Source organism: Stenotrophobium rhamnosiphilum (assembly GCF_003052265.1).
GTDB classification, from domain to species: Bacteria; Pseudomonadota; Gammaproteobacteria; order Nevskiales; family Nevskiaceae; genus Stenotrophobium; species Stenotrophobium rhamnosiphilum.
Genome location: NZ_QANS01000005.1, coordinates 1 through 57,671 on the forward strand (window position 1 = coordinate 1; position 57,671 = coordinate 57,671).

The 57,671-nt window shown below is 54.4% G+C and carries 50 protein-coding genes (1 of these 50 running past the window's edge); 19 read left to right on the forward strand and 31 right to left on the reverse strand.

All coding sequences use genetic code 11. The annotated features are described in order from the left end of the window. Together CJD38_RS12910 and CJD38_RS12915 are read right to left on the reverse strand one after the other, a co-directional pair. Positions 1-241: DUF3450 domain-containing protein (locus CJD38_RS12910; RefSeq protein ID WP_146165984.1), on the reverse strand; the 241-nt coding region annotated here is incomplete at its 3' end. Between the two features lie 96 nt (positions 242-337). Then, the gene (locus CJD38_RS12915) at positions 338-1,309 is read right to left on the reverse strand and encodes an enoyl-CoA hydratase/isomerase family protein (RefSeq protein WP_107940786.1); all 972 of its coding nucleotides are present in this window, start codon (positions 1,307-1,309) and stop codon (positions 338-340) included. A gap of 404 nt (positions 1,310-1,713) precedes the next feature. Here CJD38_RS12915 and CJD38_RS12920 point away from each other — a divergent pair, with 404 nt between their 5' ends. After that, positions 1,714-2,787, forward strand: coding sequence for an AraC family transcriptional regulator (locus CJD38_RS12920; protein ID WP_107940787.1), 1,074 nt, complete (start codon positions 1,714-1,716; stop codon positions 2,785-2,787). A 12-nt stretch (positions 2,788-2,799) separates the two neighbouring features. Here CJD38_RS12920 and CJD38_RS12925 read toward each other — a convergent pair whose 3' ends face one another. Then, positions 2,800-4,512, reverse strand: a complete 1,713-nt coding sequence (locus CJD38_RS12925) for an FAD-dependent oxidoreductase (protein ID WP_206362991.1) — start codon at positions 4,510-4,512, stop codon at positions 2,800-2,802. Between the two features lie 213 nt (positions 4,513-4,725). Between CJD38_RS12925 and CJD38_RS12930 the strand changes: the two genes are divergently transcribed. Genes CJD38_RS12930 through CJD38_RS12955 form a run of 6 tightly spaced genes read left to right on the forward strand, consistent with a single transcriptional unit; the run spans position 4,726 to position 10,694 of the window. Beyond that, positions 4,726-6,156 (forward strand): NAD-dependent succinate-semialdehyde dehydrogenase, encoded by a 1,431-nt coding sequence (locus tag CJD38_RS12930; protein ID WP_107940789.1) that lies wholly within the window; start codon positions 4,726-4,728, stop codon positions 6,154-6,156. 43 nt (positions 6,157-6,199) lie between these two features. Next, on the forward strand, positions 6,200-7,000 hold the full coding sequence (locus CJD38_RS12935; RefSeq protein WP_107940790.1) for an SDR family NAD(P)-dependent oxidoreductase: 801 nt from the start codon (positions 6,200-6,202) through the stop codon (positions 6,998-7,000). A gap of 2 nt (positions 7,001-7,002) precedes the next feature. Continuing rightward, positions 7,003-8,142: an acyl-CoA dehydrogenase family protein gene (locus CJD38_RS12940; protein ID WP_107940791.1), complete on the forward strand. Its 1,140-nt coding sequence runs from the start codon at positions 7,003-7,005 to the stop codon at positions 8,140-8,142. Next, positions 8,142-9,056 carry an acyl-CoA dehydrogenase family protein gene (locus CJD38_RS12945; protein ID WP_107940792.1) on the forward strand — a complete coding sequence of 305 codons (915 nt, stop codon included), beginning with the start codon at positions 8,142-8,144 and terminating at the stop codon, positions 9,054-9,056. Before CJD38_RS12940 ends, CJD38_RS12945 begins: the two co-directional genes overlap by 1 nt. A 4-nt stretch (positions 9,057-9,060) precedes the next feature. Continuing rightward, entirely contained in the window at positions 9,061-9,486 is a 426-nt protein-coding gene (locus CJD38_RS12950) for a PaaI family thioesterase (protein ID WP_107940793.1), read from the forward strand. Further along, complete coding sequence (locus tag CJD38_RS12955; RefSeq protein ID WP_107940794.1) at positions 9,483-10,694, forward strand: MFS transporter; 1,212 nt, start codon at positions 9,483-9,485, stop codon at positions 10,692-10,694. The genes CJD38_RS12950 and CJD38_RS12955 overlap by 4 nt, the downstream gene beginning before the upstream one ends. A gap of 2 nt (positions 10,695-10,696) precedes the next feature. Here the strand turns inward: CJD38_RS12955 and CJD38_RS12960 are convergent, their stop codons facing one another. The 9 genes from CJD38_RS12960 to CJD38_RS13000 all read right to left on the reverse strand — a co-directional run bounded on the left by CJD38_RS12960 (position 10,697) and on the right by CJD38_RS13000 (position 18,653). Then, positions 10,697-11,521 (reverse strand): SDR family NAD(P)-dependent oxidoreductase, encoded by an 825-nt coding sequence (locus tag CJD38_RS12960; RefSeq protein WP_107940795.1) that lies wholly within the window; start codon positions 11,519-11,521, stop codon positions 10,697-10,699. 44 nt (positions 11,522-11,565) lie between these two features. Further along, positions 11,566-12,879 (reverse strand): amidohydrolase family protein, encoded by a 1,314-nt coding sequence (locus CJD38_RS12965; RefSeq protein ID WP_107940796.1) that lies wholly within the window; start codon positions 12,877-12,879, stop codon positions 11,566-11,568. Between the two features lie 79 nt (positions 12,880-12,958). Further along, the gene (locus CJD38_RS12970; RefSeq protein WP_107940797.1) at positions 12,959-14,122 is read right to left on the reverse strand and encodes a thiolase family protein; all 1,164 of its coding nucleotides are present in this window, start codon (positions 14,120-14,122) and stop codon (positions 12,959-12,961) included. Further along, positions 14,119-14,523 (reverse strand): Zn-ribbon domain-containing OB-fold protein, encoded by a 405-nt coding sequence (locus CJD38_RS12975; RefSeq protein ID WP_107940798.1) that lies wholly within the window; start codon positions 14,521-14,523, stop codon positions 14,119-14,121. The genes CJD38_RS12970 and CJD38_RS12975 overlap by 4 nt, the downstream gene beginning before the upstream one ends. A gap of 7 nt (positions 14,524-14,530) precedes the next feature. Then, complete coding sequence (locus tag CJD38_RS12980) at positions 14,531-15,787, reverse strand: cytochrome P450 (protein ID WP_107940799.1); 1,257 nt, start codon at positions 15,785-15,787, stop codon at positions 14,531-14,533. A gap of 29 nt (positions 15,788-15,816) precedes the next feature. Continuing rightward, a complete protein-coding gene (locus tag CJD38_RS12985; protein WP_107940800.1) occupies positions 15,817-16,575 on the reverse strand; it encodes a coniferyl-alcohol dehydrogenase in 759 nt (252 codons plus the stop codon). A gap of 118 nt (positions 16,576-16,693) precedes the next feature. Beyond that, positions 16,694-16,888: a ferredoxin gene (locus CJD38_RS12990; protein WP_107940801.1), complete on the reverse strand. Its 195-nt coding sequence runs from the start codon at positions 16,886-16,888 to the stop codon at positions 16,694-16,696. A gap of 246 nt (positions 16,889-17,134) precedes the next feature. Beyond that, positions 17,135-17,860, reverse strand: a complete 726-nt coding sequence (locus CJD38_RS12995) for an SDR family NAD(P)-dependent oxidoreductase (RefSeq protein ID WP_206362994.1) — start codon at positions 17,858-17,860, stop codon at positions 17,135-17,137. 112 nt (positions 17,861-17,972) lie between these two features. Next, positions 17,973-18,653: an SDR family NAD(P)-dependent oxidoreductase gene (locus CJD38_RS13000; protein WP_107940803.1), complete on the reverse strand. Its 681-nt coding sequence runs from the start codon at positions 18,651-18,653 to the stop codon at positions 17,973-17,975. A 137-nt stretch (positions 18,654-18,790) separates the two neighbouring features. Here CJD38_RS13000 and CJD38_RS13005 point away from each other — a divergent pair, with 137 nt between their 5' ends. After that, positions 18,791-20,269 carry a class I adenylate-forming enzyme family protein gene (locus tag CJD38_RS13005; protein WP_107940804.1) on the forward strand — a complete coding sequence of 493 codons (1,479 nt, stop codon included), beginning with the start codon at positions 18,791-18,793 and terminating at the stop codon, positions 20,267-20,269. Here the strand turns inward: CJD38_RS13005 and CJD38_RS13010 are convergent. Both CJD38_RS13010 and CJD38_RS13015 read right to left on the reverse strand, forming a co-directional pair. After that, positions 20,249-21,544 carry a hypothetical protein gene (locus CJD38_RS13010; protein ID WP_107941129.1) on the reverse strand — a complete coding sequence of 432 codons (1,296 nt, stop codon included), beginning with the start codon at positions 21,542-21,544 and terminating at the stop codon, positions 20,249-20,251. The genes CJD38_RS13005 and CJD38_RS13010 overlap by 21 nt on opposite strands. Before the next feature lie 10 nt (positions 21,545-21,554). Then, positions 21,555-22,334: an SDR family NAD(P)-dependent oxidoreductase gene (locus tag CJD38_RS13015; protein ID WP_107940805.1), complete on the reverse strand. Its 780-nt coding sequence runs from the start codon at positions 22,332-22,334 to the stop codon at positions 21,555-21,557. A gap of 162 nt (positions 22,335-22,496) precedes the next feature. Between CJD38_RS13015 and CJD38_RS13020 the strand changes: the two genes are divergently transcribed. Next, positions 22,497-23,711: a CaiB/BaiF CoA transferase family protein gene (locus tag CJD38_RS13020; protein WP_107941130.1), complete on the forward strand. Its 1,215-nt coding sequence runs from the start codon at positions 22,497-22,499 to the stop codon at positions 23,709-23,711. A gap of 62 nt (positions 23,712-23,773) precedes the next feature. On the opposite strand, the gene CJD38_RS13025 is transcribed toward CJD38_RS13020, so the two are convergent. From CJD38_RS13025 to CJD38_RS13050, 6 genes are all read right to left on the reverse strand, one after another. Then, positions 23,774-24,490: a TetR/AcrR family transcriptional regulator gene (locus CJD38_RS13025; RefSeq protein ID WP_206362996.1), complete on the reverse strand. Its 717-nt coding sequence runs from the start codon at positions 24,488-24,490 to the stop codon at positions 23,774-23,776. Positions 24,491-24,619: 129 nt separating this feature from the next. Further along, positions 24,620-25,363, reverse strand: a complete 744-nt coding sequence (locus CJD38_RS13030; protein WP_206362997.1) for a 2-oxo acid dehydrogenase subunit E2 — start codon at positions 25,361-25,363, stop codon at positions 24,620-24,622. Between the two features lie 29 nt (positions 25,364-25,392). Continuing rightward, positions 25,393-26,646, reverse strand: coding sequence for an acetyl-CoA C-acetyltransferase (locus CJD38_RS13035; RefSeq protein WP_107940807.1), 1,254 nt, complete (start codon positions 26,644-26,646; stop codon positions 25,393-25,395). Positions 26,647-26,748: 102 nt separating this feature from the next. Beyond that, complete coding sequence (locus tag CJD38_RS13040) at positions 26,749-28,422, reverse strand: MFS transporter (protein ID WP_107940808.1); 1,674 nt, start codon at positions 28,420-28,422, stop codon at positions 26,749-26,751. Then, the gene (locus CJD38_RS13045) at positions 28,415-29,323 is read right to left on the reverse strand and encodes an alpha/beta fold hydrolase (RefSeq protein ID WP_107940809.1); all 909 of its coding nucleotides are present in this window, start codon (positions 29,321-29,323) and stop codon (positions 28,415-28,417) included. Before CJD38_RS13045 ends, CJD38_RS13040 begins: the two co-directional genes overlap by 8 nt. A gap of 71 nt (positions 29,324-29,394) precedes the next feature. Continuing rightward, positions 29,395-30,918 carry a CoA-acylating methylmalonate-semialdehyde dehydrogenase gene (locus CJD38_RS13050; RefSeq protein WP_107940810.1) on the reverse strand — a complete coding sequence of 508 codons (1,524 nt, stop codon included), beginning with the start codon at positions 30,916-30,918 and terminating at the stop codon, positions 29,395-29,397. 200 nt (positions 30,919-31,118) lie between these two features. Here CJD38_RS13050 and CJD38_RS13055 point away from each other — a divergent pair, with 200 nt between their 5' ends. Then, positions 31,119-32,042, forward strand: coding sequence for an oxidoreductase (locus CJD38_RS13055; protein ID WP_107940811.1), 924 nt, complete (start codon positions 31,119-31,121; stop codon positions 32,040-32,042). Here the strand turns inward: CJD38_RS13055 and CJD38_RS13060 are convergent. After that, positions 32,034-32,753: a DUF2889 domain-containing protein gene (locus tag CJD38_RS13060; protein ID WP_107941132.1), complete on the reverse strand. Its 720-nt coding sequence runs from the start codon at positions 32,751-32,753 to the stop codon at positions 32,034-32,036. The genes CJD38_RS13055 and CJD38_RS13060 overlap by 9 nt on opposite strands. A gap of 152 nt (positions 32,754-32,905) precedes the next feature. Here CJD38_RS13060 and CJD38_RS13065 point away from each other — a divergent pair, with 152 nt between their 5' ends. Genes CJD38_RS13065 through CJD38_RS13080 form a run of 4 tightly spaced genes read left to right on the forward strand, consistent with a single transcriptional unit; the run spans position 32,906 to position 37,556 of the window. Next, positions 32,906-33,670 (forward strand): hypothetical protein, encoded by a 765-nt coding sequence (locus tag CJD38_RS13065; RefSeq protein ID WP_107940812.1) that lies wholly within the window; start codon positions 32,906-32,908, stop codon positions 33,668-33,670. Between the two features lie 12 nt (positions 33,671-33,682). Then, positions 33,683-34,420, forward strand: a complete 738-nt coding sequence (locus tag CJD38_RS13070; protein WP_107940813.1) for an SDR family oxidoreductase — start codon at positions 33,683-33,685, stop codon at positions 34,418-34,420. Positions 34,421-34,422: 2 nt separating this feature from the next. Beyond that, complete coding sequence (locus CJD38_RS13075; RefSeq protein ID WP_107940814.1) at positions 34,423-36,075, forward strand: FAD-binding protein; 1,653 nt, start codon at positions 34,423-34,425, stop codon at positions 36,073-36,075. A 14-nt stretch (positions 36,076-36,089) separates the two neighbouring features. After that, complete coding sequence (locus CJD38_RS13080; protein ID WP_107940815.1) at positions 36,090-37,556, forward strand: aldehyde dehydrogenase family protein; 1,467 nt, start codon at positions 36,090-36,092, stop codon at positions 37,554-37,556. 165 nt (positions 37,557-37,721) lie between these two features. On the opposite strand, the gene CJD38_RS13085 is transcribed toward CJD38_RS13080, so the two are convergent. Next, complete coding sequence (locus CJD38_RS13085) at positions 37,722-37,961, reverse strand: hypothetical protein (RefSeq protein ID WP_107940816.1); 240 nt, start codon at positions 37,959-37,961, stop codon at positions 37,722-37,724. A 65-nt stretch (positions 37,962-38,026) separates the two neighbouring features. Next, positions 38,027-39,034 (reverse strand): AraC family transcriptional regulator, encoded by a 1,008-nt coding sequence (locus CJD38_RS13090; protein ID WP_107940817.1) that lies wholly within the window; start codon positions 39,032-39,034, stop codon positions 38,027-38,029. Between the two features lie 331 nt (positions 39,035-39,365). On the opposite strand from CJD38_RS13090, the gene CJD38_RS13095 reads away from it, so the two are divergent. After that, positions 39,366-42,209, forward strand: coding sequence for a TonB-dependent receptor (locus tag CJD38_RS13095; RefSeq protein WP_107940818.1), 2,844 nt, complete (start codon positions 39,366-39,368; stop codon positions 42,207-42,209). Next, on the forward strand, positions 42,209-43,246 hold the full coding sequence (locus CJD38_RS13100) for an NAD(P)H-dependent amine dehydrogenase family protein (RefSeq protein ID WP_107940819.1): 1,038 nt from the start codon (positions 42,209-42,211) through the stop codon (positions 43,244-43,246). Before CJD38_RS13095 ends, CJD38_RS13100 begins: the two co-directional genes overlap by 1 nt. A gap of 18 nt (positions 43,247-43,264) precedes the next feature. On the opposite strand, the gene CJD38_RS13105 is transcribed toward CJD38_RS13100, so the two are convergent. From CJD38_RS13105 to CJD38_RS13130, 6 genes are all read right to left on the reverse strand, one after another. After that, entirely contained in the window at positions 43,265-43,876 is a 612-nt protein-coding gene (locus CJD38_RS13105; protein ID WP_107940820.1) for a TetR/AcrR family transcriptional regulator, read from the reverse strand. A gap of 133 nt (positions 43,877-44,009) precedes the next feature. After that, positions 44,010-45,176, reverse strand: a complete 1,167-nt coding sequence (locus CJD38_RS13110; protein ID WP_107940821.1) for an FAS1-like dehydratase domain-containing protein — start codon at positions 45,174-45,176, stop codon at positions 44,010-44,012. Positions 45,177-45,203: 27 nt separating this feature from the next. Then, complete coding sequence (locus CJD38_RS13115) at positions 45,204-45,947, reverse strand: SDR family NAD(P)-dependent oxidoreductase (RefSeq protein WP_107940822.1); 744 nt, start codon at positions 45,945-45,947, stop codon at positions 45,204-45,206. Positions 45,948-46,317: 370 nt separating this feature from the next. Beyond that, complete coding sequence (locus CJD38_RS13120; RefSeq protein ID WP_107940823.1) at positions 46,318-47,988, reverse strand: class I adenylate-forming enzyme family protein; 1,671 nt, start codon at positions 47,986-47,988, stop codon at positions 46,318-46,320. 2 nt (positions 47,989-47,990) lie between these two features. Next, complete coding sequence (locus tag CJD38_RS13125) at positions 47,991-48,614, reverse strand: carboxymuconolactone decarboxylase family protein (RefSeq protein ID WP_107940824.1); 624 nt, start codon at positions 48,612-48,614, stop codon at positions 47,991-47,993. Next, a complete protein-coding gene (locus CJD38_RS13130) occupies positions 48,614-49,387 on the reverse strand; it encodes an SDR family NAD(P)-dependent oxidoreductase (protein WP_107940825.1) in 774 nt (257 codons plus the stop codon). Before CJD38_RS13130 ends, CJD38_RS13125 begins: the two co-directional genes overlap by 1 nt. A 223-nt stretch (positions 49,388-49,610) precedes the next feature. On the opposite strand from CJD38_RS13130, the gene CJD38_RS13135 reads away from it, so the two are divergent. The 3 genes from CJD38_RS13135 to CJD38_RS13145 are packed head-to-tail and all read left to right on the forward strand — an operon-like array spanning position 49,611 to position 53,872. After that, complete coding sequence (locus CJD38_RS13135) at positions 49,611-51,245, forward strand: AMP-binding protein (RefSeq protein ID WP_107940826.1); 1,635 nt, start codon at positions 49,611-49,613, stop codon at positions 51,243-51,245. 9 nt (positions 51,246-51,254) lie between these two features. Further along, a complete protein-coding gene (locus CJD38_RS13140; RefSeq protein WP_107940827.1) occupies positions 51,255-52,862 on the forward strand; it encodes an SMP-30/gluconolactonase/LRE family protein in 1,608 nt (535 codons plus the stop codon). 5 nt (positions 52,863-52,867) lie between these two features. After that, positions 52,868-53,872: an NAD-dependent epimerase/dehydratase family protein gene (locus CJD38_RS13145; RefSeq protein WP_107940828.1), complete on the forward strand. Its 1,005-nt coding sequence runs from the start codon at positions 52,868-52,870 to the stop codon at positions 53,870-53,872. Positions 53,873-54,350: 478 nt separating this feature from the next. Here CJD38_RS13145 and CJD38_RS13150 read toward each other — a convergent pair whose 3' ends face one another. Continuing rightward, positions 54,351-57,419 carry an efflux RND transporter permease subunit gene (locus CJD38_RS13150; protein WP_170107372.1) on the reverse strand — a complete coding sequence of 1,023 codons (3,069 nt, stop codon included), beginning with the start codon at positions 57,417-57,419 and terminating at the stop codon, positions 54,351-54,353. Next, positions 57,416-57,671 carry the 3' end of an efflux RND transporter periplasmic adaptor subunit gene (locus tag CJD38_RS13155; RefSeq protein WP_161554233.1) on the reverse strand. 848 nt of this gene lie beyond the right edge of the window, so only the last 256 of its 1,104 coding nucleotides appear in the window; its start codon lies off the right edge, out of view — the gene reads right to left on this strand; the stop codon is at positions 57,416-57,418. Before CJD38_RS13155 ends, CJD38_RS13150 begins: the two co-directional genes overlap by 4 nt.

Consider the following 57,671-nt stretch of genomic DNA (forward strand, 5'->3'; position numbering starts at 1 on the left):
GCGTGGCGCGGAATTTGTCGGACAGATCATTGCGCTGCTCAGAAATCGAGTCGACGCGCTTCTGCGATTCGGCAGACGCCACCATCCAACGATTGCTCTCTGCAGAGACATCAGAGACCTTGGCAGCGTAAGCAGCTGATGCAGACAGCGTTGCAATCGCAACACAGCTCACCAAAACCGTGCGCGCCTTATTGCTGCTACTCGGTACGAATGAGCTCAGCATTGTTTGAAATCGTTCCATTTTGAATTCACCTTAAAAAACTGTCGTGATGATCATTTTTACGCACGATAAATTTCGCGTGACTATTACCGCTTTATACATTGAGACGAACACGGCTCACGGCTTACGCCGATTAGAGCGGCTCAAGCGCCACTCGGGTGGATACTGCATATCAAGATCTTTAACGACGTTGTTGAGTCCCTTCTCAAAAACATCGTCACCTAATTGCACATCGCCTTTTTTGTCATTTTTCATCATTGGCAACATGCCCTCGACAAATCCGGTGAGCAAACTGCCCATGTATTCGCCGCGGTTCTGCTTATATATCTCAATAAAAGTTTTTTGCACTGCAACAACGTCCATCGGGCGAGTACGCGAACAAGCCATGGCGTACTTTTTGGTCTCTTCTTCCAGCTTTTCCCGAGGCACTATGCTGTTTACAAAATTGCAGGCGTCCATTTCCTTGGCGGTAAACGGGCGCCCAGTGAAGAGCATTTCCTGAAATTTGCGCAAACCAATTGTTTCGATCCAGGTCCAAAGGCGTGGGCCCCATCCCGCGTAGCGAAAGGAGGGATGACCGAACAAAGTGTCGTCCGAACACACCAATAAATCCGCATCGGCCGCTTGGTAAAAATGCCAGCCATAGCAGTAGCCCTTGGCTTCTACGATGCTAATTTTCTTGAATTCTTGTAATGGGCGATTGCCTGCGCTGGCCTTGGCGTAATGATCTGTTAAGCCATGCAGAAAGCGGAAAGAGCCCTTGGGCGGATATTTGACGCTTGGGTCATTAATTCCAAATTCGTGCAGCAGCGAGACGTCCTCGTCGCCTTCAGAGAGCATGTCTGCCTGCTCTGAAAGATCGCCACCACCACCAAAATTGTCGCCTTCTCCCCTGATAACCAACACTTTCACTTCGTCGTCGATATTGGCTTGCAATACGAGATCAGCATAGACCTGACGCATGCCAACAGAAGTTGAGTTCAGACTTTCGGGCCGATTGAAAGTCAGGTACGCAATTCTGTTAACAACATCCTTCTCATAGCGGATGTATTTCTTCGCTTCACTTTTGAGATCATCAATATTGATCATATCTACTCGTTTACATGCGTGGAGCTAAATGAGTCAGGCCTGCAAAAGCAGGTGAAGCGGCGCTACGTTTTGAATCTCCTCAGGTCGAATTTAATTCGACTCATTTCTTATCATCAGTGTTGTTCATTATTTGCTGGCCTTAGTAAAGAGTTCAAGCCGTTTTAGTCGATAAAACGGCACTCAAACTATCCCCTCGACGCACACCCTTTAAAAATGCATCTGTTTTCATTACATATTTAAATCATCAGTGTTGTTCATTATGAATTCTGACGATGGTATGCTTATCGCAGATAGTTATGGCACGCATTTAAGGTTTATGTCCTGACACTTGGTGTGTAGGAATCGACATTAAGCGCAAAGTGCCCAGTGATCTGCAAAGCAGGTCAGCGATGAGGAGCAATGCGATGACGGATGGAAACTTTTATAGCTTAGAAGGGCCGCTCGATTCAATGCCAGTTAAACGGCAAATGCGTGCAGCGAATCTAACTGGTTTTGGCGATGTGGTGCGTAATCTCGGCGGAGATCCACGCTCAATTCTAGAGCGCCACAACATTGATCCACGCGCCATGCGCGATCCCGATTTTTATATCGACTCTCAATCGCTCGTTAACGCACTCGAATACTGTAGTACTTCGTTCAACGATTCCCTGTTTGGCCTGAAGCTAGCCCAGCATCAAGAGCCAGAAATTTTCGGATCTGTTGCTGCGCTTTGTCGCTCAGCAGGCTCGGTTCGTGAAGCACTGGAAAGCTTCATCAACTACATTCCTGTTGTGCATTCTCCAGTTGCCGTTCTCGAACTTGCAGAAGGCCAAGAGACGACCGAGCTGCGTTGGTATTCCAAAACAGATCTCGGACAAACCAATCAGGCCAATTACAAAGCAACGCTGCTGATTCTCAAGCTGCTCAAGCAAATCGGCGGACAGAACTTCCGCCCCAGCTATGTAAACCTCGCAGTCGATGCGCGCCAAAAGGATTTGCCCGAACTCGCCAGCAAATTCGGATGTCCGTTTCACAGCAGAGCATCTACCAACGCTATCGCATTTCCCAGTGCAGTGATGGACCGAGCAGTGGGCAGTTCCAATAGACTGTTGTTCAGACTGCTAGGCGGTTATCTGGGTCGCGTGAGAGAAGCTTCAAGAACAACAATTCTGGAACGCGTTGAAGATTATGTTCGCGGCTCCTTGCCTTCAGGTAATTGCTCGATTGAGCACTGCGCCGACAAGCTAGGAACATCTGTTCGTACACTACAAGCAAATCTTAGTGACAGCGGTCTACGCTTCTCAGACATCCTCGAAAAGCAGCGTATCGATCTTGCTCGCGTTCATCTCGAAAGCGGTGAATTATCGCTGGATGATGTGGCAGATATTTTGGGCTATTCGGAGCAGTCGAGTTTTGGTCGTGCGTTCAAACGCTGGACCGGCTCAACACCCAAGCAATATCGCAAAAATCTTGAGTCGCCCAAGATCGCAACGCACTAGATTCGTCGAAGATTAGACGGGATCTGTGTTGATACCAGCGGCATGTTTCGCTGCAACATAGCCCCAGACAAACGACGGGCCGATACTGCAGCCTGCACCTGGGTAAACGCGCCCCATAACCGAGGCGGTTGAAACACCTGTTGCGTACAAACCGGGGATCACTGCTCCATCCTCTCGCAGCACGCGTGCACATTCGTCAGTCACAACGCCACCGTAAGTGCTTACATCGCCCGGCACGACTGGCACTGCGTAATACGGCGCTTTTTCGATCGCCCCCAAAGCTGCAGAAGGCTTTTGAAACGGATCGCCAAGCCAACGATCGTAAGCGCGTTCACCGCGATGAAAATCTTCATCGCGATTCTTCACCACAAATCCGTTAAAACGCTCAACAGTGCTCTTCAGCGTTGAGGGATCCATTTTGAGTTGACGCGCTAAATCTTCGATCGATTCAGCCTTGTGCAGATAACCTTCATCAATCCAATTTTTCGGTTTACGACTACCGGGCATCTTTCCAGCGAGCATGTATTTCTTGAGATATTGCTGATCGAATAATGCCCAGCTAGGCACTGCAGCAACCTGCTTGTTTCGCTCAATCATGCCCTTGCAATACGCCATGTACGAACCACCTTCGTTCATGTAGCGAACACCACTTTGATCGACCAGAATCGCATGCGGCGCAGCGGTTAATCTCTGCGCTGTCGGCATGAAATCCGCACCCTGCTCTTCCGGCGGCAGCGTCAGTTGAGTGCCGACCATTTCATCCATCTGCGCAATGGCCGCGCCATGACGCATCATCTCTTCAATCATCTCGCCGGTGTCGCCACTAGACGCCATCGTCCACTTCACCGAAGTGCCGGGTTGATAGCGATCACGCATCCGCTGATTACGTGCAAAACCGCCTGCGTTAACCAGCACACCCAGACTCGCGCCCACCTTCCAAGGACGTCCATCTTTGACTGTAACAACGCCAGTGACAGCGCCATCTTTCATGATCAATTCACGCACGGGCGAGCCGGGTCGGATATCAACGTCAGCGCGTAGTGCCGCCTGCAACATTCGTCCTTGCAACGCAGCACCCGCAGAGATCCATTGCTTGCCAGTCAGCTTCGCCGCAATCGCACGAAAAGCGATCTTCAGCATCAAAATTTTTATGCGCCAGGATCGCTTGAAGCCTGGTAGTTCCAATAGTTCATCGAGTGTTGCGGGCAACTGCAAGAAACCTTTACGCAGTTTGTTCTTCCAAGGTCCGAGCTCATTGACGTTGAATAGCTCTGCAACAACCGTGCGGCCGGGCGCTGAGCCGCCAGGACGGTCGTCGTAATAATCCGGCCACTCCGCTACACGCGTGAGTTTTATCCCTTGATCCACCAAGAACTGCACCATGCACGGCGCTTCATGCAGATAACTGCTGCGACGCTGGCGTGAAGTGCCGGGTGCATCGACAGGATCACCGACAACGCTATCGAGATAGGCAGAAGCCTGCTCATAGCTGTCTGGCACACCATCACGCTTCATGAACGGATTATTAGGAATCCACATGACTCCACCAGAGCGTGCGGTCGTTCCTCCAACCAAATCTTCCTTCTCAAGAATCAGAACCTTCTTACCCGCAGACCGCATCAGCAAGGCCGCGCACATGGAGCCGCCGCCGCTACCGACGACAACAAAATCGACAAGCTCGTCGAAATCACTCATACGCGTGAGTTTTACTACGTTCAATCGCATGCTATTGCCGTCTCAGATAAGACACAGAAAATCGTGCGCACTGCCAAACACGATCCTAAGCCAAGATTACATCGGGATTCATGCGCAGATTTGAGTATTAGCGTGGCCAACTGGTCTGTCGATGATCGCCGTTATGCCCGCAGACGCAATGGATGCGCGTGGCTGTAGGCGCGGTCATAAGATATCGATGGGTATAAAAATATTACTTCGGCAATGACCAGTCTAAAAAAAGAAGCTTGCCTCATCGGTGGCGAATGGATAACCGGCGAACACTGGATTGATGTAGACGATCCAGCCACTGGCGCGGTGATCGGCCGCGTGCCGAGATTGGGCCGCAAAGAAACTGAACGTGCAATTGCTGCCGCTGAACAGGCGATGGGCCCTTGGGCCAAACTGACAGCGAAAGAGCGTGCGCGCACATTGCGCCGCTATTTCGAATTGATCATGTCGCATCAAGACGAGCTGGCCGCAATCTTGACGCAGGAACAAGGCAAACCGCTAAACGAAGCGCGCGGTGAGATTGCCTATGCCGCAAGTTTCATTGAATGGTTCGCTGACGAAGCGCAGCGCGTCTATGGCGATGTCATTCCGAGTCACGCTCCAGACAAACGCATTGTTGTGATCAAGCAGCCGATCGGCGTTGTTGCCGTAATCACGCCATGGAATTTTCCAGCAGCGATGATCACGCGAAAGATCGGCCCTGCCCTTGCAGCGGGTTGCGCTGTGGTCGTGAAGCCTGCGTCGCAAACGCCATTCACCGCACTCGCGCTCGGCGCACTCGCAGAGAAAGCAGGCTTGCCCGCTGGTCTGCTCAACATCATCACTGGCAGCTCAACGGAAATTGGTGACGTACTGACGTCCAGCGAAACCGTTCGCAAGCTGTCGTTCACGGGATCTACCGATGTCGGTGCAAAGCTCTATGCACAGTCTGCCCCAACAATTAAGAAACTCAGCCTTGAACTAGGCGGCAACGCTCCGTTCATCGTGTTTGATGATGCCGATCTGGATGCCGCCGTTGCTGGCGCGCTTCAATCAAAATTCCGCAATGCGGGCCAGACCTGTGTCTGCGCCAATCGCATTTACGCGCAAGCAGGCATCCACGACGCTTTCCTCAGCCGACTCACTGCTGCAACCGCAGCGCTGAAAGTAGGCGCGGGCAACGAAGCGGGCACTGACATCGGCCCGCTGATCGACGAAAAGGCCGTTGCAAAAGTTAAAGAACACATCGCTGATGCCACTGCCCAAGGTGCAAAGGTGATGACGGGTGGTTCAGCACATGCACGAGGCGGAAGATTCTTCACGCCAACCGTGTTGTCAGGCGTGACTCAGAAAATGCTCGTGAGTCGCGAAGAGACATTCGGCCCGCTGGCGCCAGTGTTCCGTTTCGAAAGCGAAGAAGAAGTGATCGCACAAGCTAATGCGACACAGTTTGGACTCGCCGCTTATTTCTATGCGCGCGATATCGGACGCGTATGGCGCGTGGCCGAGCGTATCGAAGCAGGCATCGTTGGCGTCAACACGGGACTGATCTCAACCGAGCTCGCTCCATTTGGCGGCATCAAGGCATCGGGACTCGGCCGCGAAGGTTCTAAGTACGGCATCGAAGATTATCTGGAGATCAAGTATCTCTGTCTTGGCCTTTAGCCATTGATCAAGCGCGACACAAAAATATATTGAGGAAAATTACATGACAAATAACTCAAACCAAAAACCAGTTGTACTGATCACCGGCGCCAGCGCTGGCTTGGGCGACGGCATTGCGCGTCGTTTCGCCAAGGGTGGATTTCGCATCGTCGCTGTTGCACGTCGCAAAGACAGACTCGAACAACTCGCAAAAGATCTTGCTGGTCAAACTGAAGTGCTCGTTGTCGCCGAAGACGTCACCGCACCGGGCGCGAGTGATCGTGCGGTTGACGCTGCGATGAAAGCTTTCGGCCGTCTCGATTGCCTGGTTAACAACGCGGGCTACTTCAAGTTTGGTGCGGTTGATCAAACCGACGACGCCATGCTGGACGAAGCCTTCGATATCAGCCTCAAAGCACCCTTCCGCTTTAGCCGCGCAGCGCTGCGCGTAATGGGCCCCGGCTCATCCATCATCAACGTCGGCTCCGTCTGGGGCCTGCGTGCCGGCCTTAGCGGTGGTAGCTATTGTGCAGTGAAGGCTGGCCTCATCGGCATGACACAGTCAATCGCAGCGGACTACGGTTCCAAAGGCATTCGTGCGAATGTCGTTGCACCGGGCGTAATCAAAACCGACATGACAAAAGACTTCTGGGATACCGATGGTTTCCAGCGCTGCAATCAGGAAATGACGCCGTTTAATCGCGATGGAACCGTTGCAGACGTTGCTAACGCCGTGCACTTTCTTGCATCGAACGAAGGCAGCTTCATCAATGGCCAAACACTGGCACTCGATGGTGGCTGGTCAACGACCAAGTATCTGTCGATGGATGCAATCGTCGCTGAACGCGTTCAGAAAACTGCATAAGCATGGACTTTAAATGGGATTCTGAGCAGCAGAGTTTCCGCGCGACGGTTCGCGCTTTCCTGAGCGAGCACTTGCCCGCTGACTGGGAAGCGCTGGCCCATGGTCCGGGCTCTGCAGCACAAAGCACTTTCTCGACGAAATTCTGCGGTGCACTCGCCACAGCCGGCTTGCTCGTTCCGCATTGGCCGCAGCACTGGGGTGGACGCGACGCCGATCCTTGGATGGCTTTCATCCTCGCAGAGGAAATGTGGGCTGCTGGCGAGCCACGCGGCGGTCAGTACATGAACGTGAACTGGATCGGCCCAACGCTGATGCGCTTCGGCAGCGAAGAACAACAGGCGCGCTACATCCCGCCGATGGCACGCGGTGAAACGATCTGGTGCCAAGGATTTTCTGAACCTGAGGCTGGCTCTGATCTTGCGTCCTTGCGCACACGCGCTGAACGCAACAACGGTTCGGGCTACCGCATCAACGGTCAGAAGATCTGGACGTCTTACGCTGGCGTTGCCGACACCTGCTTCCTGCTTGCCCGTACGTCTGTGGGCAAGAACGGTATTTCGATTTTTCTGGTGCCCATGGATACGCCGGGCATCACAGTTCGTCAGATTCCCAGCATCATTGGCGAAGGCGATATTCACGAAGTCTTCTTCGATAACGTGGAAGTCCCGAAGACGGCGATACTCGGCGCTGAGGGCCAAGCTTGGGAAATCGTTCGCACTTCGCTCTCACTTGAACGTGTCGGTATTCCGCGCTTTGCGTTAGCAGCGAGAATGCTTGATCGCGCAGTGGCTACGCTGAAGAAGTCTGGCCGTTTCAACGGCGGTGCGATTGAACAAGCCGCACGCGCAAAAGCCGCTTGCGAAGCCACACGCCTCTATAGCTACAGCATCATCGATCAGCGTAAACGTGGCCTTCCACCCGGCCCAGAAGCCAGCGCTGCGCGCTTTGCGACAGTTACGGCTGAACGTCTAGTCGGAGAATTTGTTGTTGAACAATTGCCGGATGCATTAGCCGGTGGCGATCCGCTGCTACTCGCTCACCATCAACGCGCGATTGTTGCGGGCATTGCTTCAGGTGCTGCTGAAATTCAGCTCAATCTGATCGCCACAGAATTACTGCGGATGCCACGGGAGCCTCGCTAATGGATTTCACACTGACATCCGATCAAAGTGCGCTCACGAGTGCTATCGATCGACTGGCAACGCATTTTGAAGCGATGCCGACCGACTTCTATGGTTTCACGCTTGCAGGCACACAGCTCGAGAAAGAACTCACAGACGGCGAATACTTCGACATCGCAGGCATTCCAGATCTCGGCCCACTGACTGCCACTATGGCGGTCGAACGGCTTGCATGGCTGCCCTGTACGGCTGAAATCGCGCTATCAATGCTGGTGCGTCCGCATCTCGCCACTGAGCTGCCACGACCATTTGCAGTCATCGAAAACGGCAGGCCGGGCCGCTTCGTCGCCACAGCAAAAACATTGCTCATCATTAATGGCGACGATATCGGCGTTGCGCATCCATCCGTGGATGCGGTTGAAGCCGTCGACTCCTTGTACGCCTATCCGATGGGCACATTCACAGGTAATGCATCGGTGACGACGCTATCCGGCAGCGATGCCGCGAATGTTCGCAAATGGCTGCGCATCGCACTCGCTGCGGAGATCAGCGGCCTGCTACATGCCGCCATCGCTTCCACTGTAGAACACCTGAGCATCCGTAGACAGTTTGGCCGATCGCTCGGAACGTTCCAGGCACTGCGTCATCGCATGGCCGAATGTACGGTACTCGCAGGTGGCGTGCGTTGGCTCGTGTTGAAAGCTGCATCGACCGAAGACGAAGGCGATGCCGCTCTCGCCGCGCTGCATGCACAGGAAAGTGCAACGCGCATCGTTTATGACCTGCATCAGATGCTTGGCGCGATGGGCATGACGCTGGAGCATCCGCTGCATCTGTGGACGTATCGCATCAAAGCTTTGCTCTCTGAGCTAGGCGGACGCGGCGGACAGGCGGCAGCCGTTGCTGCGCTGTGCTTCAACTCAGAAGCCGCTTGATCGTATGAATGCTGAAACGCTGAAAGCAGAAGGCTGGAAAAGTCTCGACGGCGCTGGATTCACCGGCACGCTAGGAACAATCTGGATTCGCAGCATCGGCTCGCAACACACGCTCGGATTCTTTTCTGATTCGCGCCACTGCAATCAGAGCGCTGACGTCGTGCATGGTGGCGCGCTCATGACCTTTGCCGACATCAGCCTTGGCTATGGCGCAGCCAGAGCTCTTGGGCATTCGGCCTGTGTCACTGCACAATTGCAAACACACTTTGTCTCCAGCGCACCTGTTGGCGCTTTTATCAGCTGCCAACCTGAAGTCGTTCGCAAAGGCGCTTCACTGGTCTTCACCCGTGGACTGATCTGCGTTGGCGATAAAGCCGTGGTTAGCGCCGACGGCATTTGGAAAGTGTTGGAGCAAAAACCGCGCGCATGAATTACATCGGCGAACTGCGCGTCAATTGGCGTTCATTGCTGGCCAGTACCGTCGGCCATGGCGCAGGGCTCGCAGCCACCGCTTACATCATCGGTACTTTTGCACCGCATCTGCTCGCTGAATTTGGCTGGTCGAAATCAGATTTTGCACTGCTTGGTACCGCAACCTTGCTCACACTCGTCTGCCTGCCACTCATCGGCCGACTGACTGATCTATTCGGTGTGCGGCGTGTTGCCATCACTGGCGTGTTGTTTCTGCCGCTGTCGTATCTCGCACTCAGTTTTTTCAACGGTGAACTACGCGTCTTCATCGCGATCACCATGTTGCAAGTCATTTTCGGCACCACAACGACGTCGACGGTCTACAGTCGACTCGTTGCAGAGCGCTTTCAAAATGCACGTGGTCTCGGGCTGGCCATTATGGCGAGCGGTCCTGCCATCGTTGGCGCGATCGGTGCGCCATTACTCAGCAACTACATCGACACAAATGGTTGGCGCGCCGGCTATCAAGCTCTCGCCATATTCACTGCCTGTTTCGGCATCATCGCGCTGTTTCTGATTCCGCCACATGAATATCTGGGCGCGCTGCCACGTAGCAAGCGCCAAGCACGACGCGACTACAAAGTGATTATTCGCAGTCCTGCGTTCTGGGTGATCGCTGGCGGCATCTTCCTTTGCAACATTCCACAGCCACTGCACGGCTTACAGTTGAAGATGATGTTGCTCGATAACGGCGCTGGTCCCGCGTTCGCATCAAAGTTAGTGTCGATGTACGCGATTGGCGTGATCATCGGGCGCTTCGTGTGTGGCCTTGCGCTGGATCGCCTACCAGCACATTGGGTCGCTGCCGTCGGCATGGGCTTGCCGAGCATCGGCATGTTCATGCTCGCTTCATCGATTGATACGCCATGGGCGCTGGGATCTGCCGTACTGCTGATGGGCCTTTCGCAAGGCGCCGAAGGTGATATCGCAGGCTATCTCGTGCTGCGTCACTTCAAGGTCGATATCTACAGCAGCGTTCTTGGATTAGTGATTGCTGCATTGGGCATCGCTTCAGCGATAGGCGCAGGGCTATTAAGCCTCGCCCTCAAGCTCACTGGCGGCTATGACTTGTATCTCGCACTCACCGCAGTCGGTGTTCTTATTGGCAGTGGATTGTTCCTGCTACTTGGACGCAGCAATATCGGCGACCGCGAGATTGCTGGATAGAACTACACCGCCAAGCTATAGCCACCATTGACCGGATATGTTTGTCCCGTAATCCAACTGGCCGCATCGGAGCATAGGAATAGCGCCATGCTCGCAACATCGTCTGGCTTGCCGAAGCGGCGAATAATGTAGCGTTCGACATGCGCTTTAGCTTTGTCACTTTCCAGAAACGCTGTGCGCTCGGGCTCAGGCAGCACCGGCTCCAGCGTCGACAGTGAAATGCAGTTGGCGGTAATGCCATGGCGACCCGTTTCACGCGCCAGTGAACGCATGAAACCAGCAGCGCCCGCTTTAGCTGCTGCGTAAACAGCGAGTCGCGCTTCGCCAACGCGACCCGCGTCAGAAACAATCGTCACAACACGACCACGCTGATGCTGAACCATAACGGGCAACGCTGCATGACAGCAGTTCATGACGCCTTGCAGATTGGTACGAAAGTAACGATCCCAGTCGCTCGGTGCGGTTTCCCAAAACGGCGGCATGGGTCGCATCGTCACGTTGGGACCAGCGTTGCCCGCATTGTTAACGAGCAAGGTGATGGGCCCGAGTTCGCTGGCACGCGCCATTGCTGCATGCACGGCATCGTGATCGCCAACATCAGCCGGAACGGCCAGCGCAGAAACACCCAGCGCTCTAATTTCAGCCGCGACCAATTCAGCTTTTAGTGGATCAAAATCATTGACGGCAACGCCGCCTGCACCGTTTTTTGCGAAGGCCAGTGCGATGGCGCGACCAGCGCCTTGCCCAGCACCACTGACAAAAGCGATCTGACCGCCCAAGTCGAGCAGGTCCTGACGGTCTTCGGGATGCGTCTCATGGCCTGCCATGTGTCGAAGGGCAACGCGTGCCTGAGCACACGTTGCCCGGACCTTTAGGCTGCCTTCGAGTGGTGCGAGAACATCTTCATCAAGTCGCCCGAAGTTACCGGACGCTCCACTTCACCTTCTGCCAGCGGCTTGGCACCGCCAGAAGATTTCGGCGTGACATCGACGCCATCAGCTGCGGCCTTGGCACGCAACGCGCCAACCGTCAGGTCTTCGCGCTTGTTGTGCTTGAACATATCGAAGTTGAAGAACTTCATGGCGTTGAGGTGCGTGATCTTGTCGATCTGCTTATCGGTCAAGTGCTGCACGGTCTTGAACAGATACTCCGGCACTTCAGGCCACAGCGAATCTGAATGCGGGTAATCGCATTCGTAAGACACCATGTCTTCATTCAGCGCATCGAGATTCTTCAGGCCGAAGGCATCGTCAATGAAGCAATTCAAGAAATGCTTGGCGAAGATTTCGCTAGGCTTGGTGTCGCCGAACGTTGAGTGTGTCCAGAACTTGTGACGTGAGTGGCTGAAGTCAGCGCGCTCAAGGAAATAAGGAATCCAGCCGATGCCGCCTTCTGACAGTGCGATTCGCAACTGCGGATAACGGTGCAGAGCTTCGAGGTTGAGCCAATCGGCAGCACCCGTAGCAATCGACATCGGCATCGTCGTGATCCACGCTTCAATCGGCGTTTCCATCGACGCATGCGGTGCCGGGTTGCCTGCACCGATGTGCAAGCAAATCTTCATATCGTTTTCGACAATCGCCTGCCACATCGGCTCCCAATAAGCATTGTGAATGCTCGGCAGACCCTGCACGGTTGGGTTCTCGTTGAGAGAAACTGCAGTGCAACCCTTCTTGGTCAGACGTTTGATCTCTTCAACCGTCGCCTTCATGTCCCAAGTCGGCAACAGCGCGCAAGGGATGAAACGACCAGGGTGCGAGCCGCACCATTCATCAACATGCCAATCGTTGTAACCGCGCATGTGAATCAGCGACAAATTCTTGTCTGGCACTTTGTGGAAACGGCCGCCGTCAAAACCGGGGAAGCTGCCGAAATTGAGCGAGGCAGCGATACCGTTGACATTCATGTCATCGATACGTGCATCTTTGTCGTAGCAACCCTTGCGCAGTTGTTCGAAGGAAGTCGGCTCCATGCCGTACTCTTCCATCGGGCGACCCACCACGGCGTTGAGGCCAACCGATGGCATCTTCAGGCCCTGGTATTCCCAGAAAGTCGTGCCGTTGTCAGCAACCTTCAACGTCGGCGCGCTTGCGAGCTCAGCACCGGTGAGGTGCTGCTGATACATATCTGGTGGTTCGCTGATGTGGTCATCGACACTAATCAGCACCATGTCGTTCATCTTCATAAGCCTTACTCCTCGCTATTCAAATCGTGACTCTGAGAGCCGCGTTATTTCGAAGCCCGCTCGATATGAGCGGAGTTAATTAATCTCGTGCCAGCAACAATGCAGTTGCCAAGGGTCCGCCGCCGGAAGTACTGACCGCGACGCGTGGATCACCCGGAATCTGACGCGCGCCGCCCTTGCCTCTCAGCTGCACAACAGCTTCGTGTGCAAAACCGAAGCCGTGCAATCGACCCGCGCCAATTTGTCCACCAAAGGTATTGAGTGGCAGCTCACCATCCAATGCGATGCGCTTGCCGCCTTCGATGAAGCGACCGCCTTCACCTAACTCGCAGAAACCGAGCGCTTCAATCCAAGCCAGCGCTTGGAAGCTGAAGCCGTCGTACAACTGTGCGGTGTCGACATCAGCAGGTTTGTAATCCGTACGCTTCCACAGATCAGCACCTGTTGGATAACAAGCCAACTCATCGGCTTGATCCCAGCTATGGCGCTCAACGGTGCCTGCCATTGCAGCAATGCGAATTGGTGTGCACTTCACTTCATCAAGCGCGTCGCCTGCTGAAACGATAACTACGGTTGATGCATCAGTGAAACGATCGCAGTCGTACAAGCACAGTGGTGAAGAAATCATTCGCGCTGACATGTACTCATCCATCGTCAGCGGTTCGCGCACAAGCGCACGAGGATTCAACGCTGAGTGAGCACGCGCTGTCAGTGCAATCTGTGCGAGCTGCTCACGCTTAAGGCCATAGCGCTTCACATGGAGCATCGCGTACTGCGCAGTCCAGGTAACTGCAGAGATCGCATTGAATGGTGCAAACCATTGTGAGGAGCCGTCCACGCGATCACGCTGTGGCCGTGGATATTCGTCTGGCCGCGCCAGCGCAGCTGCTTCATAAACGGTGCGGAAACAAATCACATGACGGGCTTGTCCTGCACGAACAGCAGCCGCAGCCGCTACTACAGCGCCAAGCTGCGATGAGATCTCACCACCACCGGCGTACCAAGTGGCGCGAATGCCCAAGGCATCAATCAATTCATCTGCGCCGACAGGCGAGAAGCCGAGATAAGCAGGAATACGACCGGGATAGGTGGAGACTCCATCGATCTGACCGATGGTCAAACCTGCTTCGTCCAGCGCTTCGCGCACGGCATCAAGCGTCAACAACAAAGGCGAGCGAGTCAGCCTGGTGCCGATCTCGGACTGCCCCACGCCGCTGATATAGGCTTCGTTGGCGGACATCAGTTGATCTTCTCAAAGAGCGGGATGAACACATCATCCTGCTGCAGAAACTTCACGCGAACCTTATCGCCGATATCCACAGAATCAACTGGGCAATCGACGATATTGGTCGTCAACAACACGCCGGGTGCGCCATCAATCGCAACACGCGCAATCACGAAAGGCACTTCCATCGTTGGAGACCACTTCTGATAGTTGATCGTGTACGAATACACAACGCCGGTTCCTGCCACGGCTTCTGGCTTAACGTTTTCAGATAAACACTTTCTGCAAACAGGGCGCGGTGGGTGAATGAAGGTCTTGCAGTCCTGACAACGCATCAGCCGCAGTTGTCCCTCTGCCCCGCCCGTCCAGAAGGCACGGTTGTCAGCATCAAGTTTCGGCAATGTGCGTGTGGCTGCCATGTCTTAATTAATTCCAGCGCAACCAAACCGCATCGGGACCGACCACATGACCGCCGTGATAAGTCACAGGCTTGTCCGGGTCGAGACGGAATTCAGGAACACGGGCCAGCAATTCTTCATAAACAATCTGCAGCTCAAGGCGCGCAAGGTGCGAGCCGAGGCAGCGATGAGGACCAACACCGAACGCAATGTGAACACTGTTCTGGCGCTGAAGATCGTAACGCTCTGCTTCAGGATATTCCGAAGAATCAAGATCTGCCGCAGGCAGGAACAACATCACGCGGTCATTCGTCTTCATCTCCACACCTTGGAAGTTCAGGTCTTTGGCGATGCGACGAAGCGGCACGGTGAAGGTATAGCGGCGCAGTAATTCTTCTGACGCGCCATGGATCTTTTCTGGATTTGCACGCAGTTCGCGCTGCAAGTCCGGATTCTTGGCTAGATGCAGAACGCCGTGACTGATGCCGTTTACAACCGTATCGAGTCCGGCGGTGAACAACACTACACAGTAATTTTCCAAATCTGCCAGCGTTGTAGGTTTGCCGTTAATCTCGGACTGCCACAGCATGCTGATCAAATCGTCCTGAGGATTTTCCTTACGCTCGAGAACGGTCTCGCGCATGATCGAAGTCAGCTTGAGCATACGAGCCACGATCGCACGCGGATCGTGATTCTGGTTGCCTTCCATATGTTCTTTAACCAGCGTGCGATATTCCTGCTGACGTTCTAGCGGCAAGCCGAACATCTTCAAGAAAATCTGCACCGGCATGGGCTCAGCAACTTCATCAACAAAGTTGCCGCCACCCTTGGCTTTCATCTTCTCAATCAGATCAACCGCCAACTCGCGGATGCTCTTCTGCAAGCCCAGCATTGCCTTAGGCGAAAACGCGCGCTGCAAGGGCATGCGATATGCGGTGTGATCAGGCGGATCAATCGTGATTGGCAATGGCTGCGGAATATGCGGCGAGCCCGGAGGCATCTTCGCCATCATTGCCTTGATCATCGCTTGCGGAACGATCTCGCTGGAGAAACCTTCGGTATCGCGTGAAGCATGAAAGTTTGCAGAGTGAGTCATCAGCATCCAATGGCCGCCATTGCGCGGTGTCCAGAAGATGGGCGGCGCATTCTTGACCAGATCAAGAATGCGCTTGTGCGGATCAGCCACATACGCTGCATCACCAAACATGTCGAAATCGTACGTTACGGCATCCGTCACATGGGCCGGGCGCTGGGCAACGGGACTGTTTGTTGAAACATCGTTCATAAGGAATTCCCTAAATGCGTCTTATATTTTTACGAAGCGTTTGACATCAAGGTGCGCAGATCAATCTGACCCGTTGCAACGCCACCAAGGAAGCCGCCATCAACAGCGAGTGCAACACCATTGATGTAGCTCGCCTTCGGACTGTTGAGGAACAGCAAAGGACCGGCTTGTTCATCTGGCGTCGAGCGGCGATTGATCGGCTGCATGGCCGCGTCGAGCACTGAAGCCTTGGTGGCTTGTTCGAAGTGGCTCATCATCGGCGTCTGGGTAGGGCCAGGCATCGTGCAGTTGATGCGGATGCCGCGCTTGATCAAGCGCGAGGACATCAGCATCGTCCAAACAATGATCGCTTCTTTAGAGAATGCATAACCTTCAGCAACGGTTTCTGCGTTGTCCTGAACCCATTTCACAACGCCTTCGTAGGTGTCGATCTGCATGAGCTGCATGTGGGTCGGAATGCGACGGCTCCAACCCAAACCACCGTTGGAAGAAATGCTGACGATCGAACCACCTTCCGACATCAAGGGCAGAACCTGTTCCGTGACGCGGCGTGTGCCAGCAAAGTTCACTTTCATCACATCCAACGCGGGTGAAGTCTGTGGCAGGCCAGCGCAGTTGAACAGCGCATCGACCTTGCCGCCAATCTTGGCAACGGCAGCGTCGATGGCAGATGGATCACGCAAGTCCACTTGTGTGAAGGAAGCCAACGCAAGCTTGCTTTCTTTGTAGTCCATGCCATGAACTTCGGCACCCTGCTCTAGCAGCATGCGGGCAGTCGCCTCGCCCATGCCTGAAAAGCAGCCGCTCACGATTACGCGCTTATTTTTATATCCTAAAAAGTCCACTGCACTTTCTCCTCAATTAGCAGTTCAAAGCATTGCAGCCATACGTGGGCTACCGTTTAGTTCAATCTTCAACAACGATGATAATTCGCTCTGGGCAAGCTCGCGCACCACGACGAGCCAAGGCCTCCATGCCTGGGGGCACATCAATTTCGGTGACAGCGATATAGCCGTCTTCATCCAGCGGAAACAGTTCTGGAGACACTGCAGCGCAGCGTGCATTGCCAACGCAGGATGCCTTGTCAATTTTGATTTTCATGTCCTACTCCTCACGCACCGTCTGCGTACAAATTCAGTTGGATAGACCTAACGCCCCATCCATTTCTATGCCGCCCTGAAGACGGTCTTTTTAGCGGCTTTCTTTATCGCACAAATATTATTAACAATCAACAGTGCTGTTCATTATAAATATTGCAGAAATCCGTCCGTCCGCGGCCAACCCGAAGGCGCTCAAACTAGGATTTAATGAACAGCTGAATACGGATCGTGCGAAAACCGATCAAATTCACAGAGCTGCAAGAGGACGCAGGATGATGTCCTCTAATACCGTCCGACGAGAACGCTGATAAGCGTCAACAAAAACATCAGCAACATCTTCCGCTGACATCAATGTTTTGACATCGACGCCGGAACCTTCCCACGACGGCGATTCCGTTCCACCGGGATAAACACAGCAAACGCGAATTCCACGGCCAGCCACTTCAGCGCGCAGCGCTTTAGAAAAACCTGCAACGCCATGCTTGGCAGCGCAGTACGCTGCGTTATTGGCCAAGCCAACAAGTCCTGATGTCGATGACATCAGAAATACATCGCCACTCCCCCGCTCCAACATTGGCGGCAGAAACGCACGAGTGACAGCAAACATATTGATGAGATTGTCTTGTAGCACCTGCGCAAAGTCGCTCACGGACATTTCGTGCGCCGCACCACCACGCCAGCGACCGGCGTTGTTGATGAGCACATCGACGTGGCCAAACGTTTTGTGCACTTCTGCGGCTAGGCATTCAACCTGAGCGTTGTCGTTGAGGTCAGTCGGAAAGATTTCCGCTGTAGCGCCAATAGCTCGGCACTTTTGAGCAACCGAAGACAATCGCTCAGCGTTAGTCGCTACCAGCGCGAGTTGAACGCCTGAAACGCGACTCGCAAAGCGCTCCGCAATCGCTGCACCAATGCCCTGAGATGCGCCAGTAACCACTACGACAGGCTTAGATTGATGCGAAGCGTTTGTCACGATTAAGCCACCAGAGTTTTTAGCGCGATTGTTCATTGATCCGCGCTGCGGGATCAGGCCGCATTTTATGCGTCCACGATCACCTTGTCTCAGCTATTTTCAGCGCTAAAGCCTAAACGCGGCCAGTCACAGGAATCAACGCGCCAGTAATTGCGCGCGCACGATCACTCAGCAGAAACACAATGACATCGGCCAGCGCCTGGGGCGTAACCCAGCGCGAATAATCTGCATCTGGCATATCAGCGCGATTGACTGGCGTATCAATAATGCTTGGAAGCACCGCATTGACCGTGGTATCGCCTGCCTTGAGTTCTTCAGCAAGTGCTTCAGTCAGCCTCGCAATGCCTGACTTGGACGCCGCATAGGCGCCCATTCCAGCCGCCGCCTTCACCGCCCCTGCAGCGCCGATGTTAACGATACGACCACCGCTCTTCGGAAAGTGTGGCAATGCGGCTTGGCAAGCATTAACCGCCGTTCTTATATTCATTTGGTAAAGGCGATCCCATGTTTCGATGGAACCATCGGCCAAGGTTTCCCAAGAGAAGCCGCCCGCGACATTGACCAAGGCATCAATGCGGCCATGCTTATTTGCCAGACTCGCGAATGCATCACGCGTTGCCTGTGAATTGCCAAGATCCAATGCAGGCGCAACCTGCACACCAGCGAGCTTCGCGCCTTCAACTCGATCCACGGCGATCACCGTAGCGCCCAAGTACGCAGCCGCTTCAGCCACAGCTTTTCCCAGCGTGCCTAGTGCGCCAGTAATGACAACGACTTTACCTTTCAACTCCATGGATCTCACTCGCTATTTCCTTCTGAAAATGTCTGCGTTTTCAGAATCAAAGTATTGATGTAAACTCTTATCAACAACGCTGTTGATTATCAATATTCGATGGGTAAAAGTAAAGCTGGCCCTAGCCAGTACAACCTATGAATGAACTCAGCCAATTAACTAAGAATGCCTTGGCGCGAGCGCCATCACGGCCTGCGATTGAATTCGAGGGACGCTGGTTCAGTTGGGGCGAACTACGACATATCTCTGATCGCATTCGCGCTCTCTTGAACGACTGCCGCATCCCTGCCGATACAGCCGTCACTTTAATTCCGCGCAATCGTCCATCTGCCATCGCCGCCCTACTCGGACTCATTGCACAAAGTCGCAACGTGCGAATGATCTATGCCTTTCAGTCCGACAATGCGATGGCTCGCGATATCGAGCGGCTCAATCCTGCCGCTGTCATTGGCGCAGCAGAAGACTTTTCAGGGCCTGTCATCACTCTTCTAAAAGCACGCGGCATCGTTGGCATTGTGCTCACCGAGATGGACGCCACGCTATTGCACGGACCGGCGCGATCAGAGAGTCACTCGACACCTAGCGCTCATGCTCCCGCTCAAATTGAAATTTTGACCAGCGGAACGACGGGGCCTCCCAAACAATTTGCCATCAGCTATGCACTGATTGCCAAACACTACCTCGGAACTCAGGCACTCACGAACGATGACGACGAGAAGTTCTTAGCTGCAACGCCGACACTTCTGTTCTTCCCTTTGGGAAACATCTCTGGAATTTATTCCAGCTTGCCCGTTTTACTCAGAGGACAACGTGCCGTATTGCTAGAGCGCTTCAGCGTTGCCGGATGGCATGACCACTTGCTGCGCTATCGTCCGGAAATCAGTGGACTGCCACCTGCTGGCGTACAGATGATTCTGGACGCAGATATTCCGCCTGCGGATCTGGCCTGCATCACGCGCATGGGAACAGGCGCAGCGCCACTAGACCCAACCGTTCATCGCGCATTTGAAGAACGTTACGGCATTCCTATTTTGCTTTCCTATGGCGCCACTGAATTTGGCGGCCCCGTCACTGCAATGACGCTCGACCTGCATCGCGTCTGGGGACAGAAAAAACTTGGCAGTGTCGGACGCGCGCTACCCGGCGCTCAGTTACGCATTGTTGATCCCGATAGCGGAACCGTTCTGCCGGCGGGACAAGAGGGCTTGCTGGAAGTAATTTCTCCTCGCATCGGGCCAGATTGGATTCGCACCTCTGACATTGCACTGATCGACGAAGACGGATTCATGTTCCACCGCGGTCGTGCCGATGGCGCGATCGTGCGTGGTGGCTTCAAACTACTGCCAGAAGCCATTGAGCGTGCATTGCTCGAACACATTGCGGTTTCTGCGGCAGCTGTTATTGGAGTTGTGGATCAACGTCTCGGACAGGTTCCTGCGGCAGCGATTCAGTTCAAGCCTGATGTCACAAGCCCAACCATTGCTGAACTCGAAGCGCACTTACGCGATCGCGTCTACGCAACGCACATCCCAGTTCAATGGCGTTTTGTGAAGGAACTCCCCAGAACGCCGACGCTAAAAGTCGACAGGCGAGCTCTAAAAAACTTGTTCGACTAAGTTGTCGAGCAGCTTTCCAAAGTCCCGCTTCTGCCACAGATTAAGAACATTGCTCATCATCTGAAGCTGCACTCGCGCAGTTTCGTTCGATCTAAATTTCGGATCGAAACGATCTTTGATCGAAGCGAGATCAGGAATCTGTTTCTCGATTAACGCTGGCGCATCCATCAGCCAAGCCAAACCCATCAAGGCCACGAATAACAGTAGATGTGTTTTGAGTTCTTCAACATCTAGTGTCGGCCCGCCGCAGCGATGGAATTCATCTGCGAAGTGCACTAACAGCTCCTCCAGATGCCGATCCCATAGCTCAACTTCTGCTGCGCTCAAAGCACCGAAGAGTGCGTGGGCAACGCTCATTTGCCCGACGCGACCCCAGTCAATTAAACCGCAATGAAGTTCACCCTGCCCGTCGCGCCAGAACCATGCGTTATCAACATTGGCATTCCAATGGCAAAGCGCGATGAACTCTGGATTGCTGTAGAGAAACCGCTTTATTGTGAGTTCGTGTTCAATGAAACGTGGAATGTCTTTCTTCAACTGCTCGATGAAGGTCGGCGTGATGACATTCGCAGGAAAGAGTTGCGGATATTTTGTGGAGAATTCTGCATAGCGAGCGACGCGATTCAGCAATTGCTGTTCGGTGTACCGGATTCGGTCATTGGCAGACGCCGCAGCCGCATCAAACGGAAACAATGCCGAAACGTTGCTAGCAAGACGACCCGCCTTATGAGTGCCGGCAAGCCCGGCAACAGCTTTGAGTAACGCCTTGTAATGCGCCAAGGGATCGGTCATTTCTGCATCTAGGCACTTTTCGCATAAAGGCTCGATATTGCCTTTACCAAATGCAATACGTTCAGTGATCAAAATGCCGGTACCAGACTCGCTGTTGTAATCTGCATATAGACAGCTCGGTACTGACAATGGGAAACCTTCAGTACGAGACAACAACGCCAAGCGCACTTCTGCATCCAACTGATTCTTCGCACGATCACGAATCACATCGTCGAAATCACGCGAGAACTTAACGAATAACTGCGTGGGCAACTCAACATCCGGCTTAGCGTACTCAAGCGAGAGAAACCGTTTCCGCCCTGTACTGCCACCGTGACATTCTTCAAATTGAGTAATTCGCACGACCTGATTATCCGAAGCCAGCGCCCCTGAAGCACGAAACGCTTTAGTGAGATATTCGACACCGCCTTCACGCAAGGCTTCGCTGCACGCAGGAATTAAAATGCCCAGTGAGTCACCTTGAACCCACTGGGCATTGCTCATCTTTTTTGACTCAGCGCGGCTGCATTCTGATTGCGCCATCAAGACGTAGCGTCTCACCGTTGAGATATCCGTTGCGAATGACTTCAAGAGTCAAACTAGCGTATTCGTCAGCATGGCCAAGACGGGGCGGAAACGGAACCATCTTACCCAAGGCATCAAGCATTTCTGGCGTCGCACGCGCCATTGCTGGCGTTGCAAAGATGCCTGGCTGAATCGTGTTGACACGAATACCTTCACGAGAGAGATCGCGAGCAATCGTCAACGTCATACCGACAATCGCAGCCTTCGCCGCTGAGTAGGCAGCTTGGCCCATCTGCCCTTCAGTCGCAGCAGCAGAAGCGGTGTTAACCAGAACGCCACGCTCACCATTCAGAGGCTCCAGCGTCATCATGCCCGCCGCTGCGCGCGTGATGCAACGGAAAGTACCCACCGTGTTGAGCTTCAGCACCCATTCGAATTTATCGCTGGGGAAAATATTGATTTCGCCTGTCGTCTTGTCACGACGCGCCGTTGGAATCGCATTGCCACCACCCGCACAACAGATCAGCGCACGCTCCTGCCCCTGCGCAGCACGCGCTTTTGCGAACGCTGCATCAACGCTTTCATCGGACAGCACATCGCACTGACAAAAGATTGCGCCGGTTTCAGCCGCCATCTTTTCACCGATCTCTTGATTGAGATCAAAGATCGCAACCTTGGCTCCAGCCGCTCTCAGTGCTTTGACTGTGGCAAGTCCCAGACCCGAAGCGCCACCAGTAACCACCGCAGCAAGTGAGGAGTCGATTTTCATTTTTCTCTCTGTTTCAAAGGTTTGTAATTAGGATTGCGCAGCTATTGCCGCTATAGGCTATTTCTAGCGCACTCCCTGTCTATATGCAACAATGTTGTTTATTAATATCATATCGTCCTATCGAAGACGATGCGAAGAGGAGATCTCAAAATGGCACAAGTGATGAAAGGCGTGCGCGTACTCGAATTGGCGCAATTCACGTTCGTCCCTGCTGCTGGCGCCATCCTTGCTGACTGGGGCGCTGACGTCATCAAGATCGAACATCCCAAGCGCGGCGACACACAGCGCGGCTTCGTCAACATTGGTGGCATCAAGGTCAATCCGAATCGCAGCCCGTTCATGGAACACCCTAACCGCGGCAAGCGCAGCGTTGGCATCGATATCTCTACCGCAGAAGGCATGGCCGTCATTTATGAATTGGCTAAAACTGCGGATGTTTTTTTGACCAATTACCTGCCGAGCCAACGGCAGAAGATGAAGTTCGACATCGAACACATTCGCGCATTCAATCCAAAGATCATCTATGCGCGCGGCAGCGCCTATGGCGACAAAGGCCCGGACCGTGACGTTGGCGGCTTCGACGGCACCGCATTCTGGAATCGTAGCGGTATCGCCCACAGCATGACGCCAGAAGAATTGCCGGGCCCGTTGGCACAGGGCATTCCAGCTTTCGGCGATTCAATTGGTGGAATGAACATCGCTGGCGGCATTTCCGCAGCACTGTTTCATCGTGAACGCACAGGCGAAGCTATCGAGCTTGATGTCTCACTGCTGAGCACTGCTTGGTGGGCATCAGGCATCTCAATCGACATGGGCATTGATTGCGGCCAGATGATGCGTAACCGCATGCCGGGCTCTGGCGGCAATCCGGGCAATCCATTCATGGGCAACTACCGAACGTCTGACGGTGGCACGATCAACATGTGCACGCTAACACCCGGCCCGCACATCAAGAGTTTCTTCACTCACATCGGCCATCCGGAGTGCGTGCAGGATGAACGTTTTTCAACAGCCGAAGCGCTGATGAAAAACTGGCAGCCCGCCAGCGAAATCATCAAGGAAGCGTTTGCACAGAAGGACTTCAAGTACTGGCGCAAACAGCTGTCGACTTACAGCGGCCAGTGGGCACCGGTTCAAACTCTGATCGACATTGCGACCGACGAGCAGGCCCTAGCCAACGACATGCTGTTCGAAGTCGAAGCCTCAGATGGCGGCGCGCCGATCAAGGTGGTTCGCGGCCCCGTGCAGTTTAATCATGAACCTGTAAAAACCACGCGTGCCCCACAAGCCTCCGAGCACACCGAAATCGTGCTGATGGAATTAGGCATTGAGTGGGATCGCATTGAAAAGCTGAAAGAACTCGGCGCAATCGCCTAAATATATAGGCCAATAAAAAAGCCCTCGCTGCCTACGCAACGAGGGCTTTTCTTTCGAATGAACTACTTGGCTTTCTTGCGAGCAGCGGCCACTTTTACGCCAGAGTCGGCAGTGATCTGTGCAGCCAGGTCCGGGAATTTCTCTGGGCGCATGGTTCCAAACAAGCTTAGACGCAGCATTTCCTTTGAGAAACGACGCGCCATTTCCTGACGCTCTTTTGTAGTGCGCGTATGAGCACGCGTAAAGATTGGCCAGAGGAATGCACTCATCAGCATGATCACCGAATGAACTTCGGCATCAATACCAGGTTGCGCTAATTCTGACTTGGAGAATTTCTCAAACTGCGTGCGATACAGGTTCCAGAAACTATCGTTTGATGGACGCGTAGAGCTCATAACCTCAAACAGCCAGACGCGGCCAAGCTCGGGGTTCTCCATCGCAAACTCAGCCATCTGTGTCGCGACATGCATCGGATCAACTTGTTTGACGTTGTTGAAATCCAAGCCGCCAAAAACCGCTGTACGCATACGCTCGCTAACCCATGCTGTCGTGGCATCAAGCAGTTGTTCACGAGTAGGAAAATGCTGGTAAGCGGTACCGCGATTAACTCCGGCAAGCTGGGCCACTTGCGAAACACTGAGGCCTTCAGCGCCGTCTTTCGCCAGCAACTTGCCCGCTGCCTCAAGGATGGCTACGCGCGTACCTTCGGGGTCGCGCTTACGTTTGGCTGGCTTTTTAACCGCAGTTTTAGCCTTATTCAGCATCTTGCTTTGCTCCACGTGATTTCCGACTTAACCGTACAAACAAATTCACATAACGCTTTTGCTTATCGGCTAAGGCTACATGTCCATATGATAGTCGAAGCTGTCAATCTTCCGCTCGTCGTTTATTAGCTGCAGCCAAGCCAATCACTCAAACTTATATTCAGCGAGCCAATCTGCGATCGAACGAAGGAATCTCGCCGCGTCGGCACCATTGATCACACGATGGTCGTAGCTGAGCGATAGCGGCAGCAATTGGCGTAGCACCGGCTTGCCTTCCGCATCTGGGAGAAAGCGGTCCTGACTACGGCAAATGCCCAGAATGGCGACTTCAGGCGCATTGATAATCGGGCTAAACGAAGTGCCTCCAATGTGTCCCAGCGAGGACAAAGTGAAGCAACCGCCAGACATTTCGGCCAGCGAAAGCCCTTTGGTCTTCGCCTTCTCTGAAATGCTCGCGATCTGGCCACCGACCTGATCAATGCTCTGCGTATCGCAGTCACGGATCACCGGAACCAAGAGACCATTCGGCACATCAACCGCGATGCCGATATGAAAGTACTGCTTGCTGATTAAGGTAGTGCCGTCTGCGCTGAGCGAGCTGTTGAATCTGGGATAACGCTGCAAAGTCGCAACCGATGCCTTGACCAACGCAGAGAGCAAGGAACGCTTCTGCTCAGGATGCGCTGCATTCCATTCTTTGCGGCGAGTTTCAAATGCCGTGATATCAACATCATCGTTATGCGTGACATGTGGAATCAACGCCCAATTTCTATACATGGCGCGAGCAACATATTGCTGAGCACGGCTAACAGGACTGGAAGTGACCGGCCCATAAACAGACAAGTCATCTGCAGGCCAAGGCAACATCGTGATGGTTTTTTCGGTCACCGCACAGACTCCAACATTGTTAGTTTCGCTTACACGCGCTCAATGATGATTGCCGGGGCCATACCGCCCGCAGCGCACATCGTGATCAGTCCACGCTTGAGATTGCGTCTTTCCAGTTCATCAAGAACAGTGCCGATCAATACCGCGCCGGTGGCGCCGATCGGGTGGCCCAACGCAATAGCGCCGCCATTGACATTGACCTTTTCGCGGTCCAAGCCAAGATCACGGATAAACTTTTCCACCACGACAGCAAAGGCCTCGTTGATCTCCCAGAGGTCGATGTCATTAATCGTGAGGCCAGCCTTCGCCAACACTTTCTTCGCAGCAGGTCCCGGAGCATTCAGCATCAGCGTTGGGTCATCACCAATGTTGGCGGTGGCAACGATACGAGCGCGCGCCTTGAGGCCGTGTTTACGTGCGTATTCTTCAGATGCGATCAGCAGTGCTGCCGCACCATCCACGACGCCGGATGAACTGCCCGCGTGATGAAATGCTTCGATCTTAAGATCAGGATAGCGACGATTGATCAGCTTTCTAAACGTCGTGCCATTCGCATCAACGGGCATGTCCGCAATCTGATCGAAACTTGGCTTGAGTGCAGCCAAGTCTGCAGCTGTTGTTTGTGGGCGAGGATATTCGTCCTTCGCAAGAATCACATTGCCTGCATCATCAACAACAGGAACGATGGATTTATCGAAGCGACCTTCTTTAATCGCGACGCCTGCTCGGCGCTGGCTTTCAAGTGAAAAAGCGTCCAGCTCTTCGCGAGTGATGCCTTCCATCGAAGCAATCGCATCGGCGCACACGCCCTGATGCGATTGAGGATGACGTTCAGCAAGACGCTCATTGCCGGAGCCCATCATCAAGGACTTAAGACCGGCCGCTCTTTCTTGCTGCGAGATCGTGGTGATGAGCGACATCATCTCGGTGCCGCCTGCGATGATCAGATCTTCCATGCCTGAACGAATCTGCGCTGCGGCCATGCTCGCTGCGGTGATGCCGCTACCGCAGAAGCGATCCAGCGTTACGCCACTGACGCGAACATCAAAGCCCGCATCGAGTGCAGCCATGCGGCCCATGTCGCCGCCCTGCATGCCCTTCTGCGCGCTGGTTCCCCAGATGACATCGTCGATGTCTTCGGTCTTAAGATTGTTACGCTGTTGTAGCGCCTTGAGCACGGTTGCAGCTAGATGCTGCGGATGCAGATTGACTAGCGCGCCTTTGCCAGGCTTACCGCTTCCGCGCGGCGTACGCACGGCGTCAATGATTAAAGCTTCACCCATGTTCATCTCCTAAAGGCACAGCGCGCAGCGGCATTTTCAGCCCTGAGTATATACGCGCCAGCTGCTCTTAGTCGACAGTGTTGTTTATTATAAATTCGGCCGTCAATGCGGCAGAATATGGATGGATTCGTTGCTGACATCAGGAGAATCGGCACGCCACCTGACCGAACCAAACGGACGCTCCAGCCTGCGGCGCACACGCAAGCTCGCTGTAGCCGAGTCGAACCCCAGATGGAATTCGTTCACGCGGGCCTGCAGCTCTTGATCGCCCTGCGTGTAGCGGCTTCTTTGTCGCAGGTAGTCGCCCCAGGTCGGACAGTGATAGCGCTCGGTCCAAAGCTCCGGATTGGCGATGTCTCGCGATATCGACCATTCGTATGCGCCATTGCGTTTACGCGCACGCTGCAACTTCAGCATTAACTCGTAAAATTGCCGTGCACGCGTAGCGTCCACGCGATAATCAATTTCGATCACGATCGGGCCGCTGCGCGCAGTGATCTGCAAGCCAACTTCAGGCTCATTAGCCAGCTCAACCGACTCAACGTCTTCTCTCGAAATACGTGGCATCGGGAAAAATAAGCCGATTACTGGCGTCACCAATAGTGCGGCACCGGAAGCGATCAGCGCATTGCCAAGACCCCACTCCGCAGTGACATGCCCCCACCACCAAGCCCCAATGGCGATACCGCCCGTCAGAGACGACTGAAACCAAGACAGTGCACGTGCCGCCACCCAGCGTGGCGTCGACAACTGCACACCGACACTCAGCAGCGTAACCAGCAGCATGTAGGCCGCGCCTGCAACCATCAGCAGCACGCAGGTCAGCAATAGACTTTTGCTGAATCCGACAAACAAAATCATCACGCCCGCAACTGCAGCGCAGAGACTCACTGCATGCTCAGCTTTCAAGCGCTCACGCACGGTAGCGACAGCAAATGCCCCAACCACCGCGCCGACGCCACTCGCACCCAATAGCAACCCAAAAATGCTGGCGTTACCGCCCAACTGATCTCGCGCAATCAAAGGCATGAGTGCTGCAGTAGAAGCGCCGGCCAATCCTGTGGCAAAAGCGCGAATCATCACGTTGCGAATCGACGGTGAGTGCTTTGCATATCGCGCACCAGAAACAATGGCGCGATGCATTTGCTCTGGCGGCAATCGTGGCGGCACATGTACGCGCTGCCACATGAAGAACGCGAGCAGCAGCGGCAGATAAAACAAAGCATTGATGGCAAACGCTGCCATTGCTCCGAAGGCCAAAACAACCATACCGCCCAGCGCCGGGCCAAAACTTCGAGCAAGGTTATAGCTCACCGAAGAGAGCGCGACGGCCGCAGGCAATTGCTCGACTTTGACTTGTTCAATGACTGAGGCCTGCCAAGCAGGTCCATACAGCGCAACGCCAGTGCCAATCAGCGAACAAAATATGAGCAGCATCCAAGGTGTCGTCAGCCCCAGTGCAGCAAGCGTCGTCAGCGTTGCAGCAGAAAGCGTGGCAAAGCTAAGACCAATGAGCGCGATTTTGCGTCGATCGAACATGTCTGCAACAGCGCCCGCAGGCACAGCAACGATCATCAGCGGCAACATCAGTGCGGTTTGGACCAAAGCAACCATGCCCACTGACGTGGTGAGCCTCGTCATTTCCCAGGCTGCGCCAACGCCGAGAATCAGCTGACCAAAGTTGGACAGCAAACTGGCCGACCAGATTCTGCGAAACGTCGGTTCACTAAGCGGCTCGAAGGCAGCCCATTTCTGCGCCTTCGTTTCATTAGCCATGAGCGTGGGCCTCTTGGGCTTTATCAGCAGCACGGCTAGCAATCACGCCTGAACTGATTTGTCGATCAATGAAAGAAAGTACGCCATCGTTGAAAGCGTCATTAGCGTCACCCGCCACCATATGGTGAGCATCAGCAATATCAATGAACTCCGCATGAGGAACCATTTCGAGAAACTCACTGACGGACTCTTTGCTCACGATTTCGCTGCGACCACCGCGAATAAGCAAAGTTGGAATGCTGATAGAGCGTGCAGCTTGCTCAAGAACGCTTGCCCTAGCGTTTCGGAAATCAGAATCCGCGCCACGACCCATGTTCAGAAATGCAGGATCCCAGTGCCAGTAGTAGCGACCATTTCGCAGACGCAGATTGCGCTCGAGTCCCTTCGTATCTTTGGGACGTTCACGATGAGGCAGGTAAGCCGAGACTGCATCAGCCGCATCATCAAGCGAGGCAAAACCATCGGGTGCGCTGCCCATAAAGGCAACGACCTCTTTCGCGCCACCTTCCTCAACGCGGTGCGTAATATCAACGAGCACCAAGGCACGCACTGAGGCTATTTTTTCAGCAACGATAAGCATGCTGGCGAGGCCGCCCAAGGAAGCCCCCACCAAAACCACCTCGCCACCGATTTGATCGACAACCTGACGAAGATCTGCCGCAAAGATTTTGAGGTCGTACTTGCCGTCGGGTGACCATGCGCTATCACCATGACCACGCATGTCGAGTGCAATGCCGCGTAATCCGCGACGACCCGTCTCTTGCAATGCACGTCGCCAGCTCTGACGAGACTGCCCGCTGCCGTGCAGAAAAAGTACGCGCGCAGCATCCGCTGGCCCTACCGCATCTGCAATCAGCTCAAGGTCGGACACCTTGAAATTCAGTCGATCAACACCTTGCATTCATCATCTCCCTGGAAGCAGGTGTAGCGTACTGCAATCGACTCAAGCAGCGGAACGAGCCGCCGCAAGAATTACTTCATCGTTGGCATTGAAAACTCAGCGCGTTGTTCGGTTTCACGTGGCCAACGTTGGGTGACGGCCTTCTGGCGCGTATAGAAACGCACGCCCTCACGGCCATAGACGTGATGATCGCCAAACAGCGAATTACGCCAGCCACCGAAACTGTGGAAGGCCATTGGCACGGGCAACGGCACATTTACACCCACCATGCCGACTTCAATGCCCGATGTGAATGCGCGCGCAGCGTTACCGCTACGGGTGAAGATGGCCGTACCGTTCGCGAACGGATGGGCGTTGATCAGTTTTATTGCGGCGTCCAAATCAGGGACGCGCATGATGCCTAATACAGGCCCGAAGATTTCTTCCTTGTAAATCTTCATGTCGGTGCTGACTTTGTCGAACAGCGAACCGCCGAGGAAGAAACCGCCGGGCGTACCCGCATAACCGGGGCGACCATCCAAAAGTAACTTAGCGCCTTCGCTCACGCCAGACTCGATGTAATCGCAAACTCGTGAACGATGCTCGCCGGTAATCAGCGGGCCCATTTCCGTGGCGTTATCGGTAGGCAGCCCCACTTTCAACGCCTTCACTCTCGGAGCCAGCTTCGCAATCAACTGATCCGCACATTCATCACCCACTGCAACAGCAATCGAGATCGCCATGCAGCGCTCGCCGGCCGAGCCGTAAGCGGCGCCAAGCAAAGCTTCAACAACATCATCAATGTCCGCGTCGGGCATGATCACCATGTGATTCTTTGCGCCGCCCAGCGCTTGCACGCGCTTGCCATTCAATGTGCCTTCGCGATGAACGTGACGCGCAACTGGCGTCGAGCCTACAAAACTGACTGCAGAAATATCTGGGTGATGAAGCAGACCATCAACCGCTTCGCGATCGCCATGCAAAACGTTAAATACGCCATCGGGCAATCCCGCTTCCTTCAGCAACTTGGCGAGAAGGATTGCAGCGGATGGATCGCGCTCAGACGGTTTCAGGACAAATGTGTTGCCGCATGCAAGCGCCACTGGAATCATCCACAGCGGAACCATGACTGGAAAATTAAACGGTGTAATACCCGCTACGACGCCCAAAGGCTGACGCAGGCTGAACGCATCGACGCCCGTGCCGACGTTTTCGCTGTGCTCGCCTTTGAGCAAATCAGGAATGCCGCAGGCGAACTCGACCACTTCCAAACCACGAACGACTTCACCACGAGCATCGCTCAGCGTTTTGCCGTGCTCGCTAGAAATAATCGCAGCCAGTTCGTCTGTGTGTGCTTCCAGCAACTGACGGAACTTGAACATGACGCGCGCACGGCGCAGTGGAGGTGTAGCCGCCCAAGCTGGCAAGGCTGCCTTAGCATTAGCGACGCAGTCATCAAGTTCTTGGCTCGAAGCAAAGGGAACACGCGCCGACACAGCACCCGTGCTGGGGTTATAAACATCGCCCACACGCGACAGCGAACCGACGACGGTTTTACCGCCAACCCAATGAGGAATCGTGGCGAGTGCTTGCTGAGCTTGTGCGGATGCAGACATGGGAGACCTTCGATTTTTATTGAGCAGTAATTGTGAGAAATTGGGACAGACGACCATGCAGATAGCACAAGCCGATTCGGTGAGCCCCGACGATCCGCCTAAGCTAAATCCGCAGCCACTATAAGTCAACAGTGTTGTTGACTGAATAAGACACACATGGGATCGTATTGCGCACTTAAAAGAATGATCGGAAATCACTTGTGAATTGGACAACCAGCGACATCCCCGACCTCAGCGGCAAAGTGGCACTAGTCACCGGCGGCAATAGTGGCATTGGCTACTGGACCTGCTTGCATCTGGCACGAATGGGCGCCCATGTTGTCCTTGCTTGCCGCTCCATGCCACGAGCGCAGTCTGCGGTGGCTGATTTGCTAAAAGCCGTACCCAACGGTCGGTTTGAAATTCTGCCGCTCGATCTGAGTGATCTAGCCTCCGTGCGTACTGCTGCTGCCACCTTCCGCTCGAAGCATGATCGGCTGGATATGCTTTGTAATAACGCTGGCATTGCACTATCACCGATGGAGCGGACCAAAGACGGATTCGAATCACAACTCGCCGCCAACTTTCTTGGACACTTCGCACTCACTGGATTGCTGATTGATGTCATCCGCGCAACGCCAAACAGTCGCGTCGCACATGTGGGCAGCCTTGCACATCGTCTCGGCAAGCTTGATTTTGAAGATCCGAATTTCCAGCGCCGTAAATACTCACCGTTGAGCGCTTACGGTCAAAGCAAGCTCTCCAATGTCATTTTCATGCTGGAACTTCAGCGACGCTTTGAGCGCTCAAATATCAATTCGATCAGCGTCGGCGCTCACCCCGGCATGTCGGGCACTAACATCGGAGCAGCGCTCGTTGAAAATGCTTCGCCGCTTAAGAAAAGAATAAATGCATGGATTGAAGCGAAAATTCTCAACTCTCCAGAACGTGCAGCGGCCCCAACGCTTCTTGCAGTGACGCGACCTGGAGTCACAGGTGGAAGTTACTTTGGTCCTAGCGGATTTATGGAAATCAAAGGATCGCCCACTCCTGCCCGTCTTGCTGCTGCTTCACAGAACGAGTCAGATGCAAGTCGCTTGTGGGCACTCGCTGAACAGTTAACTGGCGTTAGTTTTCTAAACTGATCCTTGCGATTGAAGCGGCTGTTGCGTGCCGTCACTAAAGTCACGCACGTCAACAATGCGTTGCGCCTCAACAGCGCGCGCGGGCTGGAATGTGTAGCAGTTCGCGGGCATGCGACTAGCGTCCGACTGCTTCTCCATTGGGATCATCCGTCCGTGCGCAAGCACAGCACCCCAACGCAATAGTCTTGCTGGCTCCTGCAACGCAGGATCAAGACTTTCGATCCAAGGATTCAACGTCCAAACAGTGAGTCCAGCCATTTCACTTGGCTCGACGATGTTGCCATCCAACTCTTTCCAAGCAAGAACGGCGACACCGTTGCGCCGCAGTTCAGCACTACGACGCCCTTCGATGGGATCAGAAACAAGAATGTCGTAGACCAGCACTTCTTTATTTAATGCATGCGCGGCACACAGCAAGGCCAGATCATAAAGATGCGTGCAGTTGGTCTTCTTGTCTGCGCGTTTGGCAAACGCAAGTAGCGGCACACCGGTAAAGGTCTGTTCAATCTGTGCAGGCGCACCCGGGCACGTCGTCCACGGCGCACGCGTAAGGTCTGCATGAATGCGCGTTGCAACAATCCCGTCGTGATGAACCGTGACACTCATGCAGTGATAGTCATCTTCCACTTGACTGAGCACGCACTCAGGTGTCGGCGTAATGCGAAAACGCCTCCGAAATCCGGGTAATTGATCGACAGAATCAACCTGCATCGCCTTCATCCTCAATTCATCAACATGTCTACATCGGCAATAGCTTTGTCGCCACCAATTATTAGCGGTCTCGCACCTTGACTTAATAGACAACGTTGATGATTATAACTTCTTACTAATCTCGCGCCAAAAAAAGCATCAGCAGACCAAGCATGTCTCACTACACAACCATTCACCTGCATAACGTTCCTGCTGGCCGCGAGGCTGAATATGCAACGTGGTTTGACGGCCCTCATCGCGCTACGCTCGCCAATCTCAAAGTCTATAAAGCAGCTGAGCGCTATGAAGTAACGCCGCAGCAAATCATGCCGGACATTCCGCAGCCATGGCGTTATATAAGCGTTTACGAATTTGAATCGCTGAGCCCTGCTGTCGACGTTCCTGCACTTGGCCCGTTGATCGCAGATGCACGTAAATCAGGGCTCATTGCTGACGATGAGACCGAGCGCCTTTATAGCTACCGCATGTTTGCGGATTGGAAAAACAGCCCCAATCGCCAGATGTCCGAGCCTCTGTCAGGCATCAGCATCATCCTTGCCAATTACGTACCGGGCCGCAAAGACGAATACGAAACTTGGTACGAGAACATTCATAGCGTCGAAGTCATCAACGTGCCCGGCCATGTCGCGATGAAGCGTGGAGAGTTGTCGAAAATCCAGATTGATCCAAGCCACTACTGCCCGGGCGACCAGTTCGTGTTGTGCGCACAGCAAACGGAAGATCTGTTGTTCACGCTCAAGGACTTCAGCGCCCGCGCCCGTGGCGCCAGCCCGAGTGGCGTCGCCATGCTGCCGCGCTCCGCCGCCGCTTCTACCGCACGTACCGTTCACTACTTCAAAAAAATCAGTGGAACGACCTTCTGGAATAAAGGCATTGCCTACGCCGGAGATTTATCCGTGTATCCAGGCCAAAGCTGATCGGAGCAAATCTTGTCAAAAGTTATTGTCATCACTGGTGCAGGTGTGGGTCTTGGACGCGCGCTCGCACGACGATTCGCTAGCGAGGGCGATTCCGTCGTTCTTCTGGGGCGCACGCCTTCCAAGGTTGAAGTAGCAGCCGCCGAGATCGGAGCACAAGCCACAGCGATCGGCTGCGATGTGTCGTCACCCGATTCTGTTCGCGAAGCTTTTGCACAGATCGCCAAAAAACATCCGCGCATCGACGTGCTGATCAATAACGCTGCAGTCTTCGAACCCTTCCTGATTGCCGAAGCCACTGACGATCAGATCGTCAACACCGTCAATACAAATCTGACTGGCGCAATGCTGTGCGTACGCTCTGCGATTCCGTTGATGGGTGCAGGCAGCCACATCATCAACGTCAGCAGCGAATCGGTTGGCATGCGCTTCCCTCACCTCGTCGCGTATCAAACCTCAAAGGCAGGTTTGGAACGTTTCTCCGAAGGCTTGCATCACGAACTGGAGCCCAATGGCATTCGCGTGACCAGTGTTCGCGCCGGGCAAATGTTTGAAGAAGGCAAAACCTGGGACGTTTCTCCGGAAGCGCGCATGTGCTTCGGCAAAGCCGCGATAGAAGCTGGCGTCAATCTTCGCGAACGTCCGATCTCGCAGTTCACCTCAGTGACCAACGCCTTCCGCGCACTGATCGATATGCCACCTGACCTGCACACAATTCATATGTCGCTGTCAGCTCGGAAATCCAGCTAACCATGAGCGAAACATTCGATTTTATTGTGATTGGCAGCGGCGGCGGCTCCATGTGCGCTGCGCTGCAGATGCGTGCGGCTGGCAAGAGCGTGCTGATTCTGGAAAAGACTGACCTCGTCGGCGGAACCACCGCAGCCTCCGGCGGCGTGATGTGGATTCCAAATAATCGCTTTATGAAAAGCGAAGGCATTGAAGATAGCGCGGAAAAAGCGAACGCCTATCTGGATGCAGTTGTTGGCGACAGCAAAGACGCTGCTGGCGCAAGCCGCGAACGCCGACTGGCTTATGTCGAACAAGCGCCGGAGATGATCAACTTCCTCGTTGATCAAGGCATCCAGCTTCGTCGCATTCCTTCATGGCCTGATTACTACGATGTGGCGGGCGCATCTGTTCCCGGCCGCGCTGTGGTTTCGCAGTTGTTCGATATCAAGAAACTGGGCGTGTGGAAAGAAAAGCTACGTCCGGGCTTCCTTCCTCTGCCAGCGAATCTTGATGAAGCCATGCAACTGCCACTCATTAAGCGCAGCGGCAAGGCAAAGAAAGTACTTGCTCGCATCATCGGCCGCGTACTCGTCGACAAAATCACCGGCAAGCAGCGCGCTACGGCAGGGCAAGCCTTGCAAGGGCAAATGCTCCATGCCGCACTGAAGGCTGGCGTTGGAATTCGCCTGAATGCTGCAGTCAAAGAAATCATTGTTGAGAATGACCGCGTTACCGGTGTGATCGTGGGCGTTCAAAAAATCAGCGCGCGCCTTGGTGTATTAATCAATGCCGGTGGCTTCGCACGCAATCAGCGCATGCTGGATCAATACATTCCCGGCACGTCTGCTGATTGGTCGAGCACCATCGATGCCGATACCGGCGAGATGATTGAAGAAGGCCAGCGCATTGGCGCTGCGACCGCTCAAATGGCTGAACGCATCGGCATGCAGATCTCATTGCCGCCCGGCAGCAAGTCACTGGCTGTGAAGCCGGGCATGCAGAACGACATCTGCAAACCTCATGCGATTGTGGTTGACCAGACTGGTGTGCGTTACGCAGGCGAAGCCTGCTCACATGCCGAGTTCAGCCAACGCATGATCGAGCGCAACAAGATTGCACCCGCCTCGCCAAGCTGGATGATTTTCGATAGTCAGTATCTGGCGACCTACATGCTGGCCGGCACTATGCCAGGCGCGAAGAAACCAAAGTCTTGGACTGAGGAACACTTTCTGCGCAGCGGTGACACCGTTGAAGCACTGGCTGCATCTTGCGGCCTCGATGCTTCAACGCTCAAAGCCAGTGTCGAACGCTTCAACGGCTTTTCACGCAAAGGTCGCGATGAAGACTTCCAGCGCGGCGATCACCCTTACGACCAATGGACGGGCGATCCGCTCAGCACGCCATCCAATACGCTCGGCACGATAGAAAAAGCCCCCTTCTTCGCCGTGCAGATTTTGCCGGGCGATGTTGGCACTTATGGCGGCCTCGTCACCGATACACATGCGCGTGTATTGCGTGCAGACGGCTCCGTGATTGAAGGCCTCTATGCAACGGGCACTTCCACCGCATCTGTCATGGGCCGCGTTGAACCCGGCCCTGGCGGCAGCATCGGCCCCTCATTTACTTGGGGTTATGTCGCCGCCAAACATGCAATCAACAATGTTAAAAATTAAACGAGGAGAATGAGATGGTGACGCTTCCTGAAGGCAAGTTGTACATTGACGGCAAGCTGCGCAGCGCAGCAGGCGGCAAGACCTACGACAACATCGGCCCTTGGACCGGTGAAGTGATTGGGCAAGCTGCTGACGCATCTGCCGATGATGTTAACGAAGCCATCGCTGCTGCACGACGCGCCTTCGACAACACCGACTGGTCAACCAACCGCGCCATGCGCTACGAGTTGATGAAGAAGTATCGCGATCTGCTTTATGCAAACCGCGAGAAGCTCGTGCACATCGCTCGACATGAAGTGGGCTCTGCGATTGGCGCAGCTTTCCGCGCACAGATTGATGGTGCACTCAGCGGTGCTGACAGACTCATCGAATGCTTCGACCAAGTTCATTGGGAAGAAGACCTTGGCATCCGCAACGAAAATGGCTACGACACCAAGCGCCTCGTGATTCACGAAGCCGTTGGTGTTGTTGGCGCGATCACGCCTTGGAACGTGCCGCTCTACGTTAACGTCGGCAAGGTTGTTGCCGCATTGCTCGCGGGTTGCACCGTCATCCTCAAGCCAGCACCAGATACGCCATTGATGGGCGCAATCATGGGCGAGCTCGCTGCTGAAGCGGGCTTCCCTGCTGGCGTGTTCAATGTCGTCACCTCCGGCCACGCAGCAATGGCGGGTGAGATGCTCACCACCGATCCTCGCGTTGATCTGATTTCCTTCACGGGTTCTACCGCTGTGGGCAAGCTGATCATGCAGAACGGCGCTTCAACGCTGAAGCGCGTGTTCCTTGAACTCGGCGGCAAGTCTGCTTTCATCGTTCTTGAAGACGCACCCAATTTCCCCATGACGGTCATGGGTTCGATGGTGGTATTCCACGCTGGACAAGGTTGTGCTTACCCGACTCGCTTGCTCGTTCCGAAGAGCCGCTACGATGAAGCCGTGAAAGCACTAGAGATGGCCTACGCAGGCTTCTCGACCAAGTGGGGCCTGTTTGATGAACCGACCTGCATCATGGGCCCGGTGATCTCCAAGCGTCAGCTTGATCGCGTGATGAGCTACGTCGAAATTGGCCAGAAAGAAGGCGCTCGCCTGCTCGCTGGCGGCAAGGTGCGTCCAGATAAGGGCGGCGGTTTCTTTGTTGAACCGACCTGCTTCGTCGACGTGCGTAACGACATGCGCATCGCGCAGGAAGAAATCTTTGGCCCCGTATTGGTTGTGATTCCTTACGAAGATGAAGCCGATGCCATCCGCATTGCCAACGACAGCGTCTACGGTCTTGGCGGCGCAGTGTTTGGCCCGACGGAAAGTGCAGTACGCGTATGCCGCGCCATCCGCGCGGGTGCGCTCAGCGTCAACGGTGGTGTCAGCATCACCGGCGACCTGCCCTTCGGCGGCTACAAGCAGAGCGGTATGGGCCGTGAATGGGGCCGCGAAGGTATTGAAGAGTTTTTGGAAACGAAAGCTATCGGCATCCGCGCATCCTGATCATTCAGCACCGCAAACAAAGAAGGCGCCTAAATGGCGCCTTCTTTGTTTCTGCTCAAGCGTAAATGCTTAGGCTGGGCTGAGTGTTAACGAAACCCAGCACTTCAATCTGCAAGCATGTCGCTGGGTTTCGCTTTTCTTCAACCCAGCCTACATTGCTGTGAATTAAGCCAGCGCTTGCTCATCGCTAACAATCGGTCGACTGGCGCGGGTGGCACGCAGTCGCTTGTTCGGCTCACCCGGATCAACGATTTCAATGTAGTCCGCATGCACTGCAACGATCTGCGCAGCGAAGGGAAAGTCTCCCAACTTCGGAACACGATAGCTCACGGTATCGCCGACCTTATACGTGGCGGGATCAAAATTAAACTCGAAAGGGCACTTCCCATCGCCTGCACCGATCATCTCAAGACTCCTACGTAAAACATTGTTATTTACAAACTCTCGCGCAATTGTTTAGCGATATGTTGTTAGTGTCGCGAATCGCCGCCGTCGACAACCAGTGTTGATGTCAATTCTACACCCGCGTCTGCTCTGTACTTGCGTGGGCTCACTTTAAATTCGCGCTTAAAGATGCGGCTGAAATGCGCCGGATTTTTAAAGCCGATGCGGTACGCAATTTCACTAATAGTTGATTTGCCGTGTGCAGAATCCGCTAACCACTGTCTCGCCATCTGCAAACGTTTATTCCAAAGCAACATCGAGAACGGCGAGCCTTGGCGCTTGAGCAGCAATGACAAATAGCGTGGAGAGATGCCGCAGCCTTCAGCAACGTAAGCAACACTGAGTTTTGAATCCGACAGATGCGTTTCGATAAAGCGCAACACGTCTTGCAAGCGTTTATCAGCCAAGCCCTGACGTTCCGGTGCAACCGTACCGTGATCCTTAATTGCGTCGACAATTACTGATAGCGCAGATTCAACCAACTGCTCTGCCACTTGGCCATCGATCTCATCCTGATCTTCAAAAAGATCAGAGAGGATACGTTCAGCAAGTGCAAATTTTCGCCCGCCCGCAGGTACGCAAAAACCGACTTTGATGTCGTCTCGCAAGACTCGCCGCAGCATCTGCATCGGCACTGTCAGATGCAGCAACTCTGATACACCGTCTTCCCCAGGCTGGCTATCAACCGAGAAAGGCGTAATCGATTTGGTGATGACGAAATCGCCTGTGTTAGCGATGGTGTCACCGAGTTGGTGCGAGATAGACACTCGCCCACGCTTCACAAAGCATAGCGTCGCGACATCGGTTCCATCGTTACGAATATGGTCCCAAGTACGGCGAAAGAGTTGGCGGGTGCGTGAGCGCAAGCGAATGATCGAGCAGAACCCAATCGTTCTGCGATCAGCTCGAACATCAATCACCGAGCCGGGCTCAATCGAATAATCGCCTGTGTAGTACTCGCTGTTCCGTGGACCACGGAAGGAGTCTTGGCAATTTTGATAGTTTCGTTTATCGAATGCGAACAACGTTTCCATTGATATCTCCTAATTAGCTATTGGGAGTGTCCCCTCCCATGTCACTTACCCTGAATTTTGGGCATACCGTAGGCTAAGGTGAGCTGACCAGCGAAGTCCCGACGGATAGCGCAAGCACATCAACATTTCGTGCATGGACAAGTCCATTTCCTACACAGCCTATTTCGGCCTACTTACCTCGGATCAGTTTTTTGTCGGTTACCGCACTCATAGTTATCCGGATAGGTATGCTGTGTTGTGCTACGTAGCCCTAGGTCAATACCCTGCATAAACGCTTGCAAAATGTATTCGTTATTGGCCTGCGGGATTCGTTGGAATAAGGGGAGAGTCAGTGAATAAAATTACAATCGCCGCAACAATTGCGGTAGCAGCAAACTTTGCAAACTTCAGTACCGCTTCAGCACAAGAGACTGCTGCAACCACATCAGATGACGAGTTGACCCAGTTGCTTGGGGAAGTCGAAGCCCCAGCACCATCAGCTCCAGCAGCAAGCAAGCCTTCCGAGGCTGCTGCCGCTCCCGCCTCTGCTGCACCTGCAGAAACTGCCGCCGCGCCTGCGGAAGCTGCAACAGATGCAGCCCCAGTAGCAGCCGCTGCGCCCGCTTCAGCTGACTCCGCCGCTCCGTCCGATACAGCAGCTGTAGCTGCAACCCCAGCTACTGACTCCACGACTCCAGCTGCCGCCGCTGCCCCAGTTGATCCCACAGCAGCTTCAGCCGAAACCGCTGCGCTCTATGACGTGATTGAACTGCCGAAGAAGGAAAAGAAAGTTCCTGTAACACCAGAACCACGACGCGCAGGCATGATTGAAGAAGTCATCGTGACCGCACAGCGTCGCGAAGAAAGCTTGCAGGAAGTACCGATGTCGATCACGGTACTCGACGCCAAGCAGATGTCGAACGCCAACATCACCAATGCTTCAGACCTCGCGACCTACACGCCGTCGATGTCGACCAACCAGCGCTTCGGCGCAGACAACGCAACATTCTCCATCCGCGGATTTACGCAGGAACTGCGTACGACCTCATCAGTCGCAACGTACATGGCTGAAGTTGTAGCGCCACGCGGCCAGAGCTCACAAACCTCCGGCGATGGCGCAGGTCCAGGCGCACTGTTCGACCTTGCCAACGTTCAGGTACTGAAAGGCCCACAGGGCACGCTGTTTGGACGCAACACCACGGGTGGTGCTGTATTGCTCACGCCTAACAAACCGAAAGATGAGTTCGAAGGCTATGTCGAAGTTTCAGGCAGCCAGCGCAATGGCATGCGCGCACAAGGCGCTGTCAGCATTCCTGTGGCAGATACCTTCAAGGTTCGCCTCGCCATCGATAAAAACAAGCGCGATGGTTATCTGATCAACACCACCAAGATCGGCGCCAATGAATTGGGCAGCACCGACTACACATCAGTGCGCGTAAGTTCAGTCTGGGATATCACCGACAATATTCAGAACTACACCATCGGTTCTTACATTACATCCGACAGCACGGGCTACAGCTCACAGCTGTACGGCTGTAATGCAAACTTTGCCAACGACCTGTCAAATTTCTTCCTGGTGTTCTCCGGCGCGCTGCAGGTTCCGCAGTGTCAGGCACAGCTCGATCGTCAGAAAGCTGCTGGGCAGGATGGTTTCTATGATGTGGTCAGCACGATCGCAACACCGATCACCGCCATCAAGGAAAAGCGCCTGATCAATACGCTGACCTGGGATATCAACGACGACATCAAGCTCAAAAACATCCTCGCTTACGCACATCTCAACACCAAGAACGGCTCTGATATTTTTGGCACACAGTTCCCTTACGCTCTCGTTGGCCTGCCACTGGATCCAGATCCAAATCGTGAGTTCAAAACCGGCGTCTCGGTATTGAACCCTAACGAACCCGTTACCAGCCAAGCCACTCTCGTTGGCGAATTGCAGCTGCAAGGCACATCGTTCGATAGCGCAGTGGATTGGCAAGCAGGTCTGTACTATGAAAAGAGCTCACCTGATGGCTTTTCCGGCAATAACTCTGCCGGTCTGATCTCTTGCAACATGGCCAGCCTAGAAGGCGATGGCGTGATCAAGAAGTTTGACTGCTACGACGCACTCCTAGGCCTTGTGGGTGGTGTGCTGGTTCAGCAGTACAAGACGACTTACCTGAACAAAGCGGCTTACTCGCAAGCCACCTGGCGCATCAACGAAGCCTTCAGCGTAACCGGCGGCCTGCGTTACACCTGGGACGACACCAAAGGTTATGGCATCAAAACTCGCTATGGCTGGGTGCTCGGTATTCCGCAGGCTCCAACCACAGTAGTCACCACGCCACACGTCAGCAGCAAAGCGCCAACTGGCTTGATTGAGGTTGACTACAAACCATTCGAAGGCAGCATGGTCTACGCCAAGTACTTGCGCGGCTATCGTCAAGGCAACGTCATTCTTGCAGCGGATCCAGGCGTCGACACTTTCAAGCCTGAGCACGTCAAAACCTACGAAGTCGGCCTCAAGACCGAGTTCGCTGGTCCAGTTCCAGGCCGCGTCAGCATTGCCGCATTCACCAATGATTTCACCGACCAGCAGTTGCAACTTGGCTATATCTCGCCGGGATCTCTGCAGACGACAACAATCGTCAACGCTGGTAAATCGCGCATCCGCGGTATCGAAGGCGATGCTTTCTTCCAAGTGCTCGACAGCATCACCGTCGGCTTCGCCTTCTCGCTGTTGGATACGGTATTGCTTGAGCAGGCAGACCAGACGGCTCGCGTGCAAGCTGCTGGCGGCCCGATTGCAGGAGCCTCGGTCACCCGTATTGCCGACGTTGGCGATGAACTGCCTTACGCACCTAAGCAGACCTATGTAACGAATGTTAGCTGGCGCCTGCCTGTGTCTGAACGCCTCGGCGAGATCGACGTCGGCGCAACATACTCCATGATCGGCAAACAGCGTTCAGCAGCAACCAGTTCTGGCCCTTACGGCATGCTCGATGCGTTCAATCTGCTCAACCTGAATTTCACGTGGACCAAGATCATGAACACGCCTTTGGATCTGGTGGTCTTCGGCACCAACGTACTCAACGAGGAATACACCACCTACACCAGCGGCACGTATAACTTGCTGGGTTACGAGTCGCGCGCAGTCGGCACGCCTCGTTTGATCGGTGCACGCCTCAAAGTGAACTTTGGTGCTTATCAGTAATGGGTAAACCCTATCGCGTAGTGCAGTGGGCTACGGGCAATATCGGCATGCGATCCATGCGTGCCGTTATCGAACACCCTGCACTGATGTTGGTAGGTTTGTATGTTTACACCGACGACAAAGCCGGACGTGATGCTGGAGAAATGTGTGGCCTTGCGCCGATTGGCGTTAAGGCCACACGCAGTATTGAAGAGATCGTTGCGCTAAAAGCAGACTGCGTTCTGTATATGCCGCAGCAGATCAATGCCGACGATTTATGCCGCTTGCTGGAATCAGGCACCAACGTGGTCACCACGCGCACTGAATTCCACTTGCCGAGCGCTGTAGAACCCACCCTGCGTAAACGGATTGAAGAAGCCTGCCAACGCGGCGGTACTTCGCTACACAGCACAGGCGCCAGCCCCGGATTCATTACTGAAGCAGTGCCATTGGCGCTGCTTTCGATTCAACGTCGACTCGACGCGCTACACATCAGCGAATACGCCGATTGCAGCTCACGCAATTCGCCACAGATGATTTTTGAGATGATGGGTTTTGGCAGCGCGCCACATCCACAGGCCGAAGCTGGACGTGTACATCACTTGAAGGGCGCGTTTGGTCCTTCATTGCAAATGCTTGCAGAGTCCCTAGGACTTTCGATCGATAACATCGAGGGTCACGGCGAAGTGGCTTTCGCCAATAAAGACACCGTTATTGCTGCTGGCACCATCAAGGCTGGCACTGTCGCCGCATTGCGCACCACCGTGAGTGGCATCAGCCAGGGCAAGGCACTGATCAATTTCACTGCTGATTGGTATGTCAGCACCGACATCGACAAAGATTGGGATTTACGCGGTGATGGCTGGCGTGTTCGCGTTGATGGCGACGCGCCGCTTGATATGAATCTGCAATTCACCGTTGCGCCAGAACACAAAGCAGCAACCACACCCGGCTACACGGCGCATCGCGCGGTCAATGCCGTGCGTTATGTCTGCGACGCTGCATCTGGCATTCGCACTTCAGCCGAACTGCCGCAGTTCATTCCTGATCTGCGCTAACCCCGATTAATTACGCGATTATTTACGACGTGGTTTGGCGGCAGTAGAAGGCGCTGCTCTGCCCTGTGCTGGCATCACAACCAAGTGATCGTAGATTTCCGAGAGCTCTTCAACGCTGATCGGCTTACTCTGGCGCAGCCACCACGCTAACAACTCCACCGTGCTGCTCGCGACGAGCTGTGTCGTCACATCCGCTGGAGGCCAGGTGTTTGGATTCGGCCAAGACTCGCCAATCTCCTGACAGATCCGCAGAAATTCCAGTCGCAGCGCACCAGCCGCACCGCCCGTGAGCAATGTCGACCACAACGCCCGCTCCTCATCGACGTAGCGGAACAAGGACTCGGACGCTGCCTTCGCATCTTGGCTGTTGAGCATTGGCATCACGAGCGTGATCAATCGACGCAGCTGCGCCGCAGCCAAATCATCCAGCAAAGATTCCTTAGTCGGGTGATGGCGAAAGAACGTGGTGTAGCCAATGCCTGCCTTCGCAGCGATATCGCGGATGGTGATCTGTTCCAGCGATTTCACTTCGAGCAATTCCAACAACGCCAGACGCAATGCTTCACGCGTGCGGACTGCACGTGCGTCACTCGCGGTAGACAGATGTGGGAGAAAAATCTTGTTACTCATCGCTCAGCAGTTAAGGCGTTTGATATGAACCATTATGATTCATAATAATCTTCTGTCGCATCCTGCACAAACAAACAAGGCAGCCCAAATCGACATTGGGCTGCCTTGTCTATTTAAAGCCTGAAGATGCCGATTATTTCTTCGGCAATTCGATCTCAGCCTTGGCCGTTGCCATCACCGTGCCGAGTTGATTGCTCATTTTGCAATCGACCTGCACGATCGAACGTCCTTCTGCGTCGACGGATTTGTCGATCACCGTCGCATCCATGATGGTGATATCGCCAGAGAACGCAGGGCCGCGGTAAGCGCTATTGCAGTGGACAACGCGACCCCACTCGCCTGCCCAACCAGCAAAGTAGTCGATGATCCATGCACCCATTGAAGCGCCATAACCGTAGGCACGAGGCATGCCGATAGTGCGTGCCCATTCTGGGAACAGGTGACCACGTGAAGGGCCGAAGTAAGCGCCGTCGGTGAGCTCAGGATTCTGACGCTCCATCACCGGATCATTTTCATGACCGGCCATGTCCTTGGTGAAACCCAGCGCTTCCAGATCCAGATCGGTACGACGATGCATCGTGCCCCAGATCGTGAAGGCATACGCACGCCATTCAGTGGCGAAGCTGGCAATGCTGTGTGGCCCGAAGATGCGCGTTGGCAGCTTGTCGCCAACTTTGATGTCATCCCAATAACGCTTGCCATGACCGAGCGCATGCAAGGTTTTGACGTAATCGAATTTCTTTTCTTCCAGCTCAGCCAGTTGATCACGAGTCCAAACCGGATCATCCGTTCCTTTCAGCGAACCCATCTCGCGCGCTGCTTCTGCGAGGTAACGGATGCTGGTCGAACGTTGCGTCGCGATCTTCTCGTTCTTCTGGTTGTAGTACATGTTGTCGCCGCGCTGGAAACAAGTCGGGCCCGCAAACTTGGTTTCCTTGACGACGTAATCAAACGGCACGCGCTCGTTGCGAATCAGATCACCAGAAAAAACGCGCGGGCCGTGGAACCACCACTCATCACCGCCGAAGATCAGATGTGAATTTGGAATCGCACCAACGCAGCAAGGCGCCGCGCCGTGACCGTCATCGGTCGCCACTGGAAAAGACTGTGGCGCAACAATACGTGCGTAACGGCTTTCTGCTGCGAAGTCATCGTCATAGTGCAAACGATTCGGGTAATGCATGCCCTGCACCCAGCGGCGGATATCACTACTCGCGACAACATCTCGCGTTCGCGCAGGCTGCATTGGTTTGCCTAGGTATTGGTCGATGTCGGAACAGTCGAGAGTCTTGTCACTCATGTGATGGGCTCGTTATGAATTCTGGATTTAGTTGGAGTAACGGCCGCCATTGACGCTCAGCGTGTGGCCCGTGATGTAGCCCGCGTCTTCGGACGCGAGGAAAGCGATAGCGCCTGCCATGTCTTCCGGACGACCTGCACGCTTCATTGGCGAGGCGGCAATGATGTGATCTACCTTCTCACCCAAACCTGCACGCATCATCGGCGTATCCACGAAGCCCGGTGGCACGTTGTTAACCGTGATGCCCGTAGGTGCGAGTTCTTGCGCGAGTGATTTGGTGAAAGCAATCACGCCGCCCTTAGAAGCGGAGTAATGCACCATCGTCTGTGCGCCAGTCTGTGCGCTGGAGGATGAGACGTTGATGATGCGGCCCCACTTGGCTTCCAGCATGTCGGGCAGAACCGCTTGCGTGCAGATCAGCACGCTCTTGAGGTTGACCTGCATGATGCGATCCCACTGTTCTTCAGTGATCTGCATGAACGGCGTGAATGCGGAGATGCCAGCGTTGTTGACCAGAATACTGACCGGGCCAAATTTTTCGTGAATGAGTTTGACAGCAGCATCAATCTCAACACGCTTCGATACATCGACGCGCGATGCGATCGCTTTAAAACCTTGCTTCACCAAATCATCGGCAGCAGCTTTTGCTGCGTCTTCGTTGATATCCCAGATCGCGACGTTGGCACCGTCTTTTGCGAGACGCTGTGCAGCGGCGAGGCCGATGCCTGAGGCAGCGCCGGTAACAATGGCGGTTTTACCTGCGAGTGACATGATGCTTGAACTCCTCTGCATGATTTATAGGCGCAGCTTGCGAACCTGTTCATGGCCTTTTCATCCCTGCGGCGGAGAGCCATTGGGTGCAGGGCAAGAAAGCGGGCGCGCCGCTTGGTGATTCCAAGCAAGCGACCGCTGACGCCGCCATGTATCCAATGGCTCCCGCCCCGGAGGGCTGTCGCCTCAAAAATTGCCATGCGTCGTTGCTCCTCCGTGATTTAGCGCAACTAAACTTCCTCCGTCGCGCCTAGCCTGGCAATTTTTGAGGGGACAGCGCAGGGATGAAAAGGCCATGAACAGGTTCTTAGCAGCAACGCTAAAGCAAGCGTCACCACTAGTCAACATCACTGTTGATTAACCAAGAAATTTAACTGGCGGCCAAGCGTTTTGAAGCCAGTTCACGGAGCTGGGCGGTTTTGATCTTGTTGGACGAGGTCATTTCAAGCTCAGACTCTTGCAAGAAGATCACGCGCCGAGGGAGCTTGTAGCTCGACAATTGCGTTGCAGCGAAAGCCCTGACGCTCTGCTCGCTTAGATCGGCGCCTTCGCCAGGTACTACGCAAGCCACCACCATCTCACCCAAGGTGTCATGTGGAATGCCTACTGTGGCCGCAATCTTGATACCCGGACACTGCACGAGCACCGAGTTAATCTCCAGCGGCGAAACATTCGCACCGCCGGTTTTGATGATGTCATTGAGACGGCCCTGCCAATGTAAGCGGCCGCGCTCATCGATGAAGCCGCCGTCGCCCGTGCGGAAGAAACCTTCTTCATCGAAAGTTTCTTCAATCGGCATACGCAGATATCCAATCATCAACGTCGGGCCCTTCACCGCAATCTCACCCGCTTGACCCAACGGAACAACCTGCCCGCTCAATGGATCAACAACGCGAATGGTGTTACCTGACACCGGCAAGCCGTTATTGCCTTCAGCATCAGCGGCAGGCGTACCACTCGGATACACCGTCACCAACGTGAAGGTTTCAGTGCTGCCATAAGCAGACATCGGCTCCTGCCAGTTGCTCTTCACTGTTGGATGCGCGCGCAGTGGCGAAGTCTCACCGACATAGCGCAGCGAACTTAGATCGGTCGTCGCATACGCAGGGTCATCAACCAAGCGCGGCCATTGATGGGGCCAAGCTAGCGGCAAGGAAACGCGTTCACTTTGAATAAGGCCTAGTGCTTCGCCCGGTGCGAAATTGCTTTGCAGAACCAAGCAACCACCGGCGGCAAAGGTCGCACCAATCGCCATCGCGAAGTTGCCGGACCAAAAGAATCCATTTGCCGTCCACGTACGAACATTGGGATCAATGGCAAAGAAATTGCGCCATCGCCAGCACTGCAACGCAGCGGCGCGATGCGTGTGTTGAATCGCTTTTGGCTTTGCAGTGGAGCCAGACGAAAAGAAAATAAATCCGCGATCTGTCGGTGCGATTTCAGCACTCATCGCGTTAATCAGCGTGACGGATGCCAGGGGGCCGCCATGCAAGAAGTCTTTCCAGCTTTCGAATGCTCCTGACGTTGGCGCATCACCAATGCAAACTGCGCGACGCAGATGCGGCAAATGATCCGTAAACATCGGCGCCTTTGCAGTGCCCAGATCCGGACACAGTTCGACCAACTCCTTGGCGAAATCACGATTGAGCACTGCGCGTTCAAAAATCAGCAATGAAACGTCCGCTACGCGTAGCTGATATTCCAACTCCGGGCCCTTACCGAAGGTGCTCAAGGCCACGCAGGTCGCGCCAGTCAAAGCGATGCCGAACATCGCCGTAACCCACTCCGGGCGATTGGTCACCATCAACCCAACACGCGTGTCTTTGGTCACGCCGCGCGCGACGAGTGCACGCGCTACCGTTAATGCTTCTTCTAAAACCTGTGAATAGTTGAGACGAACGACAGTGTCATCCGGAAACTTGTAGACCATTGCCTCTTTTGCAGCATTCGCTGCGCAGACTTCGCGCAGAAAACCACCCAGCGTCAATGCGCCGACTGCGTCTTCAGATAGAGGCTTACCGCGGATGATTGAAGTCGTCATATTTATGTCTTTTGTTCGTACATGCGTGCCCTGACTTCGTCAGACAGTGGCGCAACACCGGGCTCAACCTGAGCACCGAGCGTTTTGAACATCATTGCAGCAATTTCATAGCAACCGATGGCATAGATCATGTCGATGATCTGTTCGGTGCTAAAGCTCTGTGACAGGCGTGCAAACGTTGCATCGCTGATACAGGCATCGGCCATTAGTTCATCGGCCGCACGCACAAGATCAGCATCAACAGGATCCCAACCGGCCCCATCGGGGCCGTACTGCAAACGCTCAATGTCGGCGTCCGTAAGACCCGCACGTAACCCGAGAACCGTGTGCTGAATAAACTCGTATTCCGATCGACGCAGCCAGCTAATTCGCAGAATCAATAACTCACGAATACGCTTCGAGAGACTGCTTTTGATCGAGACGTGATTGTTGAAACCCAGAAATGCCTTGGTCGCCGCTGGATGATTCAGCATCACACCCAAACCATGCATGCCACGTGGATCTTTCTGCCAATTGGCCAAGACAAAATCGCGCGCAGTGGGAAACGTGCTAAGCGCATCGAGTGCCTGTTCGTCCCAGTCTGCAGGCAGCTTGGGCGCAACACGTGGCTTGATTTCTTTTTGCATTATTTCGGCGTCCACGTGGACGAGAGCGCACGTTCGGATAAGTATTTGGTGGAACTCCAACCGCCATCGACAACGATCGTCTGGCCGTTGATGAAGCTGCCGCCGGGCGAACACAGGAACGCAATCGTGCTGGCGACGTCATCGACCTGACCCAAGCGCGTGTGTGGCGTCATATCGACATTCATGCGACGGAAGCGCTCGTCCTCAAGACGCCCTTCTGTCATCGGCGTAACAGTGACGCCAGGAGCAACAGCATTGCAACGCACGCCCGCAGCACCGTACTGACAAGCGATGTGCTGGGTCAGTCCGGTCAATCCAGCCTTGGCCGCCGAATAAGCGCCGCCACGCAAACCACCCAGCATCGCAAAAGTCGATGTGACGTTGATGATCGCCGAGCCTTTCGGCATATGTGGCAACACTTCACGAGCCAAGCGGAATGGCGCGCGGAGCATCAGGCCCAGAAAATGATCGAGCATCGCGTCATCGGTTTCGTGTAAAGGCTTGGGGCTGCCAATGCCGGCGTTGTTGATCAGGAAATCAATCTTTCCAAAGCGCGACACGGCAAAATCTGCAACCTGACGAGGCGCTGCGTCGGCAGTTAAATCTGCGGCCAATGTTGCAATGCGATCTGGATTGCCGATGGCGGCAGCCAATTCAGCAAGCTTTTTCTCGTCACGACCTACACCCACAACAGACATGCCCATTTCAGCAAGCTTTACAGCAGTACCGAAGCCAATGCCGCTGCTTGCGCCTGTGACGATTGCTACTTGCATGATGCATTCACCCTTGATCGATTCGCCTAGGGATCATACTGGCTCAAAAACACCAAACGTACCTTCCCCTGATATCTTAAGAATGTAGAACAGTAAGGCCATATCTGTATTGATCGGCTCGGTCACGGCCTTTGACTGCACATGACATTTTGTGCGCCACAGGAAACTTAGGCTTTTGTCCTGCGCTATAAAGTAGCTTGCTTGCCTTGCCTGAGCGGTCGTAATGCCGAATGAAATAACCGCCAACCGAAAGACCATCTCCGGACGATCGATTCGTTGGGATGAAGCGCGCGCCGCGCGTGCCTATGCCGAAGGCCACTGGATACACCAGACCTTGGCTGACGCACTGCAACATGCCGCCAAAAAGACACCCGACCGCGTCTTGTTGATTGATGACAATCAGCGCATCAATTGCGCTCAGCTTCATAGCCAAGCCACACAACTCGCACATGCAATGTTGAGCCGTGCGCACACAGGCAGCGTGGTGTCGTTTCTGCTGCCCAACTGGCATGAAGCCGCTGTGATTTATTTGGCAGCAACCATTGCTGGAATGGTCGTGAACCCCATCCTGCCCTCGCTGCGTGATCATGATTTGCAGTTCATTCTGAAAGATGTGAACACTCGCCTCGTTTTTGTGCCCGCACAGTTCCGGCAGCACGACTATGTCGAGATGTTGAACCGAGTCGTTGCACAGCTTGAGTCACCTCCCGAAGTGGTGGTGCTTCGCGGCGACGCAGGTCCGCACACTGCTTACAACGCTTTGCTACAGCAAGGCGACGACAGCACCGGCTTGCCTCTGGTGAATCCCGATGCAGTGCGAATGGTGCTCTATACCTCCGGCACTACCGGACGTCCAAAGGGCGTGCTGCACACACACAACACGCTGCACGCATTGCTGTGCCAAATTCGCCAGCATTGGTTGGTAGAACCGGGTGATAAATTTTTGGTGCCTTCGCCAATCAGTCATATCGGTGGTTCGATCTACGCTTTCGAAAGTCCGTTATTACTCGGCACCACCGCCGTGCTGATGGAGCGCTGGGATGCAGCCGAAGCCGTGCGCATCATCGAATCCGAGCGATGCACCCACATGGCAGGCGCAACACCATTTCTTCAGCAACTGTTGAACGCCTGCGAAACTGCGGGCACACGCCAACCCAGTCTGAAGGTCTTCATTTGTGGTGGCGCTTCTGTTCCGCCATCACTCATCCGCAAAGCCACCGATTACTTTAAGAACGCGGTCGTTACCCGTGTTTACGGCTCAACTGAAGTTCCTGTGACCACGGTCGGTGCCACCCTCGCTAACGAAACTACACCAGCCGCAGACACTGACGGTCGACGTGGCTTTGCAGAAATAAAACTGGTCGGTCACGGATCAGCACCGCCTAACGAAGGCGAAGTGCATGCACGCGGTCCACAAATGCTGGTGGGCTATCTGCATCAGGAAGACGAAGCCGCATCATTTGATGCAGAAGGCTACTTCCGCACCGGCGATCTCGCACGCATGCAAGACGATACTTACCTCGTCATCAACGGTCGCGCCAAAGACATCATCATTCGAAATGGTGAAAACATTTCACCGAAAGAAGTGGAAGATATTTTGGTCGGTCATCCACAGATTGCAGAGATTGCGATTGTCGGCGTTGCAGATAGTAAAACTGGCGAACGTGCCTGCGCTGTTATCGTCATCAAAGGTGCCGATGCACCTGATGTCGACAACCTACGCAATTATCTAAAAGCGTTAGGCGTTGCCAGCTTCAAGGCACCCGAGCAAGTCGCCATCTGGGACGCGCTACCCAAGAACGATGCAGGAAAAGTTTTGAAACATCAGATTCGCGCGACGCTCGCGCAGAACGCATAAGGAGACAAGATGTCGATCTCAACCGGACGCTATCCGACCGAAACATTGCCGAGCGCCGCTGAAGGTTGGACGCTGCAACGACTCACAGCACCGAGCCGTCTGTTCGGCGCCAACGGCCTGCGCACCGGCCCTGATGGTCGCATCTATGTTGCGCAAGTTTCTGGCAGCCAGATCAGTGCGATTGATATCGCTAACGGCCAGATTGAAACGATCAGCGCGAAAGGAAGCGACATCATTGCGCCTGACGATATCGCCTTCGACGCCAACGGAAATCTGTTCGCAACCGAAGTCATGGACAGTCGCGTTAGCATGCGCAGCAAAGATGGCCGCACGCGCATCCTGCGTGACGATCTTCCCAGCGCGAACGGCATCACCGTGCATCAAGGTCGTCTGTTCGTCGGCGAATGCCGCATCGGCGGACGCATCATGGAACTCGATCTCAACGGCGGCGCTCCGCGCGTGCTGGCGAGCGATGTGCCAATGCCTAATGCGATGGAAGTCGGTCCCGATGGTTTGCTGTACTACCCGGTCATGGGCACTAACGAAATTTGGCGTATTAATCCAGAAGGCGGAGCGCCAGAGAAAGTTGCTGGTGATCTCGGCGTACCAGACTCAGTGAAGTTTGATGCCGAGGGCTACATTGTTTCCACACAAGTGGCTTCAGGCCAGGTTCTGCGTATCAATCCGCGCAATGGCGAACGCACTGTGCTGGCACAACTCGAGCCGGGTCTCGATAACCTGACTTTCGTTGGCGAGCGCTTGTTCGTCTCTAACTTCAATGGCCAGATCAGCGAAGTTACTTCCAACGGCACAACGCGAACGCTATTGCCGCATGGTTTCAACGGACCGTTCGATATCACCGTCGATAGCAGCGGCAAGATCTACGTTGCTGATGGCCCCAATCTATTCCAACTACTGGCAGACGGAACGACTAAATCGCTGGGCATGTTGTTTACGCCGGGCTATCCGGGATACACGCGTGGCCTTGCTGCGACTGGTGACGGTGAACTCATCGTCGCAACCGCTGCTGGCCAGATTGCGCGCTATCGCCCTGCGCTCAATGAGAGCGAAGTTCTGGCGCAAGGGCTCGACCAACTCTATGGTGTTGCTGTCACTTCAAGTGGCGCTGTGATCACCGCCGAACTTGGCACGGGTCGCGTACTCGCGATCAAATCTGACAACGTTGAAGTGCTCGCTGCGAATCTGCGCGATCCACTTGGCATCGCGATTGATGCCAATGACGCCATCCTCGTTTCTGAATCTGCTGGCGGCCGTGTTGTGCGCGTGTTGGGTTCAGGCGTTGAAACTGTTGTCGATGGCCTGCAAAACCCGCAAGGGATTCTGGTGCGCGATGGCCTGCTCTATATCGTCGACGTCGGCGCTAAGACTGTCATTGAGTACGACCTCAAGAAAGGCGGTCGCCGCATCATCGCTTCTACACTGCCAGTCGGCGCACCACCGGGTGTTGTTGCCAAACCGCTACGTGGATTCCCGCCGTTCACGGGACCGATGGGCCCCTACGCGGGTATCGCTGCTGGTGCTGATGGAACGCTTTATATTTCGGCCAACGGTGATGGCAGCGTACTCGCCTTGAAAGTCGCTGCTGCACGCGGATAAATCGAATGAGTAATGTTGCGGATAAACCTGTACTCGTCACCGGCGCCAGTGGTTTCGTTGGCAGCCACACTGCTCGCTTACTGGTTGAGAGTGGGCGCAAGGTTCGCGTGCTGCTCCGTAAAAGCAGCAATACCGCAGCGGTAAAAGATCTTCCTGTTGAGATCATTTACGGCGATGTGCTGGACCCCAATTCCTTACGCACAGCAATGCAAGGTTGCAGCAGCGTGTTCTACAGCGTGGTTGATCCGCGCTTTTGGCTGACTGACACCACGCCGCTCTATCGCAATAACGTAGAAGGCTTAGTCAACGCGATGGATATCGCACTTGAACTGGGCGTTGAGCGTTTCATATTCACCAGTTCGATGGGCACTTTGGGTTTTAATCCGAACGGCCCCGTCACTGAAGACATTCCTTTCAACTGGCTTGATCGCGCTTCACCTTACATCCGTGCACGCCTGGAAGCAGAGAATAAATTTCTCAGCTACTGCCGAGAGAAAGGACTGCCCGGTGTTGCACTGTGCATCGCCAACACCTACGGCCCGCAGGATTATCAGCCCACGCCGCACGGCGGCATGCTGTGGGATGCTGCATCCGGCAAAGCGAAATACGCGCTGGATACGAGTGCACCAACGATCGATATTCGCGACGCCGCCGCAGCTGCTCTACTCGCAGAGAAACATGGGAGATTTGGTGAACGCTACATCATCGCTAACGAGTTCATCAGCAATTACGAGTTCTATCGTATTGCGGCTGAACTGCGCGGAAATCCGCCACTGAAAATTATTCCGATCAGTATTGCGCGTGCGATCGCTGCGACAGCAGAAGCGATCTTTAAGCTGATTGGCAAGAAGGATTATTTGCTGAGTAAGGATGCGGTCTTTTTATCTGGGGCGTTTAAGACCATGGACAACAGCAAAGCTCGCAAGGAGCTGCATTGGAATCCTCGTCCAATCAAGGAAACCATTAAAGACGCTGTAGATTGGTACGCGCAACACGAAAAAGCACCGTAGGGCGGGAGCATTCCGCCTTCCGAGAAATCGCAAATGCGAAAGGCGGGATACTCCCGCCCTACACGTTCGACTCAGCGCGTAGGCTGGGTTGAAGCGTAGCGAAACCCAGCAGCAACTCTAATCGACTAGATGCTGGGTTTGGCTTCGCGGCAACCCAGCCTACGATCACTTCCGCTTGTAGCGAATGTGCCGCGAGTATTCATCGACTCGCACAAATGCTGAAGTGGTTCCCTGTTTCTCGCATTGAGAAGTCAGCTGGCGAACGTATCAGGCTTATTCCCAATCACCGTAAAAGTGGGCTTGTGATGTTTCTTTGGTTACTTTCTTTGCGCCAAAGAAAGTAACCCGCACCACAGTGCGGAACACGCCATCTCAATCAGAACAGGTAGTAGTCTCGCGCAGCGCGTGAAAAATCTCGCCCCTCACCCTCAATCCCTCTCCCCATAAAAGGCATGGGGAGAGGGAAGCAAGACACTCCTTATGTTCGTGTGAGTTTCCTGCGAACCGCCGGGATGTACTTCTCTTTCATGTCATCCACCAACTCAAACACCACCGGCACCACCAGCAAGCTCAGCAACGTCGAAGTAATCAAGCCACCCACCACAACGACAGCCATTGGCGCGCGGAAGCTGCTGTCACCATCCAATCCCAGTGCAATCGGCATCATGCCGGCGCCCATCGCGAAGGTAGTCATGATGATCGGCCTCGCACGTTTGTGGCAGGCGTCAACAACGGCGTCGAGACGGTCCATGCCTAAATCTCTGCGCGCCATGATTACGTAGTCGACCAACAAGATTGAGTTCTTGCTGACGATACCGATCAGCATTAGCAAACCGATCAAGGCGGCCATCGACATCGAGTAGTCGAATACCCATAGCAAGCCCAGCGCGCCGGTTGCTGCTAACGGCAATGCCGCAAGCACGGTGATCGGCTGTCCAAAGTCATGGAACAACAACACCATCACTGCATAGACGCAGAAGATGCCAGCCAGCATCGCAAGCATGAATCCACTCATCATCTCGCTCATGTATTCAAGATCGCCGGCCAGTACCAGATCAACATCGGGTGGCAGCGTTTTAAGCGTGGGCAGCTTCCGTGCCTGCTCTAACACTTCGCCAACTGCGCGGCCTTGCAGATCCACAGCGAGACTAACGTAGCGATGACGGTCATAACGATCGATCTGCGCAGGCCCATCAGCAACGCTGATTTGCGCGATATTGCTCAGCGGCACTGCAGCGCCTGTTGCGCTCATCAGACGTAGCTGACCAATCGTGTCGAGAGCACCCATCGCACTTGGATCAAGTTGCACGCGCACGTATAGCTGTCGGCCTGGGAGATTCAATCTTGGAAGATTGAAGTCATAGTCGCCAGTGGTTGCTACACGAACAGCCTGGCCAATTTCCGCAGATGTAATGCCGAGTTCAGAAGCACGCGCGAAATCAGGGCGAATGACAATCTCAGGCCGCAGCACGCCAGCTGAGGTTTTGACGCCACCGATATTCGGCATCGAGCGCAGATCGGCCTCGACAGCACGCGCAGCTTTCATCAATGTTTCAGGGTTATCACCCGACAACATCAAACTCATTTTCTCGCCGGGCGATCCACGACCGACACTGATCTGAGCACCAGGAATCAGGAAAAGCTTTTTGCGTATATCTGCCTGCACTTCAATGTGTTTGCGCTTACGCGACTCAGGTGGATACAAGCCGATCGTGAGCTGGGCCGTGCGCACATCACCGGTAGAAGAATCCGCGCGCATATTGCCTACATTGACGCCAGCACCAATGGCGGCGAATACAGATTCCACTTCGGGGATCGTTTCCAAAACGGCTCGCGCGCGTTCTGCCAATGCCGTGGTCTGCTCCAGGTTACTGCCGGGTGGAGCGCCAATAATCACGAACTCCATGGTGTTGTCTTCAGTCGACAAGAACCCAGACGGAATCTGGCTGATCATCATCAACGATCCGAAGAAGATCACGGCAGCACCCGTGACGGTGGCAGCACGATGCTTGAGGCACCAGGTCACCAGCTTGAGATAGCCACGCATCAACGCGCCATCTTCTTCCACATGCGGCTGGGGCTTGAGGAATGCGGCAGCCATCATCGGCGTAAGCAGACGCGCGACTGCCAGTGAGAACAGTACGGCAGCCGAAGCAGTCCAACCGAACTGCTGGAAAATGGCACCGGTCAATCCGCCGACAAACGCTGTCGGCAAAAACACTGCGACCAAGGTCAACGATGTTGCAACAACCGCCAAACCAATTTCAGTTGCCGCTTCTATCGCTGCTTTCTTTGGCGGCTTACCCATGCGCAGATGGCGCATGATGTTTTCCACTTCGACAATCGCGTCATCCACCAAGATGCCGATGACGAGGGTCAGCGCTAGCAGCGTCACCGTGTTGAGCTTGTAACCCATCAGTGCCATGACGGCGAAAGTCGGAATGATCGACAGCGGCAGCGCCACTGCTGACACCAGCGTTGCGCGCCAGTCACGCAGGAATATCCAGACCACGAGCACGGCAAGGATTGCGCCCTCATACAGCATGCGCATGGCCGCTTCATATTCGGACACACTGAAATCGACGGTGTTCGAAATTTCAGCAATCTTCACGCGCGGGTTCGCCGCGCGTAATTGATCGACAGCAAGGCGCACTGCTTTTGCCGTTGACACTTCATCGTGTCCGCGTGCGCGGGCAACAGAGAAGCTCACCACGCGTTTGCCATCAAGCAATGCAAGTTGTTGGCGTTCGACAGTGGTATCGCGAACGTTTGCGATGTCGTTGATGCGTACGCGTCGTCCATCCGTCAGAGGGAACGACAGGTTTCCAAGGTCTTCGGCGTTCGACACCGTACCCAGCGTTCGCACCGGCTGGCGCAGGCCACCCAACTCGCCACGGCCACTAGGTGATTCCTGCTGCATGCTGCGTAGCTGTCGGCCAATTTCGCCAGCCGTCACATTGAGGGATTGCAGACGCACGGGATCCAGTTCAACACGCACTTCGCGCGAAACACCGCCCTGACGCGTGACCTGCGAAACACCGCTGACATGCAACAAAGACTTGGTGATGATGTCATCGACAAACCAGGACAGATCCGACTCGTCCATATTGTCCGATGAAACTGCGTACATCAGCACTGGCAGACCAGCAATGTTGACGCGCGTTATGACCGGTTCTTGCAGCGCGGTAGGCAGCGTTGAGCGTATGCGCGTTATTGCGTCGCGAACATCCGTCATGGCCTCTGGCAGGCTTTTATCGAAAGCTAATTCAATAACCATCGCGACGGCGCCATCACTGATTGTCGTCGTGACGTGGCGTACGCCACCGATACTTGAAATGGAGTCCTCGATCGGCCGGGCCACTTCGGCCTCGAGTTGTATCGGCGAGGCACCCGGCATCACCAGCGTTACGGTGACGGAAGGAAATTCCATATCAGGCATGTTCTGCACGCCCAAGTTATGGAAGCCCACCATGCCGGCAATCGCCAGCATGATGAAGAGAAGAATCGAAGGAGTGGGCTTGAGGATTGCCCAGGTAGAAATATTCACGGCGCGGGCTTGCCTGCTGCAGCGATGACGGTCACAAGATCACCGTTTGCGACGAATGCGCCACCGGAGAGGATGAGGCGATCCGAAATTGCAACGTTGCCCAGAATCTCAATCGCATTGCTTTGACGGCGACCGGTGTCCACCTTCACTTCATGCACGCGATTCTGCGCATCGACTTTCATCAGATAGCGATTGCCATCGCGAAGCACAACAGCCGTCTCGGGAAGCGTCAGCGCATCACGCTTGTCCAGC

Coding starts and splice junctions, on each gene's coding strand:
- CJD38_RS12915 (WP_107940786.1), bottom strand. CDS start 1,309: ATGATCAATATTGATGATCTCAAAAGTGAAGCGAAGAAATACATCCGC.
- CJD38_RS12920 (WP_107940787.1), top strand. CDS start 1,714: ATGACGGATGGAAACTTTTATAGCTTAGAAGGGCCGCTCGATTCAATG.
- CJD38_RS12925 (WP_206362991.1), bottom strand. CDS start 4,512: ATGCGATTGAACGTAGTAAAACTCACGCGTATGAGTGATTTCGACGAG.
- CJD38_RS12930 (WP_107940789.1), top strand. CDS start 4,726: ATGACCAGTCTAAAAAAAGAAGCTTGCCTCATCGGTGGCGAATGGATA.
- CJD38_RS12935 (WP_107940790.1), top strand. CDS start 6,200: ATGACAAATAACTCAAACCAAAAACCAGTTGTACTGATCACCGGCGCC.
- CJD38_RS12940 (WP_107940791.1), top strand. CDS start 7,003: ATGGACTTTAAATGGGATTCTGAGCAGCAGAGTTTCCGCGCGACGGTT.
- CJD38_RS12945 (WP_107940792.1), top strand. CDS start 8,142: ATGGATTTCACACTGACATCCGATCAAAGTGCGCTCACGAGTGCTATC.
- CJD38_RS12950 (WP_107940793.1), top strand. CDS start 9,061: ATGAATGCTGAAACGCTGAAAGCAGAAGGCTGGAAAAGTCTCGACGGC.
- CJD38_RS12955 (WP_107940794.1), top strand. CDS start 9,483: ATGAATTACATCGGCGAACTGCGCGTCAATTGGCGTTCATTGCTGGCC.
- CJD38_RS12960 (WP_107940795.1), bottom strand. CDS start 11,521: ATGGCAGGCCATGAGACGCATCCCGAAGACCGTCAGGACCTGCTCGAC.
- CJD38_RS12965 (WP_107940796.1), bottom strand. CDS start 12,879: ATGAAGATGAACGACATGGTGCTGATTAGTGTCGATGACCACATCAGC.
- CJD38_RS12975 (WP_107940798.1), bottom strand. CDS start 14,523: ATGGCAGCCACACGCACATTGCCGAAACTTGATGCTGACAACCGTGCC.
- CJD38_RS12980 (WP_107940799.1), bottom strand. CDS start 15,787: ATGAACGATGTTTCAACAAACAGTCCCGTTGCCCAGCGCCCGGCCCAT.
- CJD38_RS12985 (WP_107940800.1), bottom strand. CDS start 16,575: ATGGGCGAGGCGACTGCCCGCATGCTGCTAGAGCAGGGTGCCGAAGTT.
- CJD38_RS12990 (WP_107940801.1), bottom strand. CDS start 16,888: ATGAAAATCAAAATTGACAAGGCATCCTGCGTTGGCAATGCACGCTGC.
- CJD38_RS13000 (WP_107940803.1), bottom strand. CDS start 18,653: ATGGAGTTGAAAGGTAAAGTCGTTGTCATTACTGGCGCACTAGGCACG.
- CJD38_RS13005 (WP_107940804.1), top strand. CDS start 18,791: ATGAATGAACTCAGCCAATTAACTAAGAATGCCTTGGCGCGAGCGCCA.
- CJD38_RS13010 (WP_107941129.1), bottom strand. CDS start 21,544: ATGAGCAATGCCCAGTGGGTTCAAGGTGACTCACTGGGCATTTTAATT.
- CJD38_RS13015 (WP_107940805.1), bottom strand. CDS start 22,334: ATGAAAATCGACTCCTCACTTGCTGCGGTGGTTACTGGTGGCGCTTCG.
- CJD38_RS13020 (WP_107941130.1), top strand. CDS start 22,497: ATGAAAGGCGTGCGCGTACTCGAATTGGCGCAATTCACGTTCGTCCCT.
- CJD38_RS13035 (WP_107940807.1), bottom strand. CDS start 26,646: ATGGGTGAAGCTTTAATCATTGACGCCGTGCGTACGCCGCGCGGAAGC.
- CJD38_RS13040 (WP_107940808.1), bottom strand. CDS start 28,422: ATGGCTAATGAAACGAAGGCGCAGAAATGGGCTGCCTTCGAGCCGCTT.
- CJD38_RS13045 (WP_107940809.1), bottom strand. CDS start 29,323: ATGCAAGGTGTTGATCGACTGAATTTCAAGGTGTCCGACCTTGAGCTG.
- CJD38_RS13050 (WP_107940810.1), bottom strand. CDS start 30,918: ATGTCTGCATCCGCACAAGCTCAGCAAGCACTCGCCACGATTCCTCAT.
- CJD38_RS13060 (WP_107941132.1), bottom strand. CDS start 32,753: ATGCAGGTTGATTCTGTCGATCAATTACCCGGATTTCGGAGGCGTTTT.
- CJD38_RS13065 (WP_107940812.1), top strand. CDS start 32,906: ATGTCTCACTACACAACCATTCACCTGCATAACGTTCCTGCTGGCCGC.
- CJD38_RS13075 (WP_107940814.1), top strand. CDS start 34,423: ATGAGCGAAACATTCGATTTTATTGTGATTGGCAGCGGCGGCGGCTCC.
- CJD38_RS13080 (WP_107940815.1), top strand. CDS start 36,090: ATGGTGACGCTTCCTGAAGGCAAGTTGTACATTGACGGCAAGCTGCGC.
- CJD38_RS13085 (WP_107940816.1), bottom strand. CDS start 37,961: ATGATCGGTGCAGGCGATGGGAAGTGCCCTTTCGAGTTTAATTTTGAT.
- CJD38_RS13090 (WP_107940817.1), bottom strand. CDS start 39,034: ATGGAAACGTTGTTCGCATTCGATAAACGAAACTATCAAAATTGCCAA.
- CJD38_RS13100 (WP_107940819.1), top strand. CDS start 42,209: ATGGGTAAACCCTATCGCGTAGTGCAGTGGGCTACGGGCAATATCGGC.
- CJD38_RS13105 (WP_107940820.1), bottom strand. CDS start 43,876: ATGAGTAACAAGATTTTTCTCCCACATCTGTCTACCGCGAGTGACGCA.
- CJD38_RS13110 (WP_107940821.1), bottom strand. CDS start 45,176: ATGAGTGACAAGACTCTCGACTGTTCCGACATCGACCAATACCTAGGC.
- CJD38_RS13115 (WP_107940822.1), bottom strand. CDS start 45,947: ATGTCACTCGCAGGTAAAACCGCCATTGTTACCGGCGCTGCCTCAGGC.
- CJD38_RS13120 (WP_107940823.1), bottom strand. CDS start 47,988: ATGACGACTTCAATCATCCGCGGTAAGCCTCTATCTGAAGACGCAGTC.
- CJD38_RS13125 (WP_107940824.1), bottom strand. CDS start 48,614: ATGCAAAAAGAAATCAAGCCACGTGTTGCGCCCAAGCTGCCTGCAGAC.
- CJD38_RS13130 (WP_107940825.1), bottom strand. CDS start 49,387: ATGCAAGTAGCAATCGTCACAGGCGCAAGCAGCGGCATTGGCTTCGGT.
- CJD38_RS13135 (WP_107940826.1), top strand. CDS start 49,611: ATGCCGAATGAAATAACCGCCAACCGAAAGACCATCTCCGGACGATCG.
- CJD38_RS13140 (WP_107940827.1), top strand. CDS start 51,255: ATGTCGATCTCAACCGGACGCTATCCGACCGAAACATTGCCGAGCGCC.
- CJD38_RS13145 (WP_107940828.1), top strand. CDS start 52,868: ATGAGTAATGTTGCGGATAAACCTGTACTCGTCACCGGCGCCAGTGGT.